Here is a 57671-nt window from a genome sequence, read left to right on the forward strand (position 1 = left end):
ACGCAGGCGAGCGTACAGAGGACGCTACACCGAAGCGGATGAAGGAAGTCCGCTCAAAGGGTGAACTCTCAAAATCCGAGGATCTCGCGGCCTGGCTCGGCGTTGGGGCGGCCGTGGCCATGCTGCCGCTGACCATTTCCCACGCCGCGAAATCGGGCACGGACCAGGTGTTCTCCTTCCGCACCCTGATCGCCAATCCGGAACCGGCTGTGGCCCTGCAGATACTCGAGGCCGGGCTCGGATCCCTGGCGTACACCCTTGGGCCCTTGCTGATCGTGGTGCTCGTCGTTGTCATCCTCACCGCCTCTATCCAGGGCGGCATTCACTTCAAGAAGTTCAAAGGCAAATTCGAGCAGTTCAACCTGCTCGCCGGCGCCAAACGGGTTTTTGGAACCCAGGCACTCTGGCAAGGGGTCAAGGCACTCCTGAAGACCGCCGTCGTCGGCTTGGTCCTGCTGGTCGTGGTGCAGGCGCTAACGCCGGTCCTGATGTCCGCCGGTGGTCTTTCCGTTGCTTCACTGCTGGTCGCTGCAAAAGACGGTGCCGGATCGCTGCTTCAGTCTGCGGTCATGGCCGGTTTGGTCCTTGCCGCGGCGGACATCATCGTGGTCATGCGGCGCAACCGCAAACGCACCAAAATGACCATGAAGGAAGTCAAGGACGAGAACAAGAACTCCGAGGGCGATCCGCTGATCAAATCGCAGCGGCGTTCACGGCAGCTTGCTATGAGCCGCAACCGCATGATGGCCGCCGTCGCGGATGCCGACGTCGTCATGGTCAACCCCACGCACGTCGCCGTCGCCCTCAAATATGAGCCGGGACGTGCAGCGCCGAAGGTCGTCGCCAAGGGTGCAGACCTCATTGCTGCCCGTATCCGCAAGGAAGCCGAGGAAAAGGGTGTTCCCATGGTGACCGACATTCCGCTGGCACGCGCCTTGCACGCAGCATGCGACATCGGGCAAGAAATTCCAGTGGAACTCTACAACGCTGTCGCGCGCGTTCTCGCGTTCGTGATGGCACTCAAATCCCGAGGCGCTGCACGCGGCCACCTCACCATGCCTGAACCCGCGATGACCGCAGGAGAGAACTGATGAACAACAACATGGCAAAATTTGCCGTCCCTCTGGGAGTCGTCGGCATCATCATGCTGCTAGTGGTTCCCGTCCCTGTGGTGCTGCTGGATATGTTGATCGTGGTCAACATCCTGCTGGCGCTGGTCATCCTCTTGACGTCCATGTTCGCCAAACGGCCACTGGACTTCTCGGTGTTCCCATCCCTGCTGCTGGTGGCGACGCTGTTCAGGCTGGGCCTCAACGTTGCCTCTACCCGGCTGGTCCTTGGCGAGGGTTACGCGGGAAAAGTCATTGAGGCATTCGGCCAGGTGACGGTCGGCGGGTCGCTCATCATCGGATCGGTGATCTTCCTGATCCTGGTGGTCATCCAGTTCGTTGTGGTCACCAAGGGTGCCGAGCGGGTCGCGGAAGTGGGCGCGCGCTTTACTCTGGACGCCATGCCGGGCAAGCAGATGGCTATTGACGCGGATCTCAACGCTGGGTTGATCACTGACGATCAGGCTCGCCAGCGCCGCGCCGAAGTCTCCGCCGAAGCGGATTTCTACGGTGCCATGGACGGTGCGTCGAAGTTCGTCAAAGGTGACGCGATCGCCGGGCTCATCATCATTATCATCAACCTCATCGGTGGTATTGCGATCGGGATGCTCCAGGAGGGCATGCCGGTCGGCGAAGCGCTGAACACCTACGCTCTGCTGACCATCGGCGATGGTCTGGTCACCCAGATCCCTGCGCTGCTCATGGCGGTTTCGACCGGCATGATCGTCACCCGCTCCAACGCGGAGTCCGACGTCGGCTCTGAAGCGTCCAAGCAGTTGGGCCAGTCCCGTACGGCGCTGCTGATCGCGGGGGCTGCGGCGATCGCCATGGCGCTCGTCCCGGGGATGCCAAAACTTCCGTTCCTTCTCGTAGGGGGCGGGCTGCTGTTCGCGGCTCAGCGGGTCAAGACGACCGAGGCGAAGGCGAAGGTCCAGGCTGCTGAAGATGAAGCGAAGTCGAAGCCCAAAGACGCAGGCGAGACCACGGAGGATCTTATCGAGCAGATGCGGGTGCACACCCTGGAAATCATGCTCGCCCCAGACCTCGTTGACGTTGTGTCGGGCGCCTCGGATGATCTCCTCGGCAGGGTCAAAGCGCTTCGGCGGAAGATCGCCATGGAGCTGGGAATCGTCGTCCCGCCCGTCCGCACGCGCGACAGTCTGGATCTACCGTCCAGCACCTACGTGGTTCGTATCGCAGGGGTCGAGGCCGGGCGGGGTATCGCGCCGTCGGGCAAGGTCCTGGCGCTTGGTGAGAACCTGGGCTCACTGCCAGGGATTGAAACGGTAGAGCCGGTGTTCGGGCTTGCGGGGAAATGGGTTCCGGCGGAGATGCGCCACAGCGCCGAGATGGCCGGAGCCACAGTGGTGGACCGTGTGTCAGTTCTGGTCACACACCTGTCATCGATCATCACCAACAATGCTGCCCGGCTCCTCAGCCGCGAAGACGTGCGCGTCCTTACCGAAGGGGTCAAGCAGGTCAACCCTTCCGCGGTTGAAGAGCTGATCCCCTCCACCCTCAGCCTCGCCGAGGTGCAACGGGTTCTGCAGGGATTGCTCACCGAACAGGTGTCCATCAACGACCTCTCACGGATTTATGAAGCGCTCACGCTGCGGGCCAAGGTATCCACGGACCCCGAAGGCCTCATCGAGGCATCCAGGCAGGCGCTCGGGCCGGCTTTGACGGCGCAGTTCGTGGAGAACAACCTGCTGCGCGTCATCATGATCGACCCGCTGCTGGAACAGTCCATGCTGGAGGCGCTCCGCCCGTCCGAGCAGGGCACTCAGATCCTGATGGACGCGGCCCGTACGGAGGGCATTGTGAATTCGGCGCGTGACGCCGTTGCCCAGGCCGAAGCCCAGGGGTACACTCCTGTTCTGGTCTGTGCACCGGGATTGCGCCCCGCGATCCGTCGCCTCGTCTCCATGCAAAGCGGGGGATTGGCCGTGCTCTCGTATCAGGAAGTGACGTCAGCCAACGTGAATATTGAGACGGTAGGAGTGGTCCGCGGTGCGGAAACAATTGCGTCTTGAGGCGGCATCCATTGAAGCGGTGAAAACCGAGGTTGCTGTGCTGTACGGTCCGCGGGCACGTCTTGTTGCTGCGGAGAGAGTCACCGTTGGCGGAATTCGAGGTTTTTTTGCTCGTAGTCACTTCGAGGTGACCGTTGAGATACCTTCGGCGCCAGCCGAAGCTCCCACCTATCGTCTTCCAGAATCGACGCGGCGCGCTGGACTCATGGCGTTGCTCGAGGATGCAGATCGGGATGAGGCCAGCTTCAACAAGGTGGTTGCGCCAGCGGATCCACCTGTTTCCACGGCAACGGATGCGTTTGCCATCCTCATGGATGATCTGACATTCAACGTTGTGCCGCCAGAGACGGTGTCGCAACCGCCGTCGGTCCTCGCCGGAGCCGGCGATCTGGTGGTCTGTGCGGGGCTACGGTCAGAGGCCGACGACGCCGCTCGTTTGCTGTCCTCCACCGTCGGGATCCCGGGGGCGTTGTTTGCTGGCGTCAGGGACCCTCATGTGCCCGGGATGCGTCTAGAGAACCGGCGGGTCGAGAATCGACGCGAGGCCATGGAAGCTCGGGCGCGCGGCGTCGAGAAGTCCGAGCCGGTCGTCGTAGCCTTCGGGGTGGGTGGGGGAGCCGACGTGTCTGCCGGTGCTATTCAGCTCGCCGGGCTGGGCCCTGATCAGGTGTGGCTGGTAGTCGACGCGGGGCGTAAATCAGAGGATACGCGTGCCTGGGTGGAGCTGATGTGCGCTGCGGTGCCCGTCGCTGGACTGGTGGTCACCGGTGCTTCCGCAACCAGAACTCCGGAAACGGTGGACGCGCTTGGACTGCCGGTGGGCTGGGTCGACGGCAAACGAACATCTCGCTCTGCGCCCCCTGCATCCACTGCACCCCCTGTGCCTTCCGCCCCGTCACCGTTTGGGTCATCCCCTACGCTTTGGGACATCCCGCACGCTTTGGGTTACCCCTCACCGTTTGGGACCGTTGGGCCGGTGGGGACGCCGACGTCGCAGGTGTCGGCTCCGGCTCCGGGCCAGCGCCGTGGGATAGAGTAAACGGGTGTTGGTTCTAACCCGTAAGCCCGGCGAGCAGATTCTCATTGGCGACGACATTGTCATTACCGTGCTCGATTCGCGCGGGGAAGGCATCCGGATCGGCATCGATGCGCCCAAGGGCGTCAAAATCCATCGTGAGGAAGTTATCCGTGCGGTGACGGAGGCCAATCTGGCGGCGGCAACAGCGGACGACGACGCCGAGGCACGCATCAAGGCGATGCTCGGTTTGCCTGCTGGCGACGGTAAGTAGTCTCGCCCGACCCTTCAGCCCTCACCCCTCTTCGCCGAGGTCACCCTTTGACCGCCAGATCACCCTTTGTAAGGGGGATCTGGCGGTCAAACCCCGATCTCGGCAGTAGATAAAGGGGTAATAGAGCGGTTAAAAGGAAGAGGGCCTCCTGCCGGAATCGAACCGGCGACCTTCTCATTACGAGTGAGACGCTCTACCAACTGAGCTAAGGAGGCCTGCCACCAGACGATGCTGGCGCAGGGACTTACTCTATCCGGTCCATAATGCGCCGGTCAAAACGGACGTGAAGCGCGCTTTCTGCGAGTTATTTGAGTTCTTCCGGCTTCGGAATCTCTACGGGCTCGCCCCAACCGGAGAAGTTCGTAATTGACGGGACCGTCATGTCTGCAATAGTACCCACGCTCTTCTGCTGGATCATGCGGTAGCCGTCGTTGAGCCAGATGTTCATGTCGGTGACTTTTACGCCGATGAGCTCATAAGATCCATCGCACCGATACTGGTAGCCCTCCGGCTCGGACCCGTTCTCGATGTCAGCTTTGCCCATGCTGACCCACTGTGGGCAGAGGGACATGGAGCCGATGAGAGACTCGACCGAGGAGGATTGTTTTGCGAGTTCCACTCCCGTGGTCACCATCTGAATCGATGGAACAGTTGAGGTTGGATCCGCCTCGACCCAACGGTTCCCCATAAAGAAGAACGTGGAGTCCTTGGTGAGGAGAAGCGTCGGTTCTCCGTCCGTCGTTCCGTATGCCGTATATTCCGGGACGTACTCGAATACTGTTGTGCTCTTGGGAAGGTCAGCGGTTGAGGTTAGCACCATCTTGCCCGTTTTCGCGGCTCGCACTGCTTCATCTATGCAGGTGCCGAACACCTTGCCGTCAACGGGAACCTCCGCTTCGCGGGTGAGTTCCGTGCACGAGTCGGGCGAGGCGGCGGCTGGATTCTCAGAATCTTTATCCGGAGCTGCTTCTTGGGGTTCCTGCTTGGCTGTGGGCCCAGGGTCTTCCCTAGAACGTCCTGGACCTCCGGCGCATCCGGTCAGTAGTAGGGAGGCCCCGAGAGCCAGGGCAGCGCTGCGATGCCACGATAAGGGTGCGATAGTTATGTAAAAACTAAAGCTCAAAACGAGCGTTATAGCAACACTATGCTGGCCAAGAATTTAGCAGCGCGTCCCGTCGTCGGGAACGGTCCCGTCGATGAAGTAGTTGTCGACGGCGTCGCCTATGCAGTCTCCAGCTCGGCCGTAAGCTGTGTGCCCTTGCCCCTCCCACGTGAGTAGCACCCCGGATTCCAGCTGTCCGGCCAGTGCTTTGGACCATTCGTAGGGGGTGGCCGGGTCGCCGGTGGTGCCTACGACGACGATGGGATCGGCCCCCGAAGCGTTCACTTCGTGTGGTTCGCGGACAGCATCGTAGGGCCACGCGTCGCACATGATTCCCCCGTAGGCGAGGAACCGTCCGAGGGTTGGCGATGCCTTGTCCAGCGCGGCAGCGTCGGCTCGCATGGCGTCCAATGAAGCAGGCATCGGGTAGTCAAGGCAGTTGATGGCGTTGAATGCGAAATCGCTGTTGGACGAATAACTACCGTCCTCTTCACGGTCCGCACCGAAGTCTGCGAGGTAAAGGATGGGGTCCGGGTTGCCTTGCAGTGCTTGGGTGAGTGCCTGCGTGAGGGTTGGCCAGTTTGCGTCGTTATACAGGGGGAGGATGAATCCGGAGATGAACAACGGTACGGTCACTTCGCGCCCGCTGGAGGACATGAGCGGGCTTTCTTCGACGGATTCGATGAGGGCTCGAATTTTAGCGACGCCGTCGTCGACTGTTCCGGGCAATGGACATTTGTTGCTGGTCTGGCAATCGGCGACGTACGCGCGGATGGCGTCCTCGAAGCCTTTGGCCTGTCCCATGGTCATTTCTTCGCTGGTGTTAGCGGGGTTGATTCCTCCGTCGAGCACCATGCGGCCCACGTTGTTGGGGAATAGCTCAGCATAGGTTGTTCCCAGGAATGTGCCGTAGGAGAATCCGAGGTAGTTCAACTTTTTGTTTCCGACGATGGCTCGGAGAATGTCGAGGTCGCGGGCAGCGCTTTCGGTGTCCACGTGCGCCAGCAGGTCGCCTGTGTTCTTTGCGCACTGTTCAGCGAAGTCTGTGGATGCTTTGGTCGCGGCGGCCAAACCGGCAGGAATCTCGAGGTCGAATGTTTCGGCCCGGTACGCATCGCGTTCGGAGTCCGTGAGACACTTCACGGGGGCGGACCGGCCGACGCCGCGTGGGTCGAATCCCACGATGTTGTACTTGGACCGCAGGGCATCGGATGCCATCGCGTCGAGTGATTGGCTGACGGATTCGTAGCCTGAGCCTCCGGGCCCTCCTGGGTTCAAAAGGATGCTGCCTTGTGCGCCGCGGGTCGTCGATCGGATGACGGCGAGTTCAATGCGTTCGCCGTCGGGCTCGGCATAGTCGAGTGGAACTTCAACCTGTGTGCAGGTGAAGTCTTCCTCGCAGTTCTCCCACATCACTTCCTGCGCGTAGTAAGGTTCGAGCTCTGCGGCGACGTCTCCTATGACCTCTGGAGCAGCCGACGCCGGACCAGTTGTGTCGGGCTTGCCCAGTTGGCATCCGCTCAGCACTAGAATTCCGACGACGGCGGAGGCGACAGCCTTCACTGCGGATTGCCAGCGATGCCTGGCCAGTTGCGGTTGGCGGGTGGGCTGCGGCATGGAATTCCTTGTGGTCACAGGAGGCTGACGGTCATTGCTTCGATGGCCAGGAGCGGCGCAACGTTGGTACTAACGATTCGGCGGCGCACTTTGTTGATTTCTTCGATCCGCTCGAGTGTTTTTTCCGGTGTGCCGTTGCGGGCGGCTTCTTCCAGGTCCTTGCGCATGGGTTCGTTGACGAGGTCGGATGCGCTGGAGACCTGGAGCATCAGCACGTCACGATAGAACGATGTGAGGTCCGTCAGCGCCCGGTCGAAGTAGTCGTTCTTCGAACGTTTGGCCCGGCGTGTCTGGTCTTCTTCGAGCCTGCGCACTTGGCTTCGGATAGATGGCGGCAGGGTGCCAGATTCTGGTGCCCCGACCGATACCAACAGCGAAGCTCGCTCTTCGGCGTCGCGTTGTTCGAAGGACGCGTGCGCTTCTGCCTCGGCTAGCTGCACCAGTTCTGCGGCCGCCCGCAGGGCTCCGGAAACATTTTTGAGGGTCAGTGGAAGACGCACAATACGACGACGGCGTTCGCGTGCGTCTTCGTCAGTTGCGAGTCGTTTGGCTACTCCGATGTGGCTTTGCGCAGCCCGTGCAGAGGCACCGGCTGTTTCGGGGTCGATGGAGTCCCGCCGCACAAGTAGTTCGGTGACATCAGCAACGGGTGGAAGGCGTAGGCTGACCGCGCGGCAACGCGATCGGATCGTGACGAGGACGTCGCCTGGGCCGGGCGCACAGAGCAACCAGATCGTGCGTGGTGGTGGTTCTTCAATGGCTTTGAGGAGCACATTGGTGCTGCGTTCCTGCATGCGGTCGGCATCTTCAATGATGATGATGCGCCACCGACCCGTTGATGGTTTATCTTGGGCTTTGCGGACGAGGTCGCGGGCTTCCTCAATGGAGATGGTGACCTTTTCGGTGGTCACATTGGTGACGTCAGCGTGACTGCCCGCGAGGGCGGTGATGCAGGCACGGCACTGTCCACAGCCGCGTTCGGCTGGATCTTTGGCGTCACAGAGGAGAGCAGCGGTGAACGCGCGGGCCGCGTTCGATCGACCAGATCCGGGCGGGCCGGTGAACAGCCATGCATGATTGGGGGACGGAGCGGCAGCTGCCCGGCGCAACTGTTCCACAACCTGCCCTTGTCCCAGCAAGTCTTGCCAGACACTCAATGGTGATTTCCTTGTTCGATTTCGTCCAGTATCGGCTGCAGTCGCTGCCATACCTTTGTGGCCAGGGAGTCTGCGTCCTGCTGAGCATTCAGGACTAAGTAACCCGTGGGGTCCTCTTCGGCCAGCGCAAGGAACGTCTCTCGGATGCGGGTGTGGAAGTCGTCAGGCTCAGCCTCCAGTCGGTCTTCGGCAGTCTGGTTCGCGGTCCGCCGGGTTCGGCCTTGATCGGGTTCGACGTCGAGAAGCACAGTGAGGTCCGGCTGCAGACCCTGAGTGGCCCAAGCATTTAGTTCGAGGACGGTTTCGACGCCGAGGTCTCGCCCCGCGCCCTGATACGCGGCCGATGAGTCGATATAGCGGTCTGAAATCACGATCTTGCCCTCCTGCAGCGCTGGCAGGATGACCTGTTCTACGTGGGCGGCTCGCGCGGCTGCGAAGATCAGTGCTTCGGTACGGGCATCGATGTCGCCGTTGCCGTGCTCGAGCACCAGGCTGCGTAGCTGTTCACCCACTGGGGTGCCACCAGGCTCCCGTGTCTGCAGCACGTGCCGTCCGTCGGCTTCGAGCCGGGCTCCCAAAAGGGCAGCTTGAGTTGATTTGCCTGCACCGTCACCGCCTTCGAATGCAACAAAAACACCCGAGTAGGCGTACGCGCCGTCGTCGTCTTGTCCTGGGGAAACCTGCGAAAAGCTCACCGGGACAGCCTACCCAGTAACACTGACAAAATACTGGGCCAATTAGACGAGTTCGCCGAAAGGAAGCGGAGTACTGAGGCGGTTTGTGGGTCCCGGAAGCGGGCATGCCCATGCTTCGTCGTAGGCGCAGGAAGGGTTGTAAGCGAAGTTGAAGTCCACCAGCAGCCGCTTTTCATCGTCTGTCCCACCCAGAAAAGCGCCCTTGATCGTGTCGAGCAGGTACCGGCCACCACCGTAGGTGCCGCCGTCGTGCCCTGCCAGTGCGTCTCGCACCGGCAGGAACAGTCCACCGCCATAGCCACCATGTCGCCATAGTGCCAACGAGCCATAGTCGCCGCAACGCACCGTCCCCAGACGTCCAAAGGGCACGACGCCGTCAGTACCGGTGGGCACGTTCATCACCTCGCCGGTGCCCTCGTCGTCGACAGCGGCCCAGAGGCGGGCCTCCGGAGCGTAGTCGGCAACGGGAAGTCCAGCGAATTGTCCTTTTGCTTCGGGCGTTAGGGGAGAGGCCGGATGGTTCGCGAAGAGTTCGTCGCGGCCCCGACGCCAATACGCGTGGGCGCGGGCCGCGTCGCCGTCGTGCCCTGTTCCAGCTATCTGCCTGACCTCGGAGTACAGAGTGAAGACGCGCTGTCGCCAATCCGCGGTGTCCAGGGCTACGTTCAGTTCACCGTCCATGGGAACAGTGTAGGAGCTGACGCTGAAGGTGTGGATAACTTTCGCACGAGTTTGTGTTTTTCGGTACTGTGTTCGAAGTATACATAACATCTGACCAACTAATGAGGGCGATCCATGTCTCAGTCTCTGCGCACGTTTCCGTTCAAGGCCCCCAAGACGTTGGCGGTAGCCGTGGTTTCGCTAGTCCTATTGTCCGGTTGCGCGGGGGCTGGGGCCTCGTCTGATGAATCGTCGGCCGCAGCATTGCCAAAGACTTCAGCATCGGCAACGCCCACCCTCACTCCAACGCCCACGCCGAGTGCCGTGTACAAGCCAGCGTCGGCTGAGGGCCCGGCCCAGAATGTCCCTCTGCCGAAGATGCCGGAGGCGGCAACGAAGGAGACTAAGGCGGGGCTGCAGGCGTTCGGCAAGTATGTGATCGCGCTGTTCAGCTACGGTTACGAAACAGGCGACGTGAAGCCTGTAAAAGCTGTCATTAGTTCTGATTGCGATTTATGTGCGAACTACTTCAAGATGGTCAAAGCGGGGTACGAGGATGATGACTGGCTTGGTGGCGCGAAGCTCGATGTACTGGGTAGTACTAGCGTCTTCAAGAAGACTCCTGACGGTAAATATCAATTGATTCTTGATATTACCCAGGAACCAACGGAATATTTTTATCCAGGCGGGAAATTTCCCGAAACCGGTGACTCTTCGTGGAGCGCATTTATCCTTGAGGCCAAATTTATCAAGGGTGTATGGCATGCTTCTGAGCTCTCTAGTATCAAAGGTTCGAGCTAAAAGTGGCAACAATACACTTTCGGGTGGCAGTACTCCTGCTGGTGCTGCTCTTATTCGTTTCCATGGCTCCTCTTAGTGCGGCACGAGCGGACTTTGGTGGGGGTGGTGATTTTGAAGATGGTGGCATAATCGGTGGCGGCTGGAAGGAAGATCCTGAGGGGAACTATTGGACGAACGTTCCGATCGGAATAGTTAATGATCCGTACGATTATCGATTTAGTCTGGTCTGCTTTGATCAAAATAGTGGAGACAGAGAGTGCCTGGCTCGACAGCGTAAATGTGATGCAGGCGAAAATGGTCGGTTGGTTTTATGGTACCGAGGTCTGAAAGGTACTGACAAATCATCGTGGAAGGCATTTCCCTTGCTTTCCGATTCCAATAAAACTCACACAGCACAGTGCATCTACTCCACGAATCCCGATGACGTCCTTGGCCGTATCGCGGAGGCGATTCAGAAGCAGTTCCAGAGCCGACCAGTCGTCGCAGGCTCATTGACGCTCCAACCGAGTCCTCACACCCTCATTCGGGCGAACACAAACTTCTTCGTGGAGTCGAAAGACCAGGTCTTCGACCTCAAGCTTTTGGGTCAAGATGTGAAGATCAAGGCGACCCCGACTGAGTACACGTGGAACTACGGGGATGGCAGCACGTATGGGCCTACGAGGGAGTCCGGGTATGTGTTGCGGGATGATGAGTTGGGTGAAGAAACGCAGACGAGCCATCAGTATCCGGAGACCGGTGATTATCAGGTTTCAGTCACCGTGCATTTCACTGGCGAGTACTCAATCAATGACGGGCCGATGATTCCCATTGACGGTAGAGGTGAGTTCTCAACACCGTCGCAGACCATCAGTGTCTGGAAATCCGAGTCCCGCCTAGTTGATGGGACCTGCCTAGACGACCCGACCGGCTGGGGTTGTTAGGACGACGGCCCGGGCAAGACACCAGGGGGCCTTCGGGTTTAGGTGCTCGAGGCGGGCCGCATAATGGAGACTTGAGATTTTCCCACCATGGCGTTCCTTCACGACGGCGTTACTTCAAGACAAGGCGGCAACCGCATGCTCAATCTCCAGCAGGACCTGGACGGCTTCATACACATGGGCCGCCACTTCCCCAACAAAATAACCATCGCCATCACGTTCACCGACGGTACCCGGGGCGAGTTTTCCGGAGCCCGCCTGAACGAGCTCTACGACGAGGCCCTGGCTGCCTACCGTCTGGGCAACAGCCTCGATGCCAAGGGCTTTGATCGGGCGCCAGCGAAAATCCACCGACGGAACGCCGTCGAGATTGTCCCCGTAAGTTCGGACATGGCCCAGTAGTGGCGGTAGGCGCAACGGCCACTATGCGATTGACGAGTCTATAGACGCGCACCCGCAAGGTCTTCCGCTGGTTGAATTGGATCCTTGCGCATGCAACCGGAGACAGCTGCGCAACACAATTCCCGTCTGACCACAACGCCCCATAGTCTTGGTCCATGACGAAGACTTCCCCGGAGAATAGCCAGCATCCCGCCGTCGCGCGGGACACAGCCGTCGTAGCGGCGGGCCGTCCGCCGAGGGAGCATGACCAGCCGGTGAACCTTCCCATCACGTTGACGTCTACCTATTTCGGCCGCACGCCCATCAGCGGTGAAGATCGTGCGTACGGTCGCTACTCGAACCCCACCTGGGATGGTTTCGAAGAGACGCTGGGCGAACTCGAAGGCGCAGAACTTCCGGCACTCGTCTACTCATCCGGTATGGCAGCTGTAGCCGCCGCACTCTCTCTCGTCCCTGCGGGCGGCACGTTGATCATGCCCCGCCACAGCTATCAAGGCTCGCTCGTACTGGCTCAGGAGGAAGCCCAACTGGGCCGGTACACCCTCCTCACCGTCGACATCACAGACACCGATGCCGTCATCCACGAGATCCAGAACAGCCAGAGCGCGCTGCTCTGGCTCGAAAGCCCCACCAACCCGATGCTCGAAATCGCCGAGGTCGAAGTCCTCACCAAAGCCGCGCACGACGCGGGCGTTCTCGTGATCGCTGACAACACGTTCTCAACACCGTTGGTTCAGCGGCCCTTGGAAGCTGGAGTCGACATCGTCCTTCACTCCGTGACCAAATATTTGGCCGGCCATTCCGACGTCGTTCTCGGCGCCCTGGTGACCTCTCAGGTGGACTTGCGCGAACGTCTCCATACCTACCGCTCTCACCACGGTGCGATCGCGGGCCCCTTCGAAACCTGGCTCGCCCTGCGCGGAGTTCGCACCCTCGCCGTCCGCATTGAACGTTCACAGGCCAGCGCCCTGGAGCTTGCCGGGCGGCTTCAGCAGCATGCAGAAGTCAAAGCCGTTCGGTTTCCCGGGCTGCCCGAAGACCCAGGACATGAACGTGCCACGGCTCAGATGGACGGCTTTGGCTCCATCCTGTGTATCGAAGTGCGTGGGGGAGAAGCCGCCGCGGACGCAGTGATCGATGCCGTCAGGCTGTGGACGCCCGCCACTTCCCTGGGCGGGGTTGAATCACTCATCGAACGACGACGACGCCACCGCAGTGAGGCAGTGACCGTTCCCGCGAACCTGTTGCGCCTCTCTGTCGGGATCGAAAACGTCGAGGACCTGTGGTCAGACCTGGACCAGGCACTGCGCGCGATATAGGTGGTTCCCGACGAGTTCAGGTTAGGCTAATGCGGTGATGGTTTACGCGATTCAGTTTTACCTCTACCTTGCCCTGGGACTTGTGGCTCTGGGCATCGAGGTCTGGGCATTAATCGACTGTGTCCGCCGCAAGCCGGAATATTTTGATGCAGCGTTCAAGAAAACAAAAGGTTTCTGGCTTGGCATGACCGGCGGCTCAGTCGCCGTTGGAGTCCTCGGCGTCATAGGATCGGGGCTCCCGTTCATGTTGCTCCTGCAACTCGCAGCGGTTATTGCCGCTAGCGTCTACCTCGCCGATGTGAAGCCGGCCATGGAAGGGCTGCGCGGCGGCCACGGCCGCTGGTAAGCAAGCTCAGAGCGGAGCTACGGCTTCCCACGCCACCGTGATTTCACCCAATCACCATCGCGACGGCGAACTCAGCAGTGGCCATCCCTCCGCCTGCAGTGCCACGCACATCGCAATCCATCGCTGACAGTTTCCGTAGGACGATTGCGGTGCGGCAGCCAGCCAAGCCCGGTCCATAGCCTGCAGCCATGCGTGGGTCCGTTCGCCGGGAACGTTGCGATGAATCAGTGCTTTCGGTAGGCGGTCGGCCACGTCCGAGGGTAGCGTGAACGCGCCGAACCGCATCGATACGCTCAGCGAAACTGGTCCTTCAGCGGAGACCGCAACCCAGGTTGATCGTCTCCCGATCTCGTCGCACGTCCCGTCGATGAAGAGCCCCCGTGGCGCGAGCCGGGACTGCACAGTAGCCCAGTGGGCGGCGTACTCGTGCTCACGGTACTGCCGTAGCACGTTGAACGCACGCACCAGAATCGGTTGTCCGGGCACGGGAAGTTCGAAGTCGCCCTGCTGAAATACGAGGCCAGGCCGTTCGAGACGTTTAGCGGAAGCGACGCGACCGGGTTCAATCTCGACGCCAATAACGCGCACGTCCTGACGGATCTTCTGCAGCCTGCCGTGGAGTTCGACGGCGGTGGCGGGCAGGCCCCCGTATCCGAGGTCGACGACGAGCGGATGGGCGGCTGATTTCAAAAGTCCGCCCTGGGTGCCGGTCATCCACCGGTCCACCCGCCTGAGTCTGTTGGGATGCGTGGTTCCCCGGGTAATGGTTCCGATTGGTTTACCCGAGGGCATGGTCACCTTTTTCTTGAGAAAGTCGCCGGACAATAGTACCGGAACAGGAGGGACGACGACGACGAGCGGCTTTCGTTAGGATGGCTGGTATGACCTACACACTGATCCTTCTCCGTCATGGCCAGAGCGAGTGGAACCAGAAGAACCTCTTCACCGGTTGGGTGGATGTTCCGCTGACTGAGAAGGGGCGCGCGGAGGCAAAGCGTGGCGGTGAGCTGCTGGTTGCTGAGGATCTGCATCCTGAGGTGGTCTACACATCGCGGCTGAAGCGTGCCATTCACACGGCCAATATTGCGCTGGAGGCTGCGGATCGCGACTGGATCGACGTAAAGCGCGACTGGCGTTTGAACGAGCGGCACTATGGCGCGCTGCAGGGCAAGGACAAGGCGCAGACGCTGGCGGAGTTCGGTGAAGAGCAGTTCATGGAGTGGCGTCGTTCGTATGACACTCCGCCGCCGCCCATCGATGACAGCAGCGAGTACTCGCAGGCGGGGGACCCACGTTACGCGGATCTGGGTGAGAGCATGCCGAAGACGGAGTGCCTCAAGGACGTGTTGGCGCGTTTCCTGCCCTACTGGGAATCGGATATTGCGCCGGATATCCGGTCTGGCCGTCGGGTCCTGATCGTCGCGCACGGCAATTCGCTGCGCGCCCTCGTGAAGCATCTGGACGGTATCAGCGACGAGGAGATTGCCGGGCTGAACATTCCCACGGGTATCCCGCTGGTTTATGAGCTCGATGAGGATCTCAACCCGGTTGCCAAGGGTGGCCGGTATCTGGACGCCGAGGCGGCGGAGGCGGCGGCCGAAGCGGTCAAGAACCAGGGCAAGCACTAGCGTCGGGTCCCCCAAAAGACCTGCGTCAGCGGAAGCGGCGTCCCTGGTCCCGCTTGTTGGCCCACAGCGCGAGCACCCCGAATACGAGAGTCCATGCCAGCAGTACCGGAAGCGTCGAGACGTGCATGCCGGAACCGCTGAGAACTTCCACGGAGAGGTCGCGGGCAGCTCGGGTCGGCGTCACCAGGGAGATGACGTTGAGCCATCCCGGAAACATCATGGGTGGCAGTAGCATGCCTCCCACGAAGGCTAGCGGGAAGAACACCACCTGCACGACGGCGATTGCCACCTTGGACGTGCACAGGTATCCGATCGTGAGGCCCAGGAAGAGGAACGGCAGCCCCGCCAGCAGGAGCACAACGATGGTGGCCGGGATGCGCCACCAGGGGAGCGATCCATCGGTGAAGGGTTCGAAAGCGCGCGTGAGCAAAGCGCCGATGAGGAACAGCGGCAGCAGCGCGATGAAAGAAAACAGCATCGCTGTCACCGCTCGCGCGACCGTTGGTGGCAGCGCTCCTACCGGCAGTGTCCGAAGGTACGTGGTCCAGGGGTTTGCCCGGTCTTCGGCAACGCCTATCCCGTAGCCAAAGAGGAACGCGCTGAGCACACCGAACATGGCCAGTTGGGCCAAGGCCATCAAGACGGCGAACGGATTGTCGGTGATGGATTCCTGCGGCAGGATGAAGAACAGGAACGTCATGGTCGGGAAAATCGCACTGGAGATGACGGCAATGGGGATCCGCAGTTGTTCACGGATCTGCGCTGTGGTGTGTGCTTTCGTCAGCGCGAATAACGACGGCGGCTGGCCGGCGGAGCGTGCGGGATCGGTCTGAAGGATGGTCATCGTGACTCCCCGGGGGTGTTGTTTTGCTTGAGGGACTTGTGGCTTTCGGTCAGGGCGAGGAATGCTTCCTCGAGACTCGCGTGCTGAACCTCAAGGTCGCTGAAGGCGATCCCGAGCTGGACAAGTTCTCGGACCAGTGCGTCCGCGTCCCTCGTGGTCAACGTGGTGACGCCGTCGTCGTCCGTGTCGCTCTGGAGGACGTTGGAAAGCCGGACGAGCGCGTCCGGCGCCGCGCGGAGGCTGACACGCCGTACCTGGATGTGGCTGCGGATCTGCGCGGGTGTTCCGTCGGCCGTTATGGTTCCGCGGTCAATGACCACAATCCGGTTGGCCAGGGCCTCGATTTCGGCGAGGTAGTGGCTGGTGATCAGCAGAGTCCCGCCGTCGCGCCGGTAAATGCGCAGCTGTTCCCACAGTGCCTCCCTGGCTTCGACGTCGAGCCCGGTTGTTGGCTCATCGAGCACCAGCATCCTTGGCCGGCCGACCAGCGCGATGGCTACCAGTAACCGGCGTTGCTGACCGCCGGAGAGCGCGCCGCATTGTTTGCCGGCCATGGACGTCAGGCCGAATCGCTCCAGTAGCTCTTCGGGCGGAATCGGATCGGTGAAGTGTGTCGCCACCAGAGCGACAGCCTCCTGTACTTTCAGCGTTGGTGGTACCGCCGTCGCCTGCGGCGTGACTCCCAGCGCTCGCCGGGTGGCCGGTTGACGGGGGTCCCCGCCGAAGAGACGAACGACGCCGCTATCCGGTTTTCGAAGTCCCGTGAGGAGGGTGATGAGGGTCGATTTTCCGGCACCGTTGGGGCCGAGGAGGCCGACGGCGCTGCCTGCGTGAATGTCGAGGGTGACTGAGTCGAGGGCGGTGTGGTCGCCGAATGTCTTGGTGACATTGGCGAAACTGCCCAGGGTTTCGGCTGCAGTGTCGACGGGCAATGAGGTGGTCTGTGTCTGGGTCATGGCTGTACTTTCTCTTCACTGTCCAGCAGTGACAGAAGTTGCTTGCGGTAGCTGAGGAAAGCTGCCCGGCCTGCGGTGGTGATGGAGACGTACGTTGCCGGTGTTCGCCCCTCGATGGTCTTTTTCTGGGCGACGTAGTTGGCATCTTCTAGTTTGCGGAGGTGGGTCGAGAGGTTTCCTGCGGTCATTGCCAGCATTTTGCGCAGTCGGGGGAAGGCGATGCTGTTGCCTTCGCCGAGCGTGTTCAGTGCTGTGATCACCCGGAGTCGGGCTTCAGCGTGAATGACGGGGTCCAGGCCGTTCATCATGGCTGCCGGCGCTGTTGGAGGTAAGTAACCAGGGCGGCGGCGTAGAAGCCGCCGACGCCGAGCGTGAGGTATACGGTGATGAATTGCTCTGGTCCGGCGATCAACGCCATGACATTCACCAGGAGGAACCAGATTCCAAGTACCAGCATGGGGATGTCCCGCCAGAGCGCCCCGCCGAACATGTACATCATGCCCACCACCAGGACTGCGAGGGCGTTGACCATCATGCCGTTGAATTGTTGGTCCGCGCCCATCTGAGCGATGCGGCTGGCGGCGAAAAATACCACCACAAAGGCCAGCATCCAGGTCCAGCCGTACACCGCACCCTGGAAGGCGCTGTCACCACGGATCCCGATGGAGACAGCGATGCTCAGCCCGATGGAGCTGGCGACGCCGAGAAAGAGCGCGACGCCAAAGATGATGAGTGCGGTGGAATATTCGAGCGGCAACCAGCCGTGGGAAGAACCATGCAGCACGCCGTAGCCAATCAGCCACGCTGTACCCCAGATGGCGTATTGGAGCGCGACGCGGGGTTGCAGTGTCCGGCCTGTCCGGGCCTCCGTTTCGCTAGAGACTTGAAGTGCTTGCCGCGGATCGAAGGTTTCGGGATTCATGGTGTTTCCTATCAACGATGTGATTATGAAAACCAGTTTGTACCGCAAACCCCAATTTGTCCAGACCCCACGAAACCTGTTGTGCAGGTCAGGGGCCTTCCGTTCAAAAGAGGCCACCTGACCTGCGCGACAGAACCCCACACAGCACAAAAAAGGAGCAGCCCCCGAAGGAGCCGCCCCTGCAGAAACGGAAGCTTATTCCATCATGCTTGTAGGCTGCCATTCACCGGTGACCAGATAGGCAACCTTGCGGGCAACCGAAACTCCGTGATCAGCGAAGCGCTCAAAGTAACGGCTGGCAAGAGTGACGTCCACGGTGCTCGGCGCGGAGGCATCCCAGTCGCTGGCGGCAATGGCCTTGAATACTCCGGCGTGGAGTTCGTTGATGCGTGCGTTGTGCGCGGCAATGTCGTTGGTCAGTTCAAGGTTGCGCGTCTCCAGGAGGTCGCTGACTTTGGCGGAGATGGCAATGTCGAGTTCCGCGAGTTCCTTGAACGTGCCGGCGATGGAGGCGGGGATCACCTGCTCCGGGTACCGAAGGCGTGCCAGCTGCGCAACGTGACGGGCCAGATCACCCATGCGTTCCAATGATGCACTCATCCGCAGCGCACCCACGATCATTCGAAGATCACGGGCCACCGGTCCCTGTAGCGCCAGAACGTCGATCGCACGTTCGTCGAGATCGTTCTGCATAAAATCAATGCGCGCATCGGCAGCTATGACTTCTTCGGCGAGCTCAATGTCCGCATTTTCGAACGCCTCAGCTGCTTTGCGCATGGCTTCGGTGACCAGCCTGGAAATTTCAATCAGCTCTTCGCCGATCTGATGTAGCTCCGCCTGAAACACCTTACGCACTGGGCGTCCTTTCGTTCGTGGATCTCCGCGCGCCTGCGCAGTACAGTTGGCTATCTTTCCAGTTACGGGTGAACCGGTGTGCCACTTTAGGTGAACGTTAGTTGAACCATGGGTTGATTGCCACCGGATCGACGTCGGGTGTTGTCCGGGGCGCATAAGCTGAAGGCGTGAATCCCCTGACTGTTGGACTCGTTGCTGGGCTGCTTGGGTTGGCCGTTGGCGTCTTCGGCATGCTTGCGTTCCGGGCTAGCGAGCGTCAACGTCGGGAGCTGGTGGTGCCCGATGAGTTCGCGCTCCCGGATGGCTCTGCAGAGGTATTGTCTGTGATCGGCCGAGCGTATGTGATCGTGGACGCAATCGATGGCGTTCTGCGTGCAAGTCCTTCGGCTTTCGCTTATGGCTTGGTCCGTGGTCACTCCCTGGTTCATCCGGAATTGCTTGAGCTCACGGGCCGTGTCCGTCGGGACGGCGTGATCGAGGAGCGGTTGTTGGAGCTTCCGCGGGGCCCGTTGGGCGGAGGTTCCCTGGTGGTCGAGGTCCGGGTCGCATCCCTGGGGGCGGACTATGTCCTGGTGCTGGCAGATGACCGCACGGAGATGGTCCGCACGGAGGAGATGCGCAACGATTTCGTGGCGAACGTTTCTCATGAGCTGAAGACGCCGGTTGGAGCAATTTCACTGCTGGCAGAGGCGCTCGAAGATGCTGCCGAGGACGACCGCGCCGTACGACGCTTCGCGGCCAGGATGCACAAGGAGGCGGGCCGGCTGGCGGTTCTGGTCCAGGACATTATTGAGCTTTCGCGCCTTACAGCCACCAACGTTGTGCAGGAGGGGCAGCCTGTGGACATCAACGCGGTGGTCTCTGAAGCTGTGGACCGTAACAAGCTTCCCGCTGAGTCCAAGAACATTCAGGTCAGGGTGGGTGGCTCTGCCGGCAGCCCTGTTCATGGGGATCCTGAACTGCTTACCACAGCGTTCCGGAACCTCATTGACAACGCCATCCGATATTCACCTGAAGGCTCCCGCGTTGGTGTGGGGGTGCGTAGCCGAGATGGTCTCGCATGCGTGTCCGTGACGGACCAGGGGCCGGGCATCAGCCCCGAGGAGCAGGATCGCGTGTTCGAGCGATTCTACCGGCTGGACTCAGCGCGTTCGCGTCAGACGGGCGGCACGGGGCTGGGCTTGAGTATCGTCCGGCATGTCGTGTCCAACCATGGCGGTGAGGTGACCGTCTGGTCTCAGTCGGGTCAAGGTTCCACTTTTACGGTTCGGCTTCCCGAGCTTGAGGACGCAGAACCATTGCCCGACGACGCCGGGAAAGTGTTGACGACGGCGGTCACAGACGGCGTCATTCAACAGACACAAGCCAATGCGGCAGGCAAGGAGCAGTAGTTGACCAAGATTTTGATTGTGGAGGACGAGGAGTCCTTCAGCGACCCACTCTCGTATCTCTTGGAGAAGGAGGGTTTTGAGACGTGCGTTGTTGACAATGGATTGGACGCCATCACTGAGTTCGACAGGGCTGGGGCAGATCTTGTCCTGCTTGATCTGCAGCTTCCGGGACAGTCGGGAACCGAGGTGTGCAGGCAGTTGCGACAGCGTTCAGCTGTTCCTGTGATCATGCTGACGGCCCGGGACGCTGAGATCGACAAGGTTGTCGGTCTGGAGCTGGGTGCTGATGACTATGTGACAAAGCCATACTCGTCGCGGGAGCTGGTGGCACGGGTTCGCGCAGTGCTTCGACGGCAGGCAGAGCCGGATGAGCTCATTTCGGCGACGGTGCAGGCCGGGCCTGTTCGGCTGGATGTGGACCGCCATGTGGTGAGTGTGCGGGGTGAGCGCGCGCAGTTTCCCTTGAAGGAGTTCGAACTGTTGGAGATGCTGCTTCGGAATTCGGGTCGGGTGATGACTCGGGGTCAACTGATTGACAGGGTCTGGGGTTCGGATTATGTGGGGGATACAAAAACCCTCGACGTCCATATCAAGCGACTGAGAAGCAAGATTGAGTTGGATTCCGCGGCGCCGCGACATCTGGTGACGGTGCGTGGGTTGGGATATAAGTTCGAACCGTGACCTGAACCTGACGCGACAAAGGCCGGCAACCAGGTGGTTGCCGGCCATTGTTGTCTTGGCTCCTAGCGGTCGCCTTCCTCGGCGGGTGCGGAGGCAGTATCGGTTGGCTCGGGTGTGTATCCACCGGGAACGAATTCCTGATAGCGCTCAAAGGTTCCGTCGAGGACCGGGATCTTCAATTCCTTGGTCTCGGAGTTGACGGTGAACGGAAGGTCAACGAGCGCGCCCGGCCGTTCGCTGATCCCCTTCAACGTGCCGTCTTCGGTGTCTTTGTCTTCGAAGACAAACTTGCCGTCGCCAGGAACGGTGATGGTTGCCGACTCTGAGTCGCCCTCAATGGTGAGCTGCACATCGGATGACGACGTATTGAAGACCGTGCCCAGAAGGGTTCCTGGCTCGCCTTCACTGGGGGAGACTAGCAGTATATTGCGCAGCTGGAGAGGACCGAGGTCCTCGATAATCCCATCTCCTGCCGCGTATTCCATCGTGGTGGCCTGCGGTGACGCTACGCTGCAGCCTGTTGCCGCGAGCAGGGCGGTGGCGGCAATTCCTGCGGCTACGGTGCGCTGCACGTGTTTCCTGGGTGCAAATTTCACAGCACGAACTCCTGGTCAGATAATGTTTTCCGGTCGGCAAAGTAATCCCTAGCCTATCGGCTCAGGGCTAATTTGGTGGACTCCTCGTGTCCGTTGCCACACGGGGTGCTGGAACTTCCACACCACCTACTGTTGGTCCATGCACTGATCTTCACGTTCGTCAAGGAACTTTCGTGTTTTGCGCATACTATCCACTGCCCGACTTCTAGCCCGTCTGACCTGCGGTAACGCCTGTCGGCGTGTCGAAAACGTGATAAACTGAGGACCGGGAAAGGGGAAAGTTCATATGGTTTTTGAGGTCGGCGAAACAGTAGTTTATCCTCACCACGGCGCAGCGAAGATTGAGGAAATCAAGAAGCGCACCGTTAAGGGTGAGGAGAAGATGTATCTCAAGCTACGGGTCGCCCAGGGCGATCTCGTGATTGAGGTTCCGGCAGAGAACATTGACCTCGTTGGGGTTCGCGATGTCGTTGGTAAGGAAGGTTTGGAGCGCGTTTTTGACGTTCTTCGGGCCGAGTTCACGGAAGAGCCCACCAACTGGTCACGTCGTTACAAGGCCAACTTGGAGAAGTTGGCTTCCGGCGACGTCATCAAAGTAGCTGAGGTTGTCCGTGACCTATGGCGACGAGACAATGACAGAGGGCTTTCCGCGGGCGAGAAGCGGATGCTTGCCAAAGCGCGGCAGATCCTCATTTCGGAACTTGCACTGGCGGAGAAGACCGACGAAGAGAAGGCTGCAAGCGTTCTCGATGAGGTCCTTGCTTCCTAATTCATCGCGTACGTGATGAACGTTAATGATTTGTGAAGGCGATCGGTCCATTGGATCGGTCGCCTTCTGCGTGTTCGGATATCCTTGAGCGGTGAGCTTGAGATTTTATGACACCGTGACCGCGCAGGTCCGGGACTTCGTTCCCTTGGTCCCCGGGCAGGTGAGTCTCTATTACTGTGGAGCCACGGTTCAGGGTGACCCGCATGTAGGTCATCTTCGTTCGGCTATTGCTTTCGATCAGCTCACCCGTTGGCTGGAGGCCAGGGATCACAGGGTTACTGTGGTGCGGAACGTGACCGATATCGACGACAAAATCCTGCTGAAGTCTGCAGAGTCGTTCAGCGATGCCCCGCCTCCGGGCGCCGTCGTGAGGGAACCATGGTGGGCGCTAGCTTACCGCTTTGAACAGGTATTTCTGAGCGCCTATGACGTTTTGGGCGTCAGGCGACCCACGTATGAGCCGCGCGCGACAGGACACATACCAGAGATGCACGCCCTGATCTCTGCCCTGATCGAACGGGGTCACGCCTATCCGGGCACGGATGCCTCGGGTGACGTCTACTTCGACGTCCGCTCGTGGGATGCATATGGTTCCCTGACCCATCAGGACATCGATGAGATGCAGGCAGCCACCGATGCGGATCCGCGTGGAAAACGCGACCCACGCGATTTTGCGTTGTGGAAGGGCCATAAGGAGGGTGAGCCGGAGAGTGCCGCATGGGATAGTCCCTGGGGACGGGGACGTCCGGGATGGCATCTGGAGTGCTCGGCAATGGCGGCGAAGTACTTGGGTTCCCGGTTCGATATCCACGGTGGCGGCCTTGACCTGCGCTTCCCGCATCACGAGAACGAGCTCGCCCAGTCAACGGCTGCGGGTCAAGATTTCGCTAATTTCTGGATGCATAACGGCATGGTGACGTTCCAGGGAGACAAAATGTCCAAGTCGCTCGGTAACGGTGTTGGCCCTGACGAGTTGCTTGCCAAGGCCAGCCCTCGTGTGGTCCGGTATTACCTTGGCCAGGCCCACTACCGTTCCGTCCTCGATTACCGCCCCTCGTCGCTGGAGGAGGCCGCAGCTGCCGTTGCCCGCATCGATGGGTTTATCGCCAAGGCGAGCGTCCGCGTGACCGGCGCGGAGGGACGGATCCCGGAACAGTTTGCACTCGCTATGGACGATGACCTAAACATTCCGCAGGCTTTGGCCGCTCTCCATCAGTCGGTCCGGGCTGGCAACACTGCCCTCGCTTCGGGGGATACGACGGTCGTGGACCGTGCCCTTGGTGAAGTGCTGGCCATGACTGAGGTGCTGGGACTGGACGACGCCGGCGTGGCCGATGGCGCGGGCGGACCGGAACTGAAGGCGCTCGGAACGCTGGTGCAGGGTCAACTCGATCTTCGCGCTGAAGCGAAATCATCGAAGGACTGGGCTCGGGCGGACGCGATCAGGGATGCTCTGGCGGTTGCCGGAATCACTATTGAGGATTCATCTGACGGCTCCACCTGGAACCTGAATCCGCGTTAGCCCTGGACAACACCGATTTTTTCGGTCCGCGTAGACTGTACACATTCTCGACTTCTATCCAAAGGTGATTCTCCATGGCCAATACCGGACGCCCCGGGGCTGGGCGCAAGAACAAAAAGGGGCCTTCCGCTGGTACCGGTGGGCTCGGCCGTAAAGCGCTGGAGGGCAGGGGCCCTACTCCCAAAGCGGAGGATCGCACGTACCACAAGGCTTATAAGAACAAGGAGCTAGCGGAGCGGTCTGCAACCAAGCATTCCGGTCGTGGGCCGGCCGGAGCACGCGGCGGTTCACGCGGGGGACGCAGCAAGAACGCAGAGGAAATGGTCACCGGTAGAAACTCGGTGGTCGAGGCTCTGCGTGCGGGGATCCCTGCGAAAGCACTGCATGTTGCGGTTCGCATCGATATGGATGACCGTGTCCGCGAGTCGTTGAAGGCCGCGACGGAACGCGGCATTCCCGTGATGGAAACGGGAAGGCCCGAGCTGGACCGGATGACGGACGAGGCCATCCACCAGGGCCTGGCCCTGCAGATCCCACCATATGAGTATGCGGAGCCGGTTGATCTGGCCGCGGAGACTTTGGAGAAGTGGCACAAGGGTCATGTGGGCAATGCACCCTTGTTTGTGGCTCTGGACGGCATCACGGATCCACGGAACCTTGGAGCCATTATCCGGTCGGTATCTGCGTTTAGCGGGCACGGCGTGATTGTGCCCGAACGTCGTTCGGTGGGCGTCACGGCGTCCGCATGGAAGACCAGTGCCGGTGCTGCCGTGCGAGTCCCCGTGGCCCGTGCTGGAAACCTGAACAACACGCTCAAGACGTTCAAGAAGATGGGCATCTTTGTCTTGGGATTGGATGGCGACGGCGATATTTCGTTGCCGGATCTGGCGCTTGCGAAGGATCCTATTTGCCTGGTGGTCGGCTCCGAGGGCAAGGGGCTGTCCCGGTTGGTGCGCGAGAACTGCGATCAGATTGTTTCCATTCCGATCAATTCCGCCATGGAGTCTCTTAACGCATCGATGGCTGTGGGCATCAGTCTGTATGAGGTTTCCCGGCAGCGGTCCGCGCGTTGATTCTTGAGTTCCGTCAATGAGTGATCCGCAATTCGAGGGCGCCTCCGTGGCGTCCTCTGCGGGTGCTTTTGTCCGTAGCGGAAGCCGGTCAAGACCTTTTCCTTTGGGAGTAACCATCGGATCGGATGGCCTCGGGGCAAATGCCGCGGTATTTGCGCCTGCCCAGACGGGCCTCACAGTGCATTTTCGTTCTGCAGACGGTCGCTGGAGTTCGGTCCCGCTGACAGATTTCACCGACGGGGTCCATCATGGGATCGTGCCAGGGTTGGAGGCGGGGTGTCTTTATGGCGTGTGGCCCCAGGGTCGCTCGCTTCATGGCGCACCGGAAAAGTCGCAGCTGTTGCTGGACCCGTATGGGCGTAGCGTCGAAACGATCCCTACGGACGCGGGGGTGCAGTATTGGTCGGCCGTCGTCGATCCTGCGTTCGATTGGGGTAATTCTTCCCGTCCCGGGATTCCGCTGCGGGACACGGTGATCTATGAGGCGCATGTCAAAGGACTGACAGTCGCCCATCCGGACATCCCCGAAGAGCTTCGTGGGACCTACGCGGGATTAGCTCACCCTGTGATGATCGAGCACCTGACTGCCCTCGGTGTGACGGCGGTGGAATTGCTGCCCGTGCATTTTCACATAGACGAGCCACACCTGCGTAGCTTGGGCCTTAGCAATTATTGGGGCTACAACACGCTCGGTTACTTTGCGCTTCACACTGAGTACGCCACGGAGTCCGCACGCAGCGCCGGGCCCAAGGGTGTGCAGGACGAGTTCAAGGGCATGGTGCGGCTCCTACATGAGGCCGGACTCGAAGTGATCCTCGACGTTGTGTATAACCACACTGCCGAGGGCGGTGCTGATCAGCCGGCCCTGAGCTGGCGGGGGCTGGGCGAGCAAGAGTATTACCGCCACCATCAGGATGGCAGCTACGCGGACACCACCGGGTGTGGAAATACCCTGGATTTCTCGCAGCCGTGGGTCGTGCAGTTTGCTCTGGACTCGCTGCGGTACTGGGTAGAGGAGTTCCGCATCGACGGATTCCGTTTTGATCTTGCGGTGTCACTGGCCAGGGATGCAAGCAACCGTTTCGACCCCTGGCACGCCTTCCTGGTTGCGGCTCGCGCAGACCCCTCTCTGTCCGGCGTCAAGCTCTTCGCCGAGCCGTGGGACGTGGGGCAGGACGGTTGGCAGACGGGTCGTTTCCCCGTGGGATGGGCGGACTGGAATGACAGGTTCAGGGATACGGTCAAGGACTTCTGGTTGGCGGATGCTGCATCAATGCACGACGGCGGCGGAGCAGGTTCGGTGGCGCATATCGCCGGTTGTCTGGCTGGTTCCGCGGATGTTTTTGCTCCGTCGGGCCGTTCTCCCTTGGCCTCGTTGAACTTCATCACCTCGCACGATGGTTTTACCCTGACTGATCTGACCGCCTACAACAGCAAGCACAATGAGGCCAACGGAGAGCACAACCGTGACGGCCATAGCGATAATCGGAGCTGGAATCATGGTGCGGAAGGGGCTACGCAGGACGCCGCGATCCTTCGATCCAGGGATCAGACTGCTCGCAACCTGATGGCCACACTGTTGCTTTCCCTCGGCATTCCCATGATCACGGCCGGAGACGATCTGGGTCGTTCGCAGCAAGGAAACAACAATGCATATTGCCAGGACAACGAGATTGCTTGGCTTGATTGGACGCGTAGTGGCCGCCAGCGGAAGATGTTCCACACCACTCGATCGCTGCTGAAGATTCGCCGTGAGTTCCTGGCGCATCAGCCGTACAGCTACCCGACGCGGGGTGACAGCTCATACCTGCTGTGGTTCAACGCGGAGGGACAACCTATGACTCAGGAGCAGTGGGGATCAGATAGGGTCGTGCAGCTGCTGCTGGGGTCACCGAACGGTATTCTCGACGGTCTTATTGTTGTTAACGGAGGGCTAAAGAACGTGGACGTTGTCTTGCCTCATCCTGCCGCGCTACGTGAGTTTGGATTATCGGAGGATGATGTCCTGTTATTCGATCGCAGATTCTCCACAGCGGTAACCGATTCGCGGCGCGGTCGCGTCACAGAGGGTGGACAGCAAGATCATGTGGAGGCAAACACTGTGACGGTTTATAGAGGCCGCGGCTGATGGCGTTTATCACAACAGCGAGCCGGGTGAAGCCGGCTGCGCGCGCGGCATGGGCGTTGATCCTGGTGTGCCTTCTGGGCGTTGTTCTGGGTGGGTGTGCTCTGATGGCGCCCGGAGGCACGGTATCCGCACCCACAAACCCCGCGCTGACAAATACGTCACCGTCAGCCCCCGCTTCCACTGCGCTGGTACCGGAGAATCACTCCGGGTTGCAGGGCATCGCCGAGAGTGAGCTTCCGCCGGAAGCATGGGACACGCTGGATCTCATCGGGCACGGTGGGCCTTTCCCGTTCGACCGAGATGGCCTCACCTTCCGTAATTCCGAGCGTCTCCTCCCAGCTGAACCGCGCGGTTACTACCGCGAGTACACGGTGATCACCCCTGGTGAGAGCGATCGTGGCGCCCGGCGCATCGTTGTGAGTGACGGTCTGGAAAAGTACTACACCTCGGATCACTACAGCACTTTCGCGTTCATTGAAGAGGGACAATGACCGGGACCACAGTGGATGAGGCAATCCGGGCAGCGGCCGCGGAGGGCCGGCGCACTATCGTCATCGGCCCTGTACCATCGTTGGCGAAACTCTATGACGAGTTCGCGGCGAAGCTCCATTTCCCTGGGCATTTTGGCCACAACCTGGATGCGCTCTATGACTGCCTGTTGGATTATGCTTTGGCTTTGAATGATCCAGTCACCCTCGTATGGGTGCTCGATCCGCAGGCTAAAGGCATCGACGTCGACGAGGTTTGCGGCATCCTTGAGGACGTCGAAAACTACGCCTCCTCAGGCAAAGGTAAAACCGCACCGTTCACGGCTCGCGTTCTGGACTGAGCGCAGTTCAGGCGTTCGCGACCAGGCCCAGTTCGGACCGCGAGGTCAGGTGCTGGTGAGCTGGAAGTACGCGCACTGTGTAGCCAAATGGCCCCGGATGGTTCACATCGATCTGGCCGGCAAACACGTACCGTCCTTGCCCAAGTCCTTCCACAGCGGACAGCGCTTGAAGCGCAACATCTGTTAGCTCATCAGAATCGCTGACTCGGCCATACACCGTTTCCACCAGCACATCCTCGGGTGAGAGTGCTCCCAGGGAAATGTAGGCACTCACGTCTAGCCGGTCCCCGATGTGAGGGTCCTCTGTCACGCCAGTGGAATCGACGTGTTCCACGGCGACAGCATCCCAGGTGTCCCGCAGCTGTCTGACGTATGTCGCCAACTGGCGGGCGGCGGCGTAATCATTGTCTCGTGCGGTGCGCCCGGACTGCGCCGCGGGAACGTACAACCCCTGAACGTAATCCTGCAGCATCCGTTCGGCGGAGACGGCAGGACCAAGCTCGGCGAGCGTATGCTTGACCATTGCCACCCAGCCGTGTGGAACGCCGTCGGACACGGCCGTGGCGGGCGCCGCATGGGCACCATAGGCTTCCTCGCGCTGTCCCTCGTAGAACAGTGGAGTGACCTGCGTTTCGAGCAGGTGGTAGAGCGCCGCCGATTCGATGTCATCTCGTTGCTCTCCCGGCGTTCCTGGTTCTGCCGTGGGAATGGCCCAGCCGTTGTGGCCGTCGTACATTTCATCCCACCAACCGTCGAGAACAGACAGATTGAGGCCGCCATTGATGGCGGACTTCATACCCGAGGTTCCGCAGGCTTCTAGGGGACGAAGAGGGTTGTTGAGCCAGACATCGCAGCCGGGAAACAGCGTCCTGGCCATGGCAATGTCGTAGTTGGGGAGGAATACGATCCGGTGGCGCACCTCAGGATCGTCCGTGAAGCGAACCAGGTCCTGAATCATGAGCTTGCCCTGCTCATCCGCAGGGTGAGACTTGCCGGCAATCACGAGTTGAATCGGACGCTCGTCGTCCAGCAGTAGCGCCTTCAGCCTCGCCGGGTCCCGGAGCATGAGAGTGAGCCGTTTGTAGGTGGGCACACGACGCGCGAACCCGATCGTGAGCACGCGCGGGTCGAGAACGGACTCGGTCCACTCCAGCTCCGACGGCGACGCGCCGCGCTTACGCCATGATGCCTTCAGCCGTAGTCGCACGTCCTTAATGAGCTGCTCGCGCATCTGACCTCGAAGTGTCCAGATGTCGGCGTCATCGACGTCGAGTGCCTTGCCCCAGGCCGGATCCAGAATGGACTCCCTACCAAATTTTTCCCGCGCGAAGTCCGCAATGAGGGGGTCTACCCACGAGGGTTCGTGCACTCCGTTGGTGACGGAACCGATGGGTACTTCCGCGGTGTCGAACCCAGGCCACAAACCGGAGAACATCCCGCGAGAGACCTGACCGTGAAGTTTCGCTACGCCGTTGGCGCGTTGTGCAAGTCGCAAACCCATGACGGCCATGTTGAACTTTGTCGGGTCGCCGTCGTCATAATCTTCGTGGCCCAGGGCAAGAACCTGGTCGATGGGGACTGAAGGTGCCAGCCCAGCGGCGAAGAAATGTGAGACCTGGTCCCGCTCAAATCTGTCGATCCCGGCGGGAACCGGAGTATGCGTGGTGAATACGGTAGACGCCCGCCCTGCCGCGAGCGCTTCATCCCAGCTGAGCCCGCCGTCCATGAGTTCGCGAATTCTCTCGATGCCAAGGAAGCCGGCGTGGCCTTCATTGGTGTGAAATACCTCTGGTGCCGGAGCGCCAGTGAGCTTTTCAAAAGCGCGCAGGGCCTTGACTCCGCCCATTCCCAGCAGGAGTTCCTGCTGCAGCCGGTGGTCGCCACCGCCGCCGTAGAGCCTGTCTGTAATGGACCGGGCAGCGTCGTCGTTCGAGGGAACGTTCGAGTCGAGCAGGAGTAACGGAACACGTCCGACGTCGGCGCGCCAGATCCTGGCGTGGAGCGCCCGCCCATTGGGCAAGGGCAGGGAAATCTCCGTGGGGGTGCCGTCGGATTCGCCAAGCAGCGTCAGGGGTAGTTCATCCGGGTCCAGTACTGGGTAGGTTTCTTGCTGCCAGGCGTCACGGCTGAGAGATTGCTTGAAATATCCGGACTGGTAGAGCAGGCCTACGCCAATTATGGGCACGCCGAGATCTGATGCGGCCTTCAGATGGTCACCGGCAAGGATGCCGAGTCCGCCGGAGTACTGGGGCAGTACGGCGCTGATGCCATATTCCGGGGAGAAATAGGCGATGCTTTCGGGGGCGTCCGGCCCCAGCGACTGGTACCAGCGCGGTTCGAAAAGGTACTCGTTGAGCTCACTGCCAAGATGGGTGATGCGATCCACCAGTTGGGGTGAGTCGGCGAGTTTCTGCAGCTGGTCTCTGCCCAGCGATCCGAGGAACACCAGGGGATCTTCGTTACTCGCTTCCCAGGCCGCCGGATCGATGTCGTGGAACAAGCGCCGAGTAGGCAGATGCCACGACCATCGGAGGTTGCGGGCCAGTTGGCCCAGCGTCGCGATGTTTTCCGGAAGCACGGTTCGGACAGTAAATCTGCGGATAGCCTTCACGAGCGCAACGTTAGCGCACTTCAGTCGTTGATCGGGAGCGGTGCTAAGCGAACTTTGAATACTTCTGCTGATTTCTTAGCAATCGGTCCTGATTGTCGATAACGTCTAACTTGTGAGTAAACCAAGCGAGACGCCACACGATGTCCTATCAGCGCCTGGAATCCGGTTCGGCCGGATCCCCATCACCGCAGTCTCTCCGGTTGTCGAAAGTGGGCTTTTTCCTGCCAAGGCCATGCCAGGGGAGGACATCGGCGTGGGTGCAACTGTATTCCGTGAGGGGCACGATCAGCTGGGAGTGACGGCGGTGCTGTCCGATCCCGCCGGCGCAGAGGTCCAACGGGTGGCCCTGCAGATTGCCGCGCCTGGCACCGACCGCTGGGAAGGTGTGATCCGGCCAACACACACCGGTAGGTGGACGTTCCGGGTGGAGGGATGGACGGATCGCTACGCTACGTGGAGCCACAACGCCAGCATCAAGATCGCTGCCGGAGTCGATGTCGACCTCATGTTGCAGGAGGGTGCGGCACTGTTCACAGATGCAGCCGCGGAATCGGATGTTCCGTCGTCGTGCCGTAGCGTTTTCAGGAGTGCAGGTGCAACTCTTGCCAATTTGTCGCTCTCCACCGAAGAGCGTCTGCACGCCGGACACGACGACGCAGTTCGGGCGGCCATTGCGGCTCATCCGCTGCGGAGCCACGTCAGTGGATCGTCGGAGTTCCCCCTTCAGGTAGAGAGAGAACGGGCAGGGCGCGGTTCTTGGTATGAGTTCTTCCCGCGGTCCGAGGGGGCGGTCTATGACTGGGTATCGAAGTCCTGGACGTCGGGGAACTTCCGGACGGCAGCCGAGCGGCTACCAGCGGTGGCAAAGATGGCGTTCGACGTCGTCTACCTGCCGCCGATCCACCCCATTGGTGTAACCCATCGGAAAGGCCCCAACAATACGTTGACGGCCGGCCCGACGGACCCCGGCTCCCCGTGGGCCATCGGGGCGGCCGAGGGTGGCCATGACGCCATCCATCCGGACCTGGGTACCTTCGCGGACTTTGACGCTTTCGTCGCTAGGGCGGAGGCACTCGGTATGGAAGTTGCACTCGATTTGGCGTTGCAAGCCTCACCGGACCATCCGTGGGTGGATGAGCATCCGGAGTGGTTCACTACGCGGGTTGACGGGTCCATCGCCTACGCAGAGAATCCGCCCAAGAAGTACCAGGACATCTACCCACTGAATTTCGATAATGACCCGGACGGTCTTTCGCGAGAAGTCCTACGGATCGTTCGTTTGTGGATCAGCCATGGTGTGCGGATATTCAGGGTGGACAATCCCCACACCAAACCCGTCATGTTCTGGGAGTGGCTTATCGGTCAGGTCAACGAAGAGGACCCCGGCGTCGTTTTCCTGGCGGAGGCATTTACCCGTCCGGCCATGATGCATGCCTTGGGCAGAGCCGGATTCCAACAGTCGTATTCCTATTTCACGTGGCGGAACACCAAGGAAGAGCTTGAGGAGTACTTCACGGAAGTCAGTCATGAAAGTCCTGCTTTCTTCAGGCCTAACTTTTTCGTCAACACTCCGGATATTCTCAGTGAGTTCCTACAGTATGGTGGGCCTGCCGGGTTCAAGATCCGGGCTGTTCTGGCATCCATGGCCAGCCCGCTCTGGGGAGTGTATTCGGGCTACGAGCTCTTTGAGCACGTAGCGCGTCCTGGAGCAGAGGAGAACATTGACAACGAAAAATTCCAGTATCGACCGCGCGATTACGAGGCAGCTGAGGCGGAGGGCCGAAGTCTGGCTCCATATCTGACGAGATTGAATGAGATCCGCAGGGCCCATCCGGCACTCGGAGATTTGCAGAACCTCACGTTGCACTCGAGTACTGACGAGGCAACGCTGGTCTTTTCGAAGCATAAAGAGACAGATAACGGCATGGACACCATCATTGTGGTCATCAATATAGACCCGCACAGTGCTAGGGAAAGTACCGTTACCCTAGATCTGGAAGCGCTGCGGCTTGAGGCAGGAGACCAATTCCCAGACGGATCTTTCTGGGTGGATGATCTGCTCAGCGGAAACAGCTGGCAGTGGAATATGAATAATTACGTGAGGCTGGATGCGCACGTGGAACCCGCTCACATCCTGTCGATTAGAAGGAGCCACTAGTGCCCTACCCGTACTCGCTGCATGCGCCAGGACTTACCCACGACCCGCACTGGTATCGGAAGGCTGTCTTCTATGAAGTTCTGGTCCGCGGTTTCGCGGATGCCAACGGGGATGGATCAGGCGATTTCTCCGGCCTGATCGAGCGTCTTGACTATCTGCAGTGGCTGGGAATCGACTGCCTGTGGATTCCGCCGTTCTTCAAGTCACCTTTGCGCGATGGCGGCTACGACATCGAAGACTATTACGACGTGCTGGACGAGTTCGGCACCATCAACGATTTCAAGCGGCTCGTCACGGAAGCACACGCCCGCGGTGTGCGCGTGGTCATCGACCTCCCGCTGAATCACACCTCTGACAAACACAACTGGTTCGAGGAATCCCGCACCAATCCTGACGGCCCCTATGGGGACTTCTACGTCTGGAGCGACACGGATGAGAAGTATGAGGATGCGCGGATCATTTTCGTGGATACGGAGGAGTCCAACTGGACCTTCGATCCCATTCGCCGTCAGTTCTTCTGGCACCGATTCTTCAGTCATCAGCCGGACTTGAACTTCGAGAACCCCAAGGTGATCGAGGCCCTGTACGACGTCGTCAGGTTCTGGCTGGATCAGGGCATCGACGGTTTCCGTGCGGACGCTATTCCCTACCTCTTCGAGGAGGATGGAACAAACTGCGAAAACCTGCCGAAAACGCACGCGTTCCTCAAGGACCTACGCGCAATGGTGGACCACGAGTACCCAGGCCGCGTCATCATCGCTGAAGCCAATCAGATGCCGGAAGAAGTGGTTGAGTATTTCGGTGATGAGAACGGGGCGGAATGCCACATGTGCTTCCACTTTCCGATCATGCCGAAGCTCTTTTATGCCCTGCGGGACCAGAAAGCCGCACCAATCATTCAGACGATGGCCGAGACCCCAGAAATCCCGGCCGGAGCCCAGTGGGGCACGTTCCTACGAAACCATGATGAGTTGACCCTCGAGATGGTCACTACCGAGGAACGCGAGGCCATGCTCGGCTGGTACGCCCCCGATTCACGCATGCGCGCGAACGTGGGTATCCGGCGCAGGCTGGCGCCTCTGCTCGATAATTCTCGCGCGGAAACAGAGCTCATTCATGCCATGCTGCTCTCTCTTCCGGGCAGTCCGTTCTTGTACTACGGGGACGAGATCGGCATGGGTGACAACATCTGGCTCGATGACCGTGACGCGTCTCGAACACCCATGCAGTGGAATCCAGACCGTAACGCTGGATTCTCCACAGCCGATCCAGGAAAGCTGTATCTTCCCGTCGTTCAATCCCTCGTTTATCACTACAATCACGTCAACGTTGAGGCGCATCTGGCCACGTCCGGGTCGCTGTTGCACTGGGTACGGCAGATGCTGGCAGTTCGTCGCGCCCATCCTGCGTTCGGGTTGGGGTCTTACCGCAGCGTCCCCACGGATTCCGAACATGTACTCGCTTTTCTTCGGGACTTACCGGAGGGGAATATCGAGGGCGAGCGTGCGGAGACCATTTTCTGCATTTTCAATCTCTCCCAGCATCCAGTCGCTGCACGCATGCAGTTGCCAGAGTATGCGGGCCGTGGTCTGCGTGATTTGTTCGGAGGTACGCCTTTTCCCGAGTTCGGCGCCGACGGCAGCATTACGTTGACCATGGGCAGCCATGACTTTTACTGGCTACGGATGCGCTCCGCGGCTTCTAATACGGCGTCACCCCAAACAGGGGTGCTTCCTGTGGTAACGGCTACGAAGGTGGTTGACTGATGTCGATTATGACCCCCGCGCTCCCTGATCTACTCGAATCCTGGCTGCCCGGCCAGCGCTGGTTCCCGTCCCGAGGCCGGGAGGTGAAGCTGCGCAGAGTGGGCGGCATTAAATTGCAGGACCCTGCTGGCGAGGTGGGACTTGAGGTGCACATTATCGCCGTTGTCTCTGGTCGGCGTACAGACGTCATTAGTGTGCCATTGAGTATCCGGTCCAAACCCGCGACGGAATCCGGCATGGTGTTCATCGGTGAATCGGAGCATTCGGAGCGCGGCAGACGCTGGGTTTATGACGGCACGTCGGATCCCGTGTTCGTTGCAGCATGGCTGGAGTTGATGCGTACTTCGGGTACCACGGCAGATGATCGCACTGAGGGCCAGGCCCATGGTGGGTTTGAGTCGTGGAACGGGTTTCCGCTCGCGGTCTCTTGCCGTGCCCTCGCCGGGGAACAGTCCAACACGTCAGTGGTTGTCGAGACCGACAGGGTCCCGCTGATTGTGAAGTTCTACCGCATTCTGGCGGAGGGAAACAGCCCTGATGTTGAGGTCAGTGCAGCCCTCACGAGTGCTGGTTCCACCGATGTTCCAGTAACTTACGGTGCGGTTCGAGGCAGCTGGCGCACGGGAAGCGGTGAGTCGGAGGAGTGGACCGGCGGTCACTTGAGTGTTGTGCGCGAATTTGTTCAGGACGGTACTGACGCGTGGCGCAGTGCCTCAGCCGCGGCTCTTGATGGTGTCGACTTCACGGCGGAGGCGGAAGAATTGGGCCGTGTCACTGGGCGTATCCATGCCCAGTTGCGTCGGGAACTGGGCTCGCGTGCGGCTACAGCGGATGAGACGCAGGAATTCTTGGAAACGGTGGTGCATCGCATCCAGTGGGCGTGGCGGGAAGGGCACGACGTCGTCGGTCCACTGGACGCAGAGGTGGACCGGTTACTGTCGCAGCTTCGTGCCTTGGAAGAGCTTCCGGAGCTGCAGCGGATCCATGCCGATTATCACCTCGGTCAGGTCCTTTATTCGCCTACCCGGGGCTGGATCGTTCTTGATTTTGAGGGGGAGCCGCTGCGCTCGGCGGCTGAGCGAAGCGTCCCGGATGTTCCGTTGCGGGACGTTGTGGGCATGCTGCGTTCTTTTGACTATGCGGCCGGGGTTGTCATCAACGCTGCGCCCCCGGCCAATCGAATCGGACGCACCGAGGAAGCGCGCCGGTGGGCCAAAGCAACCAGCCACGCCTTCCTGCGGGGCTACGAGGAGGAGTCGGGCAACAGAATCGACCCCACAGAAGTTCTTTTCACGGGGCTCTGGGTGGATAAGGCGCTGTACGAGGTCGTCTACGAACTACGAAGCCGCCCGGACTGGGTGGAGGTTCCTGCTACGGCGGTACGTCGCGCGCTCGATTCGATCCCGGGTGAGGTGTTGAGAGTGGAGGCTCCCGAACGAAGCAGCGTGCCGCAGTTCGTGCCTGCCGAGATTCTGCAGGCGGTGTCTGAGGGCCGGTATCATCAGCCTCATCAGGTGCTTGGTGCACATCTAGCCCCCGAGGAAGACCGTTCCGCACAGGAATTGGTCACCGTCCGCACGCTTCGCAGGCTCGCCCAGAGCGTCGAGGTCGTTAGCTCCAGCGGTACTTTTGCTCTTACCCATGAGCACAACGGGATCTGGGCCGGGACGGTGCCGGTTGAGCGGGCGGGGCACGTGCCGGACTACCGGCTGAGCGTGATGTACGACGGCGGCACTGCTGAAACGGTGGATGACCCGTATCGTTTCCTTCCCACTCTGGGTGAGATGGATCTGCACCTGATCGGCGAGGGACGGCACGAGTCGTTGTGGACGGTTCTTGGTTCCCATGTGCGACATTATTCGTCGGTCCTTGGTGATGTAAACGGTGTCAGTTTCGCTGTGTGGGCACCGAACGCACGTGCTATCCGCGTAAAAGCAGATTTCAACGGTTGGGATGGCTCCGTCCATGCCATGCGCAGCCTGGGTGGTTCAGGTGTGTGGGAGCTTTTCATCCCGGACGTTGAGACGGGAGCCCGCTATAAATATGAGATTCTCGGCAGCGACGGTCAGTGGCGGGATAAGGCGGACCCCATGGCGCGGTTCACTGAGGTTCCGCCGTTGACGGCCTCGCGCGTTGTCGAATCCACGTATTCCTTTGAAGACGATCAGTGGATGGCTGAGCGGGCTGAGCGTAATCCGCATAACGGGCCCATGAGTGTCTACGAAGTTCACCTGGGTTCCTGGCGGGTGGGCCTGAGCTACCGGGAACTTGCGGATCAGCTGGTTGAGTATGTGCAGTGGCAAGGATTCACCCACGTGGAATTGATGCCGGTGGCAGAGCATCCTTTCGGCGGTTCGTGGGGCTACCAAGTCACGTCTTACTATGCACCGACGTCGCGTTTCGGGGATCCTGATGATTTCAAGTTCTTGGTGGATCGGTTGCATCAGGCGGGTATCGGCGTCCTTCTTGACTGGGTGCCGGCGCACTTTCCGAAGGACTCTTGGGCGCTGGCAAAATTCGATGGCCAACCGCTGTACGAACACCCCGACCCATTCCTGGGCGAACACCAGGACTGGGGAACCCTGATCTTTGATTTTGGCCGCAACCAGGTGCGCAACTTCCTTGTTGCCAATGCGTTGTACTGGTTGGAGGAGTTCCATATAGATGGTCTCCGCGTGGATGCCGTGGCGTCCATGCTGTACCTGGATTATTCGCGTGAGGCCGGGCAGTGGCGTCCGAACGTTCGTGGTGGTCGCGAAAATCTTGAGGCGATCGCCTTCCTCCAGGAGGTCAATGCGACAGCGTATCGGCGGGCGCCGGGAGTTGTCATGATTGCGGAGGAGTCCACAGCGTTCGACGGCGTTACGCGCCCGACGTCGGCTGGCGGGCTTGGCTTTGGCATCAAGTGGAACATGGGGTGGATGCACGATTCGTTGCAGTATGTGGCGGAAGATCCGATCAATCGTGGATTCCATCACAACAAGGCGACGTTCTCTTTGGCCTATGCGTATACGGAGAACTTCCTGTTGCCTATCAGCCACGATGAGGTTGTGCACGGCAAGGGCTCGCTGTTGCGCAAGATGCCGGGGGATCGGTGGCAGCAGCTAGCGAACCTTCGCGCGTACTTTGCCTTCCAGTGGGCGCATCCGGGTAAGCAGCTGATATTCATGGGAACGGAATTCGGCCAGGAATCAGAGTGGTCGGAGGCATATGGCTTGGACTGGTGGCTGTCAGAGAACCCTCCGCACAAGGGGGTGCAGGAGCTGGTCCGGTCGTTGAATGCCGTTTACCGCCAGACGCCGGCACTCTATGCGCAGGACAACGAACCGTCGGGGTTTCAGTGGATCGACGAGAACGACCGCGCGCACAATGTCTTGTCGTTCATCCGATGGGATCTGGATGGTAAGCCACTGGTCTGCGTGGCGAACTTCTCCGGGAGCACGCATGAGGGATACCGATTGGGCCTGCCGAATGCAGGACAGTGGCGGGAAACTCTCAATACAGATGCCAGTGAATTCGGCGGAGCCGGTGGTGGAAACATGGGCGTCGTTCAGGCATCGGACGGCGGGGTCAGCGGGCAACCGGCCGGTGTCTCATTGACGTTGCCGGCGCTCTCGGTTCTGTACCTGATTCCAGCGTAGGTTCGAAGTCGCTATGTTACTGGCGAGGGCCCGTCGATCCCGGTGACAGCACTTCGGAAACTCGTCATCTGGATGATTTACATTCCCCGGGAAACGGTGTTAGAGTTTATATCCGCTGCTCAAGGGGAAACCCAGGAGCTAGCAGATGATCTTCCTCTAGAACTCAGGTTCCGGCTCGTATTTCGGGTCGTGGAAGATCAGGCCGGTTTGACTCTTACAGGGTGAGCGGGTAAGTTTGAGAAGTTGCTCCGGAGCGATGCAGGGCCTGTTGTTTGGGTGTTGTTGGTGCCGGTAGTGCCTGTTGTTTGAGAACTCAATAGTGTGCCAAGTTTGTTGATACCAATTATTTATTGGTTGATTTGGTTGTGGTGCCACACCCCGTGTGGTGGCTATGACTTTTTTAGCTGAGGTTGAATTTAGTGCAATGCTGTTACCCGTTTTCCCGGGTGGTGGTGTTGTGTCTGTAGTAATCATTTACGGAGAGTTTGATCCTGGCTCAGGACGAACGCTGGCGGCGTGCTTAACACATGCAAGTCGAACGATGATGCCTAGCTTGCTGGGTGGATTAGTGGCGAACGGGTGAGTAACACGTGAGTAACCTGCCCTTAACTCTGGGATAAGCCTGGGAAACTGGGTCTAATACTGGATATGACTTTTCACCGCATGGTGGATTGTGGAAAGAATTTTGGTTTTGGATGGACTCGCGGCCTATCAGCTTGTTGGTGAGGTAATAGCTCACCAAGGCGACGACGGGTAGCCGGCCTGAGAGGGTGACCGGCCACACTGGGACTGAGACACGGCCCAGACTCCTACGGGAGGCAGCAGTGGGGAATATTGCACAATGGGCGAAAGCCTGATGCAGCGACGCCGCGTGAGGGATGAATGCCTTCGGGTTGTAAACCTCTTTCAGCAGGGAAGAAGCGAAAGTGACGGTACCTGCAGAAGAAGCGCCGGCTAACTACGTGCCAGCAGCCGCGGTAATACGTAGGGCGCAAGCGTTGTCCGGAATTATTGGGCGTAAAGAGCTCGTAGGCGGTTTGTCGCGTCTGCTGTGAAAGCCCGGGGCTCAACCCCGGGTCTGCAGTGGGTACGGGCAGACTAGAGTGATGTAGGGGAGACTGGAATTCCTGGTGTAGCGGTGAAATGCGCAGATATCAGGAGGAACACCGATGGCGAAGGCAGGTCTCTGGGCATTAACTGACGCTGAGGAGCGAAAGCATGGGGAGCGAACAGGATTAGATACCCTGGTAGTCCATGCCGTAAACGTTGGGCACTAGGTGTGGGGGACATTCCACGTTTTCCGCGCCGTAGCTAACGCATTAAGTGCCCCGCCTGGGGAGTACGGCCGCAAGGCTAAAACTCAAAGGAATTGACGGGGGCCCGCACAAGCGGCGGAGCATGCGGATTAATTCGATGCAACGCGAAGAACCTTACCAAGGCTTGACATGGACTGGAAACACCTGGAGACAGGTGCCCCGCTTGCGGCCGGTTCACAGGTGGTGCATGGTTGTCGTCAGCTCGTGTCGTGAGATGTTGGGTTAAGTCCCGCAACGAGCGCAACCCTCGTTCTATGTTGCCAGCACGTGATGGTGGGGACTCATAGGAGACTGCCGGGGTCAACTCGGAGGAAGGTGGGGACGACGTCAAATCATCATGCCCCTTATGTCTTGGGCTTCACGCATGCTACAATGGCCGGTACAAAGGGTTGCGATACTGTGAGGTGGAGCTAATCCCAAAAAGCCGGTCTCAGTTCGGATTGGGGTCTGCAACTCGACCCCATGAAGTCGGAGTCGCTAGTAATCGCAGATCAGCAACGCTGCGGTGAATACGTTCCCGGGCCTTGTACACACCGCCCGTCAAGTCACGAAAGTTGGTAACACCCGAAGCCGGTGGCCTAACCCCTTGTGGGAGGGAGCCGTCGAAGGTGGGACTGGCGATTGGGACTAAGTCGTAACAAGGTAGCCGTACCGGAAGGTGCGGCTGGATCACCTCCTTTCTAAGGAGCATTTGCAATACATCGCATCGCCAACTGGTGGTGGTCAGGTGGTTGTGAGGTTACTCATTGCAGGGACGTTTGTTTCCTGGTGGGTGCTCAAGGGTGGAATATCAACAGATAGTCGCGTCGTAGTGTTCGGGTTGTGGTGAGTACGGGCTTCCTTTGAGGGAGTTGTGGAAAGCTGTGGATTCGTTCGGTGGGGCGTATGCGTTTGGCACGCTATTGGGTTTTGAGGCAACAGGTTCATTGGTTGGTGGTTTCGCATCTTTTGGGTGTGGGGTTCATTGGTTGGTGGGTGTTGTTTCTGTTTGTTCCTGTCCTTGACTGGTAGGCATGTCTGTGTGATGTGTTTGTTGGTGGGGTTTGGGGTTGTTGTTTGAGAACTACATAGTGGACGCGAGCATCTTGTAAAAGAAGCAATTTCTAAGAAGAACCTGGTTTTGTCATGTCCTTTGGGGCATGGTTGATTTGGTTCTCTCGAGTAGCTGTTTTGATCTTAGTGGTCAAGTTTATAAGGGCACACGGTGGATGCCTTGGCATCAGGAGCCGAAGAAGGACGTAGGAATCTGCGATAAGCCTGGGGGAGTCGATAACCGGACTTTGATCCCAGGATGTCCGAATGGGGAAACCCCGCCCGGCCAGCGATGGACCGGGTGACCCGCATCTGAACACATAGGGTGCGTGGAGGGAACGCGGGGAAGTGAAACATCTCAGTACCCGCAGGAAGAGAAAACAATAGTGATTCCGTTAGTAGTGGCGAGCGAACGCGGAACAGGCTAAACCAGTGGTGTGTGATAGCCGGCGGGCGTTGCATCACTGGGGTTGTGGGACTTTCCATACCAGTTCTGCCGGATTGGTGAAGTGAGTGCAGGCGTAGAGGTGAATGGGTTGGAATGCCCGACCATAGACGGTGAGAGTCCGGTAATCGTAATGCGTGCTGCCGCTTGGAGAGTATCCCAAGTAGCACGGGGCCCGAGAAATCCCGTGCGAATCTGCCAGGACCACCTGGTAAGCCTAAATACTACCTGATGACCGATAGCGGACCAGTACCGTGAGGGAAAGGTGAAAAGTACCCCGGGAGGGGAGTGAAATAGTACCTGAAACCGTGTGCCTACAAACCGTCAGAGCGGGCTAGTTCCTGTGATGGCGTGCCTTTTGAAGAATGAGCCTGCGAGTTAGTGTTACGTCGCGAGGTTAACCCGTGTGGGGAAGCCGTAGCGAAAGCGAGTCTGAATAGGGCGAGTTTAGTGGCGTGATCTAGACCCGAAGCGAAGTGATCTACCCATGGCCAGGTTGAAGCGCGTGTAAGAGCGCGTGGAGGACCGAACCCACTTCAGTTGAAAATGGAGGGGATGAGCTGTGGGTAGGGGTGAAAGGCCAATCAAACTTCGTGATAGCTGGTTCTCCCCGAAATGCATTTAGGTGCAGCGTTGCGTGTTTCTTACCGGAGGTAGAGCTACTGGATGACTGATGGGCCCTACAAGGTTACTGACGTCAGCCAAACTCCGAATGCCGGTAAGTGAGAGCGCAGCAGTGAGACTGTGGGGGATAAGCTTCATAGTCGAGAGGGAAACAGCCCAGACCACCAACTAAGGCCCCTAAGCGTGTGCTAAGTGGGAAAGGATGTGGAGTTGCGAAGACAACCAGGAGGTTGGCTTAGAAGCAGCCATCCTTGAAAGAGTGCGTAATAGCTCACTGGTCAAGTGATTCCGCGCCGACAATGTAGCGGGGCTCAAGTACACCGCCGAAGTTGTGGCATTCAAATATTAGCCAAGCCTTCGTGGTTCAGGCGTTTGGATGGGTAGGGGAGCGTCGTGTGGGCGGTGAAGCTGCGGTGGAAACCAGTGGTGGAGCCTACACGAGTGAGAATGCAGGCATGAGTAGCGAAAGACGGGTGAGAAACCCGTCCGCCGAATGATCAAGGGTTCCAGGGTCAAGCTAATCTGCCCTGGGTAAGTCGGGACCTAAGGCGAGGCCGACAGGCGTAGTCGATGGACAACGGGTTGATATTCCCGTACCGGCGAAAAACCGTCCATACTAAACTGGTGATACTAACCATCCAATCTATGTGCCAGTGCCCTTCGGGGCCCGTGTATGTAGGGAGCGTGGGACCTGATCCGGGGAGGTAAGCGTATTAACAGGTGTGACGCAGGAAGGTAGCCAGGCCGGGCGATGGTAGTCCCGGTCTAAGGATGTAGGGTCGCGGATAGGTAAATCCGTCCGCGTGTGTTCAATCACGCTCCTGAGATCTGACGGGACCCCCGTAGGGGGGAATCTGGTGATCCTATGCTGCCAAGAAAAGCATCGACGTGAGGTTTTAGCCGCCCGTACCCCAAACCGACACAGGTGATCAGGTAGAGAATACTAAGGCGATCGAGAGAATTATGGTTAAGGAACTCGGCAAAATGCCCCCGTAACTTCGGGAGAAGGGGGGCCCCAACTGTGAAGGTAACTTGCTTACCGGAGCGGATCGGGGCCGCAGAGACCAGGGGGAAGCGACTGTTTACTAAAAACACAGGTCCGTGCGAAGTCGCAAGACGATGTATACGGACTGACTCCTGCCCGGTGCTGGAAGGTTAAGAGGACCGGTTAGCTCACTTGTGAGCGAAGCTGGGAATTCAAGCCCCAGTAAACGGCGGTGGTAACTATAACCATCCTAAGGTAGCGAAATTCCTTGTCGGGTAAGTTCCGACCTGCACGAATGGAGTAACGACTTCCCCGCTGTCTCAACCATAAGCTCGGCGAAATTGCAGTACGAGTAAAGATGCTCGTTACGCGCAGCAGGACGGAAAGACCCCGAGACCTTTACTATAGTTTGGTATTGGTGTTCGGTGTGGCTTGTGTAGGATAGGTGGGAGACGTTGAAACCCGGACGCTAGTTCGGGTGGAGTCATCGTTGAAATACCACTCTGGTCACTCTGGACATCTAACTTCGGCCCGTAATCCGGGTCAGGGACAGTGCCTGATGGGTAGTTTAACTGGGGCGGTTGCCTCCTAAAGAGTAACGGAGGCGCCCAAAGGTTCCCTCAGCCTGGTTGGCAATCAGGTATCGAGTGTAAGTGCACAAGGGAGCTTGACTGTGAGAGCGACAGCTCGAGCAGGGACGAAAGTCGGGACTAGTGATCCGGCGGCACATTGTGGAATGGCCGTCGCTCAACGGATAAAAGGTACCTCGGGGATAACAGGCTGATCTTGCCCAAGAGTTCATATCGACGGCATGGTTTGGCACCTCGATGTCGGCTCGTCGCATCCTGGGGCTGGAGTAGGTCCCAAGGGTTGGGCTGTTCGCCCATTAAAGCGGCACGCGAGCTGGGTTTAGAACGTCGTGAGACAGTTCGGTCCCTATCCGCTGCGCGCGTAGGAAATTTGAGAAGGGCTGTCCTTAGTACGAGAGGACCGGGACGGACGAACCTCTGGTGTGTCAGTTGTACTGCCAAGTGCACCGCTGATTAGCTACGTTCGGGAAGGATAACCGCTGAAAGCATCTAAGCGGGAAGCCTGCTTCGAGATGAGATTTCCATACACCTTGTGTGTGAGAGGCTCCCAGCTAGACCACTGGGTTGATAGGCCGGATGTGGAAGCAGGGACTAAAGACCTGTGAAGCTGACCGGTACTAATAAGCCGATAACTTACACCACACCATCACCTTTAACAGGTGATGGCTAGATCAAAGTGCTACGCGTCCACCATGTGGTTCCCAACCAACAAACCAGGGAACACTTACAACAACATAAAACGAAGTTGTAACCATATACTTCCACCCACCACACCTCCTGAGACGATCGGGACGGTATGGTTTGAGGGTTAGGAAAAAGAGTTACGGCGGTCATAGCGCGGGGGAAACGCCCGGTCCCATTCCGAACCCGGAAGCTAAGACCCGCAGCGCCGATGGTACTGCACCCGGGAGGGTGTGGGAGAGTAGGTCACCGCCGGACACATACTAAGGCTCAGGCCCCACACCACACGGTGCGGGGCCTGACCCACTTAACACCCCAACGCGCCACAACATTTGGTACGCACCATACGCATCTGGGGACTCACATAACCGGCGCGCTGTGAGGACCAGGACGTTGCACGTGTAGTTATCGACTGGGATTTACAGGTGAGTACTTCCCCGCCCGAGGGAGACCCCCGAGTTCACGCTCCGCGCCATCCCAGCGCGTTTTTCCTGGGTGGGCGGATGCCAGCGGGCCTTCCTCGGTCCCCTAACCGCATGGCTCACCGCAACAGTCCGCAGCCCAGCCTACTTGCTACTTGCTGGGCTTCCTCAAGGTGACAGCCGGGCAGCTTCGCGCAGCGCGGGTAGGTTCTTACGCGAGTACTTCCAGACGAACCCATTTGACGTGCCGAACGTCGCCTGCGCCTAGCGCACGCTGTGCCGGCATGTAGGTCGATGTGCGTGAATCTGCTTTTGTGTCCACCCCCGTACACAAAACTCAGGCTGTCCTGTCCCGTTTGCGGACGACCCAATCACAAGAGCTGAGTTTTCGGCCCGATAGAGCGGGCTCTTCCGTTGTTTCGGACTTTCTGAGTAAGGGACAGCTGTCGTCATAGTTACCTGGTCCGCGGTGAAATGGATGCGCTTTTGGCCCGTGTAAAGATCGATTTGCACGTGCCGGATATGCCGTGTAATGTCTTCTAAGTCGCCGCAGCCACGCAGTGAAAACCGCGAAGGATTGACGGAGGCCGACCCCCAAGAAGCAGCCGAAATTTCGGTTGATTCGCCGTGATTTTCTAACGCGGGGTGAGTTCGGATGAAGATTGGAAGGCCGCAGAGCGGATTTGCCAAACTGAGTCGGAGCGGGTAAGTTTGAGAAGTTGCTCCGGAGCGATGCAGGGCCTGTTGTTTGGGTGTTGTTGGTGCCGGTAGTGCCTGTTGTTTGAGAACTCAATAGTGTGCCAAGTTTGTTGATACCAATTATTTATTGGTTGATTTGGTTGTGGTGCCACACCCCGTGTGGTGGCTATGACTTTTTTAGCTGAGGTTGAATTTAGTGCAATGCTGTTACCCGTTTTCCCGGGTGGTGGTGTTGTGTCTGTAGTAATCATTTACGGAGAGTTTGATCCTGGCTCAGGACGAACGCTGGCGGCGTGCTTAACACATGCAAGTCGAACGATGATGCCTAGCTTGCTGGGTGGATTAGTGGCGAACGGGTGAGTAACACGTGAGTAACCTGCCCTTAACTCTGGGATAAGCCTGGGAAACTGGGTCTAATACTGGATATGACTTTTCACCGCATGGTGGATTGTGGAAAGAATTTTGGTTTTGGATGGACTCGCGGCCTATCAGCTTGTTGGTGAGGTAATAGCTCACCAAGGCGACGACGGGTAGCCGGCCTGAGAGGGTGACCGGCCACACTGGGACTGAGACACGGCCCAGACTCCTACGGGAGGCAGCAGTGGGGAATATTGCACAATGGGCGAAAGCCTGATGCAGCGACGCCGCGTGAGGGATGAATGCCTTCGGGTTGTAAACCTCTTTCAGCAGGGAAGAAGCGAAAGTGACGGTACCTGCAGAAGAAGCGCCGGCTAACTACGTGCCAGCAGCCGCGGTAATACGTAGGGCGCAAGCGTTGTCCGGAATTATTGGGCGTAAAGAGCTCGTAGGCGGTTTGTCGCGTCTGCTGTGAAAGCCCGGGGCTCAACCCCGGGTCTGCAGTGGGTACGGGCAGACTAGAGTGATGTAGGGGAGACTGGAATTCCTGGTGTAGCGGTGAAATGCGCAGATATCAGGAGGAACACCGATGGCGAAGGCAGGTCTCTGGGCATTAACTGACGCTGAGGAGCGAAAGCATGGGGAGCGAACAGGATTAGATACCCTGGTAGTCCATGCCGTAAACGTTGGGCACTAGGTGTGGGGGACATTCCACGTTTTCCGCGCCGTAGCTAACGCATTAAGTGCCCCGCCTGGGGAGTACGGCCGCAAGGCTAAAACTCAAAGGAATTGACGGGGGCCCGCACAAGCGGCGGAGCATGCGGATTAATTCGATGCAACGCGAAGAACCTTACCAAGGCTTGACATGGACTGGAAACACCTGGAGACAGGTGCCCCGCTTGCGGCCGGTTCACAGGTGGTGCATGGTTGTCGTCAGCTCGTGTCGTGAGATGTTGGGTTAAGTCCCGCAACGAGCGCAACCCTCGTTCTATGTTGCCAGCACGTGATGGTGGGGACTCATAGGAGACTGCCGGGGTCAACTCGGAGGAAGGTGGGGACGACGTCAAATCATCATGCCCCTTATGTCTTGGGCTTCACGCATGCTACAATGGCCGGTACAAAGGGTTGCGATACTGTGAGGTGGAGCTAATCCCAAAAAGCCGGTCTCAGTTCGGATTGGGGTCTGCAACTCGACCCCATGAAGTCGGAGTCGCTAGTAATCGCAGATCAGCAACGCTGCGGTGAATACGTTCCCGGGCCTTGTACACACCGCCCGTCAAGTCACGAAAGTTGGTAACACCCGAAGCCGGTGGCCTAACCCCTTGTGGGAGGGAGCCGTCGAAGGTGGGACTGGCGATTGGGACTAAGTCGTAACAAGGTAGCCGTACCGGAAGGTGCGGCTGGATCACCTCCTTTCTAAGGAGCATTTGCAATACATCGCATCGCCAACTGGTGGTGGTCAGGTGGTTGTGAGGTTACTCATTGCAGGGACGTTTGTTTCCTGGTGGGTGCTCAAGGGTGGAATATCAACAGATAGTCGCGTCGTAGTGTTCGGGTTGTGGTGAGTACGGGCTTCCTTTGAGGGAGTTGTGGAAAGCTGTGGATTCGTTCGGTGGGGCGTATGCGTTTGGCACGCTATTGGGTTTTGAGGCAACAGGTTCATTGGTTGGTGGTTTCGCATCTTTTGGGTGTGGGGTTCATTGGTTGGTGGGTGTTGTTTCTGTTTGTTCCTGTCCTTGACTGGTAGGCATGTCTGTGTGATGTGTTTGTTGGTGGGGTTTGGGGTTGTTGTTTGAGAACTACATAGTGGACGCGAGCATCTTGTAAAAGAAGCAATTTCTAAGAAGAACCTGGTTTTGTCATGTCCTTTGGGGCATGGTTGATTTGGTTCTCTCGAGTAGCTGTTTTGATCTTAGTGGTCAAGTTTATAAGGGCACACGGTGGATGCCTTGGCATCAGGAGCCGAAGAAGGACGTAGGAATCTGCGATAAGCCTGGGGGAGTCGATAACCGGACTTTGATCCCAGGATGTCCGAATGGGGAAACCCCGCCCGGCCAGCGATGGACCGGGTGACCCGCATCTGAACACATAGGGTGCGTGGAGGGAACGCGGGGAAGTGAAACATCTCAGTACCCGCAGGAAGAGAAAACAATAGTGATTCCGTTAGTAGTGGCGAGCGAACGCGGAACAGGCTAAACCAGTGGTGTGTGATAGCCGGCGGGCGTTGCATCACTGGGGTTGTGGGACTTTCCATACCAGTTCTGCCGGATTGGTGAAGTGAGTGCAGGCGTAGAGGTGAATGGGTTGGAATGCCCGACCATAGACGGTGAGAGTCCGGTAATCGTAATGCGTGCTGCCGCTTGGAGAGTATCCCAAGTAGCACGGGGCCCGAGAAATCCCGTGCGAATCTGCCAGGACCACCTGGTAAGCCTAAATACTACCTGATGACCGATAGCGGACCAGTACCGTGAGGGAAAGGTGAAAAGTACCCCGGGAGGGGAGTGAAATAGTACCTGAAACCGTGTGCCTACAAACCGTCAGAGCGGGCTAGTTCCTGTGATGGCGTGCCTTTTGAAGAATGAGCCTGCGAGTTAGTGTTACGTCGCGAGGTTAACCCGTGTGGGGAAGCCGTAGCGAAAGCGAGTCTGAATAGGGCGAGTTTAGTGGCGTGATCTAGACCCGAAGCGAAGTGATCTACCCATGGCCAGGTTGAAGCGCGTGTAAGAGCGCGTGGAGGACCGAACCCACTTCAGTTGAAAATGGAGGGGATGAGCTGTGGGTAGGGGTGAAAGGCCAATCAAACTTCGTGATAGCTGGTTCTCCCCGAAATGCATTTAGGTGCAGCGTTGCGTGTTTCTTACCGGAGGTAGAGCTACTGGATGACTGATGGGCCCTACAAGGTTACTGACGTCAGCCAAACTCCGAATGCCGGTAAGTGAGAGCGCAGCAGTGAGACTGTGGGGGATAAGCTTCATAGTCGAGAGGGAAACAGCCCAGACCACCAACTAAGGCCCCTAAGCGTGTGCTAAGTGGGAAAGGATGTGGAGTTGCGAAGACAACCAGGAGGTTGGCTTAGAAGCAGCCATCCTTGAAAGAGTGCGTAATAGCTCACTGGTCAAGTGATTCCGCGCCGACAATGTAGCGGGGCTCAAGTACACCGCCGAAGTTGTGGCATTCAAATATTAGCCAAGCCTTCGTGGTTCAGGCGTTTGGATGGGTAGGGGAGCGTCGTGTGGGCGGTGAAGCTGCGGTGGAAACCAGTGGTGGAGCCTACACGAGTGAGAATGCAGGCATGAGTAGCGAAAGACGGGTGAGAAACCCGTCCGCCGAATGATCAAGGGTTCCAGGGTCAAGCTAATCTGCCCTGGGTAAGTCGGGACCTAAGGCGAGGCCGACAGGCGTAGTCGATGGACAACGGGTTGATATTCCCGTACCGGCGAAAAACCGTCCATACTAAACTGGTGATACTAACCATCCAATCTATGTGCCAGTGCCCTTCGGGGCCCGTGTATGTAGGGAGCGTGGGACCTGATCCGGGGAGGTAAGCGTATTAACAGGTGTGACGCAGGAAGGTAGCCAGGCCGGGCGATGGTAGTCCCGGTCTAAGGATGTAGGGTCGCGGATAGGTAAATCCGTCCGCGTGTGTTCAATCACGCTCCTGAGATCTGACGGGACCCCCGTAGGGGGGAATCTGGTGATCCTATGCTGCCAAGAAAAGCATCGACGTGAGGTTTTAGCCGCCCGTACCCCAAACCGACACAGGTGATCAGGTAGAGAATACTAAGGCGATCGAGAGAATTATGGTTAAGGAACTCGGCAAAATGCCCCCGTAACTTCGGGAGAAGGGGGGCCCCAACTGTGAAGGTAACTTGCTTACCGGAGCGGATCGGGGCCGCAGAGACCAGGGGGAAGCGACTGTTTACTAAAAACACAGGTCCGTGCGAAGTCGCAAGACGATGTATACGGACTGACTCCTGCCCGGTGCTGGAAGGTTAAGAGGACCGGTTAGCTCACTTGTGAGCGAAGCTGGGAATTCAAGCCCCAGTAAACGGCGGTGGTAACTATAACCATCCTAAGGTAGCGAAATTCCTTGTCGGGTAAGTTCCGACCTGCACGAATGGAGTAACGACTTCCCCGCTGTCTCAACCATAAGCTCGGCGAAATTGCAGTACGAGTAAAGATGCTCGTTACGCGCAGCAGGACGGAAAGACCCCGAGACCTTTACTATAGTTTGGTATTGGTGTTCGGTGTGGCTTGTGTAGGATAGGTGGGAGACGTTGAAACCCGGACGCTAGTTCGGGTGGAGTCATCGTTGAAATACCACTCTGGTCACTCTGGACATCTAACTTCGGCCCGTAATCCGGGTCAGGGACAGTGCCTGATGGGTAGTTTAACTGGGGCGGTTGCCTCCTAAAGAGTAACGGAGGCGCCCAAAGGTTCCCTCAGCCTGGTTGGCAATCAGGTATCGAGTGTAAGTGCACAAGGGAGCTTGACTGTGAGAGCGACAGCTCGAGCAGGGACGAAAGTCGGGACTAGTGATCCGGCGGCACATTGTGGAATGGCCGTCGCTCAACGGATAAAAGGTACCTCGGGGATAACAGGCTGATCTTGCCCAAGAGTTCATATCGACGGCATGGTTTGGCACCTCGATGTCGGCTCGTCGCATCCTGGGGCTGGAGTAGGTCCCAAGGGTTGGGCTGTTCGCCCATTAAAGCGGCACGCGAGCTGGGTTTAGAACGTCGTGAGACAGTTCGGTCCCTATCCGCTGCGCGCGTAGGAAATTTGAGAAGGGCTGTCCTTAGTACGAGAGGACCGGGACGGACGAACCTCTGGTGTGTCAGTTGTACTGCCAAGTGCACCGCTGATTAGCTACGTTCGGGAAGGATAACCGCTGAAAGCATCTAAGCGGGAAGCCTGCTTCGAGATGAGATTTCCATACACCTTGTGTGTGAGAGGCTCCCAGCTAGACCACTGGGTTGATAGGCCGGATGTGGAAGCAGGGACTAAAGACCTGTGAAGCTGACCGGTACTAATAAGCCGATAACTTACACCACACCATCACCTTTAACAGGTGATGGCTAGATCAAAGTGCTACGCGTCCACCATGTGGTTCCCAACCAACAAACCAGGGAACACTTACAACAACATAAAACGAAGTTGTAACCATATACTTCCACCCACCACACCTCCTGAGACGATCGGGACGGTATGGTTTGAGGGTTAGGAAAAAGAGTTACGGCGGTCATAGCGCGGGGGAAACGCCCGGTCCCATTCCGAACCCGGAAGCTAAGACCCGCAGCGCCGATGGTACTGCACCCGGGAGGGTGTGGGAGAGTAGGTCACCGCCGGACACATACTAAGGCTCAGGCCCCACACCACTCGGTGCGGGGCCTGACCCACTTAACACCCCAACGAGCCACGGTCCCTCCTCAAACCCACTGCCCCATGCACGGGTAAAGTGTGTACCATGAGCGATCTTTTCTCACACGCAGAGCCGGACAGGATCCGGAATGCCACCAATGCCATGCGCGGAACAGCCGCGGACGATGCAGCCACTGGAGCACCTGAGGCAACTACCGCCATGGTGGTCGTGCCCGCAGCCCGCGAACGAGCCTGGGAGGGCTTCACAGACAACGTTCACCTCTGGTGGCCGGCTGAGAATACCCACTTTGGTGCCCCCACACACGCTGAGCTGACCGAAACTTCCATGGGCGAGGAAAATGACGCCGGTGACGAGCACGAATGGGCATGCGTCGTAAGGACCGATCAGCAACGCGAGATTGAACTGTCGTGGACTCTGGGCTGGGACAAGTCATCCCCGTCGCGTGTACGGGTAACTTTTGACGACAACTCGCTCGACGGTAGCGCCGTGGGAACCAAGGTCACGGTGGTCCACGACGACTGGGGATCAGGCCCAGAAGGGGAAAAGCAAGCTAAGGCATTCAACGGGTGGTCAAGTGCACTATCCTCTTACGCTCGGTTCATGGGCAGCGACCCATCCGGGGGGAAACATTGATTTCGGAAACTGTGCTCTCTGAGCTGACACGAATGGCGCCAGCGGTCAAACTATCCACGGAGCCGGACGCAGTCGCGCCCTATGCCCGCGATCAGGGACCGGTTACTGATCTGGTACAGCCGGCGGTCGTCGTCTGGCCTGAGAGCATCAAGGAAGTCCAAGCCGTCATGCGGTGGGCAAACCATCACCGACTTGCGGTTGTTTCCCGTGGCGCAGGCACAGGGGTTTCCGGCGGAGCACACGCCACCAGCAACTGCATTGTTCTCAGCCTGGAGCGTATGAACCGAATTCTGGACATCAGGGTGCAGGACGAGGTCGCCGTTGTTGAGCCAGGGGTTATCAATGGTGACCTGAACGCAGCCGTCGCCCCACACGGACTGATGTATGCACCCGATCCTGCCAGTTACCGGAGATCCACCATCGGCGGTAACGTGGCGACGAACGCGGGCGGACTTCGCTGCGCCAAGTACGGGGTAACGCGGGACTCAGTGCTGGGCCTGGACGTGGTTCTAGCCGATGGATCGCTCATTCGTACCGGGCATCAAACATTCAAGGGTGTTGCGGGCTACGACCTGACAGGATTGATGGTGGGCTCCGAGGGGACTCTCGGCATCGTGGTGGGAGTGACTGTGAGGCTGCGCTACCTGCCTGCGGATACTCGGACCATTGCGGCTTTCTTCCCTGATCTGGCATCGGCGGCTGCTGGCGTCCACGCCGTAGGGGCCGCACGGGTACAGCCTTCAATCATGGAATTCCTGGACGGCGCAACTCTGGAAGTTCTTGACAGGATCCATGGGTCGGACCTGTCCAAGCGGGGAGGTGCGCTACTACTGATCCAGACGGACGGGTTCGGTGCTCAGGCGGAAGCCGACGTCGTGCGCGGCGTTCTGACCGGGCTCGGTGGGACGGTGTCCGACGAGGGCGCCGATGAAGCCGCCCGTCTGATGGACTTACGTAGGCATAGCAGGGGCGATGAGGTAGACGACGAATACCGGGTCGGAGAGGACGTCGCCGTTCCGCGATCTCGGCTCGTTGAGTATGTGGGGAAGCTGCAGGCCATGGCCCTAGCGCACAAGGTGCGCCTGAAAGTTGTAGCCCATGCTGGGGATGGAAACCTTCACCCCACCTTTTGGATCAGCACCGATGAGGGGGTTGCGGGAATGGCCCGCCTAGATGCGGCACTGGATGAATCGGTCCGTGCTGCCCTCGATTGCGGAGGAACCATCACGGGTGAGCACGGCGTGGGGCAGTACAAACTGCGCTGGTTGGCCTGGGAGCAACAGGAAGAGGTGCTGGCACTACAGCGCAGCATCAAGCAGATCTTTGATCCGCTAAATATCCTCAATCCGGGTAAAGCAATACCTCCTGCTGGCGACGTCCTAAAAGTCGGGGTTCCTTTGGATAATTAGAGGAGCCTTCGTAGCCTAATGCCCCGAGAGCATGGGGAGTTCTACCCGTGAAACAGTGCCGAACCTCACGACGTTCACGTTAGACTGGCAGAAGTCATCGTCGCGTTAGCGGCACACTCTTCCTAACATGAAACGGGGAACGACAGACATGTCTGAGAACACTCCCGGCCAGTACGGCCAGCAGGGCAATCAGCCGGCATACGGGGCAGGCCAGGCCTACCCCTCAGAGCAGAATGGTAACTACGCTGGTCCGGGGACGCCCCAGGAGAATCCAGGCAAGACCCTCGGGATCGTTGGCCTCGTCTGCTCCATCATCTGGCCGATCTCGATTGTCGGCCTCATCGTGAGCATCGTTGCCATGCGTAAGTCCAAGAAGGCTGGCATGGGTAATGGTTTGGCGCTTGCCGGTATCATCATTGGCGCCATCGGCGTGATCACCGGGATCATAGCGATTATCATCGGCGTCTTGGCTGCAGGGGAGATCGCCGGGCTGGTCGAGTTCTGTCAGACAGCCGGTCCCGGTGTTCAGGAGTACCAGGGCCAGCAGGTCGATTGCTCGCCTTACCAGCAGTAGCGTCACCGACGCCGGCCGCATCCTTTCGGATGCGGCCGCTGTTTTTTAACCTCCACTTTCGAGAATCTTCAGGGTCGTCGTATCCGGGTTCAGCATGATCGCGGCCTCGTCACGCCTGTGCCGGAGAACCGAGTCCATGTAGGACTGGACCGTTTCTGCCAGCGGCACATTGCGGTTCTGCTGCTCAGAGATATACCAGCGGTGTTCCAGTATCTGGTGGACCACTTCCGCAGGTTCGAGTTTCCCGGCCAGATCGCGCGGAATGGAGCGGACTATGGGTTCGAAGATGTGGCTGAGCCACGAATGGGCACCGATGGCCTCGTCGACCTGCGGCATGGTGTCATGCCGGTAGGAGTCAAGATCGGCCAGTAGCCTGCGTGCCTGATTCTCTTGTGCATCCAGTCCTGTGAGCTGCATGAGGCGCCGGGAATGGTGGCCGGCGTCGACCACTTTTGGTTGGAGCTGCAGCTGTGAGCCGTCTGCAGTTGTCTCGATCGAGTATTCTTCGACGTCGAACCCGAGTTCGTTGAGACGGCGGATCCGCTCGGCTATACGCCAACGCGCTTCTGGGTCAAAGGACTCCTTTCTTGTTAGTTCTTCCCAGAGACCCCGGTAACTGTCCATAATCAGCTCGCTGGTGGCCACGGGGTCCACGTTCTCCTCGATCAGGCCGCCCTCGAGCAGATCCATGAGCTCTCCGGCAATGTTGACGCGGGCTATCTCGAGATCGTATTCACGCTGCCCCCTGGACAACTCCGGGTAGAGCTCGCCCGTTTCAGCATCGACCAGGTACGCGGCGAAAGCGCCCGCATCCCGACGGAATAGCGTGTTCGAGAGGGAAACGTCCCCCCAGTAGAAGCCGATGAGGTGCAGCCGCACCAGCAGTAGGGCTTGGGCATCGATGAGGCGGGTCAGAGTTGTTCGTCGGAGTACCTGAGAAAATACGGCTCGGTACGGCAGCGAGAACTTCAGATGCCGAGTCACCAGTACCGGGTCCAGATCATCGCCAGTGGGCGTTTTTCTCCCGGTGATGACGGCCACTGGTTCCACACATGGGATGTCCAACCGCTGAAGTTTGCGCAGCATGTGATATTCGTGCCGAGCAATGTGCTCGCCTGTTTCTTTGATGGCGATGACGGCCCCGCTCAGGTGGGCAAAGCGCACAATATGCCGGGAAATCCCGCGGGGGAGGGCGGCCAGAGACTCCGCTGGCCACTCCTCCAACGCGATGTCCCACGGAAGCTCCAGTAAGGCGGCGTCTGTACTGGCTGCCGTGATGTTGAGCGAACCCAGCGAACCCAAGGTATTGCCACCCGGTTTCTCACGAGACCGGCGGAGTTTGCCCGGCTGATCGTAGTCAGTGGGCTCGTCCGTCCAATTGGCGTCGTGTCCAGTCATGGCGCCCTCCTGCTCCTTCGATGTGCGGGGACGGTGTTCTAAGCTTCGTCCGCCAGCCGATGACCGCTTGATGAGTCGAAGAGATGCACATGGCCAGAACGTGGACGAACGTACATGGCATCGCCCGGTGCGGGGGGACGTCGTCCGTCTACGCGGGCGGTGATCTCAATATCGGTCCCGTTGACATTGGTGTGTCCGTAGATGTAAGCATCAGCGCCGAGTTCCTCAACGACGTCGACCTCCACCAGCAGACCTTCGCCTTCAGGCACCGTTTCCAGATCCTCCGGGCGCACCCCCAGTGTGACCGTCTGCCCCGTCTTGGTATCGAGCACCTCCTGCCGCACAGGATAAGTCAGTCCACCAAACTGGACGCCGTCGTCGGCTACTGGCAGTTCCAGCAGATTCATGGCGGGAGAACCGATGAAACCCGCGACGAAGATATTCTGTGGACGGTCGTAAAGATTCCTGGGAGTATCAACCTGCTGCAGCACACCGTCTTTCAGAACTGCGACGCGGTCTCCCATGGTCATCGCCTCAACCTGATCGTGCGTGACGTAGACGGTGGTGACGCCCAGCCGGCGGGTGAGGGAGGCTATCTGAGTACGCGTTTGAACACGCAACTTGGCGTCAAGGTTGGATAGTGGCTCATCCATGAGAAACACCTGAGGATTCCGGACAATCGCACGGCCCATGGCGACTCGTTGGCGCTGGCCGCCCGAGAGCGCCATGGGCTTACGGTCCAGGTAGTCCTCAAGATCCAGCAGCTTGGCCGCTACCTGGACCCGCTGTGCACGCTCCTCCTTGGACTTCCCCGCGATTTTCAGAGCAAAGCCCATGTTCTCCGCAACGGACATATGCGGGTAGAGCGCGTAGTTCTGGAAAACCATGGCGATGTCTCGGTCTTTCGGAGCGACGTCCGTGACATCGCGCTCGCCGATCAGGATACGACCGGAGTTGACGTCCTCCAGCCCTGCAAGCATGCGCAGCGACGTGGATTTTCCACAACCGGAGGGGCCTACAAGAACCAGGAATTCGCCGTCGGCTATCTCCAGGTTGAGACCGTCAACAGCCGGTTTTTCTGTTCCAGGGTAGTGCCTGGTGGCATTGTCATACGTTACCGTAGCCAATTTATGTCCCTTCACGGGCAGGTACGTGCCCGACGATCCGTAGTGAATGGAAGTATTTAGTTAGTAATGGCGTGTCTCACGTCACTACACAGAAGTATGGCACGCAACTCAGCGCCCCGTAGCGTCTGCGCGCAGACGGACCAGCTCTTCCAGAACGAGCGTGAACGCGTGGGGTGACTCCACGCGGAAGCGTGCCGCAGTATCACCAGGGCCGACCTTGATGCCGACGTCCTTCTGGCCGAGGGCGCGGAATGCGAATTCGTCTGTCACATCGTCGCCCGCGAACAGGGCCGCCGTCGCGCCAGTCAGGTTCCTCAGCCGCCCCAGTCCCTGCCCCTTGTCTGCTTTGATCACGGACACTTCCAGAACGGACTTGCCATCGCCGAGGTGCAGGCCAGAGATATGCCCCAGCCTTGCACGAGCATCGCCGGTGGCCGCCTCAGCAGCCTCAGGTGAAGCAAGCCGTGTATGAAGGACGACGCCAGCCGGTTTGTATTCTGCAGATGTTCCTTCATGTGCGGAGGCGACGGATTCGATGACGATCGTAGCTTCTTCCAGCGCCCGAGTCTGCTCCGGTTCAAGTGTCAGTGGAGCGGCGTCCGGCCCCGTCCAGGTCTCGGCTCCGTGGCTGCCGATCAACAGAGTCTCAGCCTCCGGTGAGGCAACTTCGCGGAGGCTGCCGAGCGCTCGCCCGGAAATGTACGCTGTCGTTGTCCGCGGCATGTTGGCCAACAGTTTCACCGCGGCCGCGGAACCTGGCAGTGGGCGCGAATCCGCTGCGTGATCCACCAATGGCGCCAGCACGCCGTCAAAGTCCAGGGCAACCAGCAGCGTGTGCGTCTCCGCAAGTTCGCCCAGTGCAACGCGCAAATCCGCAGGAATGCTCGGGACAGAATCAGACATGGTCTTCCTTGGACTGCAGGGCGTTCAAGAAATCCGCGGACCATCGCTCGACGTCGTTCTGCAGCACCTGCTTGCGCATGAGTTTCATCCGTCGGTTGGCCTCCTGCGGGTCCATTTGAATGGCCTCGCAAATGGCTTCCTTGAGGCCGTCGATGTCGTGTGGGTTGACCAATACTGCCTGCCGCAACTGGTCTGCGGCGCCCGTGAATTCGCTGAGGACCAGTGCTCCCTGATTATTGGTGCGCGCTGCCACGTATTCCTTGGCCACGAGGTTCATTCCATCCCGGAGGGCGGTGACCAACATGACGTCCGCCGCCAGGTAGAGGGCTACCATTTCCTCCACCGGATAACTGTGATGCAGGTAGCGGATAGCCGTATTGCGCATGGTGTCGAACATGCCGCTGATATGGCCAACAGCACCTTCTACCTCCTCGCGGAGAATCCGGTACTGTTCCACGCGCTCACGGCTGGGACTGGCCACCTGGATCAAGGACGAATTCTCCACTCTGATTCGGCCGTCTTCGAGGAGCTCACCATAGGCCTTGAGCCTGTGCCCGATTCCCTTGGTGTAATCGAGCCGGTCAACCCCGAGAACCACGACCTTCGGGTCACCGAGCTCCCGCCGGATCTCCCGTGCGCGCTCTCGGACATCCTCGTGCTCCGCCAGGTCCGCGATGCGCTTGACATCGATGGAAATGGGGAACGCCTCGGCACGGGAGAAGTACAGGGTGCGCCATTCCTTGTCCTGGACGTCCACCTGCTGGGCTTTGATGGGATGACCCACATACCGGCGGACGCACCGGAGGAAGTTGCTGGTATCTCCGGTCCGTTGGAAACCCACCAGATCAGCACCGAGCAGGCCCTCCAGAACCTGACGTCGCCATGGAAGTTGCGCGAAGATCTCGACCGGAGGGAAAGGGATGTGGTTGAAGAACCCGATCGTGAGGTCAGGCCGTGTTTCGCGTAGGAGCTTGGGCACCAACTGCAGTTGGTAGTCCTGCACCCACACCGTGGCTCCCTTGGACGCGATCTTTGCGGCGGTCGCCGCGAACCGTTCATTGACGCGCCGGTAGGAGTCCCACCAGTGGCGGTGGAACTCCGGCGGCGCGATCACGTCATGATAAAGCGGCCAGAGCGTAGCGTTGGAGAAACCCTCGTAGTAGTACTCCACCTCGCGCTGGGACAACTCCACCGGGACCAACTGCATGCCGTCCTTACGGAACGGCTCCAATTGCTCGTCAGCGGCACCATGCCAACCTACCCAGGCGCCTTC

The 57671-nt window shown here is 59.1% G+C and carries 41 protein-coding genes, 1 tRNA gene and 6 rRNA genes (2 of these 48 only partly in view); 30 read left to right on the forward strand and 18 right to left on the reverse strand.

The genetic code is table 11. The features are described 5' to 3' along the window. The 4 genes in view from JOE65_RS04440 to csrA are tightly spaced (at most 4 nt apart) and all read left to right on the forward strand, a layout consistent with a single transcriptional unit that may run on beyond the window. Window positions 1-1091 carry the 3' portion of an EscU/YscU/HrcU family type III secretion system export apparatus switch protein gene (locus tag JOE65_RS04440; RefSeq protein WP_205162099.1) on the forward strand. Its footprint begins 10 nt before the window's first position, so 1091 of the gene's 1101 nt are visible here — the last part of the coding sequence; its start codon lies beyond the left edge, outside the window; its stop codon occupies window positions 1089-1091. Next, window positions 1091-3142, forward strand: a complete 2052-nt coding sequence (locus JOE65_RS04445; protein ID WP_205162100.1) for a flagellar biosynthesis protein FlhA — start codon at window positions 1091-1093, stop codon at window positions 3140-3142. Before JOE65_RS04440 ends, JOE65_RS04445 begins: the two co-directional genes overlap by 1 nt. Beyond that, complete coding sequence (locus JOE65_RS04450) at window positions 3120-4181, forward strand: hypothetical protein (protein WP_205162101.1); 1062 nt, start codon at window positions 3120-3122, stop codon at window positions 4179-4181. Before JOE65_RS04445 ends, JOE65_RS04450 begins: the two co-directional genes overlap by 23 nt. A gap of 4 nt (window positions 4182-4185) precedes the next feature. Further along, window positions 4186-4431: a carbon storage regulator CsrA gene (gene csrA / locus JOE65_RS04455; RefSeq protein ID WP_205162102.1), complete on the forward strand. Its 246-nt coding sequence runs from the start codon at window positions 4186-4188 to the stop codon at window positions 4429-4431. A gap of 142 nt (window positions 4432-4573) precedes the next feature. On the opposite strand, the gene JOE65_RS04460 is transcribed toward csrA, so the two are convergent. The 6 genes from JOE65_RS04460 to JOE65_RS04485 all read right to left on the reverse strand — a co-directional run bounded on the left by JOE65_RS04460 (window position 4574) and on the right by JOE65_RS04485 (window position 9683). Beyond that, a tRNA-Thr gene (locus JOE65_RS04460) sits at window positions 4574-4646 on the reverse strand. Between the two features lie 89 nt (window positions 4647-4735). Continuing rightward, complete coding sequence (locus JOE65_RS04465) at window positions 4736-5554, reverse strand: hypothetical protein (RefSeq protein ID WP_205162103.1); 819 nt, start codon at window positions 5552-5554, stop codon at window positions 4736-4738. A gap of 36 nt (window positions 5555-5590) precedes the next feature. Continuing rightward, a complete protein-coding gene (locus JOE65_RS04470; RefSeq protein WP_205162104.1) occupies window positions 5591-7150 on the reverse strand; it encodes an alpha/beta hydrolase in 1560 nt (519 codons plus the stop codon). A 14-nt stretch (window positions 7151-7164) separates the two neighbouring features. Then, a complete protein-coding gene (locus tag JOE65_RS04475) occupies window positions 7165-8307 on the reverse strand; it encodes a DNA polymerase III subunit delta' (RefSeq protein ID WP_205162105.1) in 1143 nt (380 codons plus the stop codon). Further along, window positions 8304-9002, reverse strand: coding sequence for a dTMP kinase (gene tmk / locus JOE65_RS04480; protein ID WP_205162106.1), 699 nt, complete (start codon window positions 9000-9002; stop codon window positions 8304-8306). The genes JOE65_RS04475 and tmk overlap by 4 nt, the downstream gene beginning before the upstream one ends. Before the next feature lie 42 nt (window positions 9003-9044). Beyond that, window positions 9045-9683 carry a DUF1684 domain-containing protein gene (locus tag JOE65_RS04485; RefSeq protein ID WP_205162107.1) on the reverse strand — a complete coding sequence of 213 codons (639 nt, stop codon included), beginning with the start codon at window positions 9681-9683 and terminating at the stop codon, window positions 9045-9047. Between the two features lie 114 nt (window positions 9684-9797). Here JOE65_RS04485 and JOE65_RS04490 point away from each other — a divergent pair, with 114 nt between their 5' ends. From JOE65_RS04490 to JOE65_RS04510, 5 genes are all read left to right on the forward strand, one after another. Continuing rightward, window positions 9798-10463: a DUF6318 family protein gene (locus JOE65_RS04490; protein ID WP_205162108.1), complete on the forward strand. Its 666-nt coding sequence runs from the start codon at window positions 9798-9800 to the stop codon at window positions 10461-10463. A 362-nt stretch (window positions 10464-10825) separates the two neighbouring features. After that, on the forward strand, window positions 10826-11386 hold the full coding sequence (locus JOE65_RS04495; protein WP_205162109.1) for a PKD domain-containing protein: 561 nt from the start codon (window positions 10826-10828) through the stop codon (window positions 11384-11386). Between the two features lie 135 nt (window positions 11387-11521). After that, entirely contained in the window at window positions 11522-11785 is a 264-nt protein-coding gene (locus JOE65_RS04500) for a hypothetical protein (protein ID WP_205162110.1), read from the forward strand. Between the two features lie 155 nt (window positions 11786-11940). Further along, entirely contained in the window at window positions 11941-13104 is a 1164-nt protein-coding gene (locus JOE65_RS04505) for a trans-sulfuration enzyme family protein (protein ID WP_205162111.1), read from the forward strand. Window positions 13105-13141: 37 nt separating this feature from the next. After that, window positions 13142-13450, forward strand: a complete 309-nt coding sequence (locus tag JOE65_RS04510; RefSeq protein WP_205164016.1) for a DUF2516 family protein — start codon at window positions 13142-13144, stop codon at window positions 13448-13450. Between the two features lie 51 nt (window positions 13451-13501). Here JOE65_RS04510 and JOE65_RS04515 read toward each other — a convergent pair whose 3' ends face one another. Next, window positions 13502-14242: a class I SAM-dependent methyltransferase gene (locus JOE65_RS04515; RefSeq protein ID WP_205162112.1), complete on the reverse strand. Its 741-nt coding sequence runs from the start codon at window positions 14240-14242 to the stop codon at window positions 13502-13504. Between the two features lie 89 nt (window positions 14243-14331). Here JOE65_RS04515 and JOE65_RS04520 point away from each other — a divergent pair, with 89 nt between their 5' ends. Next, the gene (locus JOE65_RS04520; RefSeq protein ID WP_205162113.1) at window positions 14332-15078 is read left to right on the forward strand and encodes a phosphoglyceromutase; all 747 of its coding nucleotides are present in this window, start codon (window positions 14332-14334) and stop codon (window positions 15076-15078) included. A 25-nt stretch (window positions 15079-15103) separates the two neighbouring features. Here JOE65_RS04520 and JOE65_RS04525 read toward each other — a convergent pair whose 3' ends face one another. The 5 genes from JOE65_RS04525 to phoU all read right to left on the reverse strand — a co-directional run bounded on the left by JOE65_RS04525 (window position 15104) and on the right by phoU (window position 18655). Further along, window positions 15104-15922 carry an ABC transporter permease gene (locus JOE65_RS04525; protein ID WP_205162114.1) on the reverse strand — a complete coding sequence of 273 codons (819 nt, stop codon included), beginning with the start codon at window positions 15920-15922 and terminating at the stop codon, window positions 15104-15106. Then, window positions 15919-16878 carry an ABC transporter ATP-binding protein gene (locus tag JOE65_RS04530; protein ID WP_205162115.1) on the reverse strand — a complete coding sequence of 320 codons (960 nt, stop codon included), beginning with the start codon at window positions 16876-16878 and terminating at the stop codon, window positions 15919-15921. The genes JOE65_RS04525 and JOE65_RS04530 overlap by 4 nt, the downstream gene beginning before the upstream one ends. Then, window positions 16875-17183 carry a transcriptional regulator gene (locus tag JOE65_RS04535; protein ID WP_205164017.1) on the reverse strand — a complete coding sequence of 103 codons (309 nt, stop codon included), beginning with the start codon at window positions 17181-17183 and terminating at the stop codon, window positions 16875-16877. Before JOE65_RS04535 ends, JOE65_RS04530 begins: the two co-directional genes overlap by 4 nt. Next, window positions 17183-17800 carry a hypothetical protein gene (locus tag JOE65_RS04540; protein WP_205162116.1) on the reverse strand — a complete coding sequence of 206 codons (618 nt, stop codon included), beginning with the start codon at window positions 17798-17800 and terminating at the stop codon, window positions 17183-17185. Before JOE65_RS04540 ends, JOE65_RS04535 begins: the two co-directional genes overlap by 1 nt. Before the next feature lie 195 nt (window positions 17801-17995). Beyond that, a complete protein-coding gene (phoU, locus tag JOE65_RS04545; RefSeq protein ID WP_205162117.1) occupies window positions 17996-18655 on the reverse strand; it encodes a phosphate signaling complex protein PhoU in 660 nt (219 codons plus the stop codon). A gap of 167 nt (window positions 18656-18822) precedes the next feature. On the opposite strand from phoU, the gene JOE65_RS04550 reads away from it, so the two are divergent. Together JOE65_RS04550 and JOE65_RS04555 are read left to right on the forward strand one after the other, a co-directional pair. Next, window positions 18823-20046 carry an ATP-binding protein gene (locus JOE65_RS04550; protein ID WP_205162118.1) on the forward strand — a complete coding sequence of 408 codons (1224 nt, stop codon included), beginning with the start codon at window positions 18823-18825 and terminating at the stop codon, window positions 20044-20046. Further along, a complete protein-coding gene (locus JOE65_RS04555) occupies window positions 20047-20727 on the forward strand; it encodes a response regulator transcription factor (protein WP_205162119.1) in 681 nt (226 codons plus the stop codon). A 62-nt stretch (window positions 20728-20789) separates the two neighbouring features. Here the strand turns inward: JOE65_RS04555 and JOE65_RS04560 are convergent, their stop codons facing one another. Next, window positions 20790-21323: a hypothetical protein gene (locus JOE65_RS04560; protein ID WP_205162120.1), complete on the reverse strand. Its 534-nt coding sequence runs from the start codon at window positions 21321-21323 to the stop codon at window positions 20790-20792. 286 nt (window positions 21324-21609) lie between these two features. Here JOE65_RS04560 and JOE65_RS04565 point away from each other — a divergent pair, with 286 nt between their 5' ends. From JOE65_RS04565 to JOE65_RS04590, 6 genes are all read left to right on the forward strand, one after another. After that, window positions 21610-22092, forward strand: a complete 483-nt coding sequence (locus tag JOE65_RS04565; protein ID WP_205162121.1) for a CarD family transcriptional regulator — start codon at window positions 21610-21612, stop codon at window positions 22090-22092. Window positions 22093-22183: 91 nt separating this feature from the next. Next, window positions 22184-23614 (forward strand): cysteine--tRNA ligase, encoded by a 1431-nt coding sequence (gene cysS, locus JOE65_RS04570; protein WP_205162122.1) that lies wholly within the window; start codon window positions 22184-22186, stop codon window positions 23612-23614. Between the two features lie 74 nt (window positions 23615-23688). Beyond that, window positions 23689-24687: a 23S rRNA (guanosine(2251)-2'-O)-methyltransferase RlmB gene (gene rlmB, locus JOE65_RS04575; RefSeq protein WP_205162123.1), complete on the forward strand. Its 999-nt coding sequence runs from the start codon at window positions 23689-23691 to the stop codon at window positions 24685-24687. A 16-nt stretch (window positions 24688-24703) separates the two neighbouring features. Further along, a complete protein-coding gene (gene glgX, locus JOE65_RS04580; protein WP_205162124.1) occupies window positions 24704-26815 on the forward strand; it encodes a glycogen debranching protein GlgX in 2112 nt (703 codons plus the stop codon). Beyond that, window positions 26815-27306 (forward strand): guanyl-specific ribonuclease, encoded by a 492-nt coding sequence (locus tag JOE65_RS04585; protein WP_205162125.1) that lies wholly within the window; start codon window positions 26815-26817, stop codon window positions 27304-27306. The genes glgX and JOE65_RS04585 overlap by 1 nt, the downstream gene beginning before the upstream one ends. Then, window positions 27303-27644 carry a barstar family protein gene (locus tag JOE65_RS04590; protein WP_205162126.1) on the forward strand — a complete coding sequence of 114 codons (342 nt, stop codon included), beginning with the start codon at window positions 27303-27305 and terminating at the stop codon, window positions 27642-27644. The genes JOE65_RS04585 and JOE65_RS04590 overlap by 4 nt, the downstream gene beginning before the upstream one ends. 7 nt (window positions 27645-27651) lie before the next feature. On the opposite strand, the gene glgP is transcribed toward JOE65_RS04590, so the two are convergent. Then, entirely contained in the window at window positions 27652-30255 is a 2604-nt protein-coding gene (gene glgP, locus JOE65_RS04595; RefSeq protein ID WP_205162127.1) for an alpha-glucan family phosphorylase, read from the reverse strand. A 112-nt stretch (window positions 30256-30367) separates the two neighbouring features. Between glgP and JOE65_RS04600 the strand changes: the two genes are divergently transcribed. The 12 genes from JOE65_RS04600 to JOE65_RS04655 all read left to right on the forward strand — a co-directional run bounded on the left by JOE65_RS04600 (window position 30368) and on the right by JOE65_RS04655 (window position 52970). Then, the gene (locus JOE65_RS04600; RefSeq protein WP_338021545.1) at window positions 30368-32413 is read left to right on the forward strand and encodes an alpha-1,4-glucan--maltose-1-phosphate maltosyltransferase; all 2046 of its coding nucleotides are present in this window, start codon (window positions 30368-30370) and stop codon (window positions 32411-32413) included. Next, a complete protein-coding gene (gene treS / locus JOE65_RS04605) occupies window positions 32413-34179 on the forward strand; it encodes a maltose alpha-D-glucosyltransferase (protein ID WP_205162128.1) in 1767 nt (588 codons plus the stop codon). Before JOE65_RS04600 ends, treS begins: the two co-directional genes overlap by 1 nt. Then, a complete protein-coding gene (gene glgB / locus JOE65_RS04610; RefSeq protein WP_205162129.1) occupies window positions 34179-37820 on the forward strand; it encodes a 1,4-alpha-glucan branching protein GlgB in 3642 nt (1213 codons plus the stop codon). Before treS ends, glgB begins: the two co-directional genes overlap by 1 nt. A gap of 473 nt (window positions 37821-38293) precedes the next feature. After that, window positions 38294-39816 (forward strand): 16S ribosomal RNA (locus JOE65_RS04615). A 501-nt stretch (window positions 39817-40317) separates the two neighbouring features. Then, window positions 40318-43454 (forward strand): 23S ribosomal RNA (locus JOE65_RS04620). 180 nt (window positions 43455-43634) lie between these two features. Continuing rightward, window positions 43635-43751, forward strand: a 5S ribosomal RNA gene (rrf, locus tag JOE65_RS04625). 1113 nt (window positions 43752-44864) lie between these two features. Next, window positions 44865-46387, forward strand: a 16S ribosomal RNA gene (locus tag JOE65_RS04630). 501 nt (window positions 46388-46888) lie between these two features. Next, window positions 46889-50025 (forward strand): 23S ribosomal RNA (locus JOE65_RS04635). A gap of 180 nt (window positions 50026-50205) precedes the next feature. After that, window positions 50206-50322, forward strand: a 5S ribosomal RNA gene (rrf, locus tag JOE65_RS04640). Together the 16S, 23S and 5S rRNA genes form the textbook arrangement of a ribosomal RNA operon. Window positions 50323-50438: 116 nt before the next feature. Next, on the forward strand, window positions 50439-50987 hold the full coding sequence (locus JOE65_RS04645) for an SRPBCC family protein (RefSeq protein WP_205162130.1): 549 nt from the start codon (window positions 50439-50441) through the stop codon (window positions 50985-50987). Between the two features lie 32 nt (window positions 50988-51019). Continuing rightward, the gene (locus JOE65_RS04650) at window positions 51020-52396 is read left to right on the forward strand and encodes an FAD-binding oxidoreductase (protein ID WP_205164019.1); all 1377 of its coding nucleotides are present in this window, start codon (window positions 51020-51022) and stop codon (window positions 52394-52396) included. 148 nt (window positions 52397-52544) lie between these two features. After that, window positions 52545-52970, forward strand: a complete 426-nt coding sequence (locus JOE65_RS04655; protein WP_205162131.1) for a DUF4190 domain-containing protein — start codon at window positions 52545-52547, stop codon at window positions 52968-52970. 45 nt (window positions 52971-53015) lie between these two features. Here the strand turns inward: JOE65_RS04655 and JOE65_RS04660 are convergent, their stop codons facing one another. From JOE65_RS04660 to JOE65_RS04675, 4 genes are all read right to left on the reverse strand, one after another. Further along, window positions 53016-54368, reverse strand: a complete 1353-nt coding sequence (locus JOE65_RS04660; protein ID WP_205162132.1) for a DUF4032 domain-containing protein — start codon at window positions 54366-54368, stop codon at window positions 53016-53018. A gap of 38 nt (window positions 54369-54406) precedes the next feature. Next, a complete protein-coding gene (locus JOE65_RS04665; protein WP_205162133.1) occupies window positions 54407-55495 on the reverse strand; it encodes an ABC transporter ATP-binding protein in 1089 nt (362 codons plus the stop codon). Between the two features lie 108 nt (window positions 55496-55603). After that, complete coding sequence (otsB, locus tag JOE65_RS04670) at window positions 55604-56398, reverse strand: trehalose-phosphatase (protein WP_205162134.1); 795 nt, start codon at window positions 56396-56398, stop codon at window positions 55604-55606. Beyond that, a protein-coding gene (locus JOE65_RS04675; RefSeq protein WP_205162135.1) for a trehalose-6-phosphate synthase crosses the window boundary here: on the reverse strand, window positions 56391-57671 show its 3' portion. It continues 165 nt past the right edge of the window; the window shows 1281 of its 1446 coding nt (coding positions 166-1446); the start codon falls outside the window, past its right edge; its stop codon occupies window positions 56391-56393. The genes otsB and JOE65_RS04675 overlap by 8 nt, the downstream gene beginning before the upstream one ends.

The sequence above is a fragment of the Arthrobacter roseus genome (genome assembly GCF_016907875.1).
Taxonomy (GTDB): Bacteria; Actinomycetota; Actinomycetes; order Actinomycetales; family Micrococcaceae; genus Arthrobacter_J; species Arthrobacter_J roseus.

Excerpts from the sequence above, each read along its gene's own strand:
- JOE65_RS04445 (WP_205162100.1), top strand. The coding sequence starts at position 1,091 with ATGAACAACAACATGGCAAAATTTGCCGTCCCTCTGGGAGTCGTCGGC.
- JOE65_RS04470 (WP_205162104.1), bottom strand. The coding sequence starts at position 7,150 with ATGCCGCAGCCCACCCGCCAACCGCAACTGGCCAGGCATCGCTGGCAA.
- JOE65_RS04485 (WP_205162107.1), bottom strand. The coding sequence starts at position 9,683 with ATGGACGGTGAACTGAACGTAGCCCTGGACACCGCGGATTGGCGACAG.
- JOE65_RS04490 (WP_205162108.1), top strand. The coding sequence starts at position 9,798 with ATGTCTCAGTCTCTGCGCACGTTTCCGTTCAAGGCCCCCAAGACGTTG.
- JOE65_RS04500 (WP_205162110.1), top strand. The coding sequence starts at position 11,522 with ATGCTCAATCTCCAGCAGGACCTGGACGGCTTCATACACATGGGCCGC.
- JOE65_RS04505 (WP_205162111.1), top strand. The coding sequence starts at position 11,941 with ATGACGAAGACTTCCCCGGAGAATAGCCAGCATCCCGCCGTCGCGCGG.
- JOE65_RS04510 (WP_205164016.1), top strand. The coding sequence starts at position 13,142 with ATGGTTTACGCGATTCAGTTTTACCTCTACCTTGCCCTGGGACTTGTG.
- JOE65_RS04515 (WP_205162112.1), bottom strand. The coding sequence starts at position 14,242 with ATGCCCTCGGGTAAACCAATCGGAACCATTACCCGGGGAACCACGCAT.
- JOE65_RS04520 (WP_205162113.1), top strand. The coding sequence starts at position 14,332 with ATGACCTACACACTGATCCTTCTCCGTCATGGCCAGAGCGAGTGGAAC.
- JOE65_RS04525 (WP_205162114.1), bottom strand. The coding sequence starts at position 15,922 with ATGACCATCCTTCAGACCGATCCCGCACGCTCCGCCGGCCAGCCGCCG.
- JOE65_RS04530 (WP_205162115.1), bottom strand. The coding sequence starts at position 16,878 with ATGACCCAGACACAGACCACCTCATTGCCCGTCGACACTGCAGCCGAA.
- JOE65_RS04535 (WP_205164017.1), bottom strand. The coding sequence starts at position 17,183 with ATGAACGGCCTGGACCCCGTCATTCACGCTGAAGCCCGACTCCGGGTG.
- JOE65_RS04540 (WP_205162116.1), bottom strand. The coding sequence starts at position 17,800 with ATGAATCCCGAAACCTTCGATCCGCGGCAAGCACTTCAAGTCTCTAGC.
- JOE65_RS04565 (WP_205162121.1), top strand. The coding sequence starts at position 21,610 with ATGGTTTTTGAGGTCGGCGAAACAGTAGTTTATCCTCACCACGGCGCA.
- rlmB (WP_205162123.1), top strand. The coding sequence starts at position 23,689 with ATGGCCAATACCGGACGCCCCGGGGCTGGGCGCAAGAACAAAAAGGGG.
- glgX (WP_205162124.1), top strand. The coding sequence starts at position 24,704 with ATGAGTGATCCGCAATTCGAGGGCGCCTCCGTGGCGTCCTCTGCGGGT.
- JOE65_RS04585 (WP_205162125.1), top strand. The coding sequence starts at position 26,815 with ATGGCGTTTATCACAACAGCGAGCCGGGTGAAGCCGGCTGCGCGCGCG.
- JOE65_RS04590 (WP_205162126.1), top strand. The coding sequence starts at position 27,303 with ATGACCGGGACCACAGTGGATGAGGCAATCCGGGCAGCGGCCGCGGAG.
- glgB (WP_205162129.1), top strand. The coding sequence starts at position 34,179 with ATGTCGATTATGACCCCCGCGCTCCCTGATCTACTCGAATCCTGGCTG.
- JOE65_RS04645 (WP_205162130.1), top strand. The coding sequence starts at position 50,439 with ATGAGCGATCTTTTCTCACACGCAGAGCCGGACAGGATCCGGAATGCC.
- JOE65_RS04650 (WP_205164019.1), top strand. The coding sequence starts at position 51,020 with ATGGCGCCAGCGGTCAAACTATCCACGGAGCCGGACGCAGTCGCGCCC.
- JOE65_RS04655 (WP_205162131.1), top strand. The coding sequence starts at position 52,545 with ATGTCTGAGAACACTCCCGGCCAGTACGGCCAGCAGGGCAATCAGCCG.
- JOE65_RS04660 (WP_205162132.1), bottom strand. The coding sequence starts at position 54,368 with ATGACTGGACACGACGCCAATTGGACGGACGAGCCCACTGACTACGAT.
- otsB (WP_205162134.1), bottom strand. The coding sequence starts at position 56,398 with ATGTCTGATTCTGTCCCGAGCATTCCTGCGGATTTGCGCGTTGCACTG.